Origin of the sequence: Anaerobacillus alkaliphilus (genome assembly GCF_004116265.1) — a bacterium.
Lineage (GTDB): Bacteria > Bacillota > Bacilli > Bacillales > Anaerobacillaceae > Anaerobacillus > Anaerobacillus alkaliphilus.
Genome location: NZ_QOUX01000046.1, coordinates 288,358 through 346,028, shown reverse-complemented (window position 1 = coordinate 346,028; position 57,671 = coordinate 288,358). Strand labels below are relative to the sequence as shown.

Annotated in this window: 66 protein-coding genes (2 of these 66 only partly in view); 65 read left to right on the top strand and 1 reads right to left on the bottom strand. The window is 36.7% G+C overall.

The window, feature by feature from the left end; genetic code table 11:
* The 6 genes from fapR to rnc all read left to right on the top strand — a co-directional run.
* Positions 1 to 209, top strand: the 3' end of a protein-coding gene (fapR, locus tag DS745_RS16895) for a transcription factor FapR (protein WP_129079405.1). Its footprint begins 385 nt before the window's first position; only the last 209 of its 594 coding nucleotides appear in the window; its start codon lies beyond the left edge, outside the window; the stop codon is at positions 207 to 209.
* Positions 193 to 1,182 carry a phosphate acyltransferase PlsX gene (gene plsX / locus DS745_RS16890; RefSeq protein WP_129079404.1) on the top strand — a complete coding sequence of 330 codons (990 nt, stop codon included), beginning with the start codon at positions 193 to 195 and terminating at the stop codon, positions 1,180 to 1,182. Before fapR ends, plsX begins: the two co-directional genes overlap by 17 nt.
* A gap of 17 nt (positions 1,183 to 1,199) precedes the next feature.
* On the top strand, positions 1,200 to 2,141 hold the full coding sequence (gene fabD, locus DS745_RS16885) for an ACP S-malonyltransferase (RefSeq protein WP_129079403.1): 942 nt from the start codon (positions 1,200 to 1,202) through the stop codon (positions 2,139 to 2,141).
* Between the two features lie 3 nt (positions 2,142 to 2,144).
* Complete coding sequence (gene fabG / locus DS745_RS16880) at positions 2,145 to 2,885, top strand: 3-oxoacyl-[acyl-carrier-protein] reductase (protein ID WP_129079402.1); 741 nt, start codon at positions 2,145 to 2,147, stop codon at positions 2,883 to 2,885.
* Positions 2,886 to 3,029: 144 nt separating this feature from the next.
* Positions 3,030 to 3,263 (top strand): acyl carrier protein, encoded by a 234-nt coding sequence (acpP, locus tag DS745_RS16875; protein WP_129079401.1) that lies wholly within the window; start codon positions 3,030 to 3,032, stop codon positions 3,261 to 3,263.
* A gap of 269 nt (positions 3,264 to 3,532) precedes the next feature.
* Positions 3,533 to 4,300, top strand: a complete 768-nt coding sequence (rnc, locus tag DS745_RS16870; protein ID WP_129079400.1) for a ribonuclease III — start codon at positions 3,533 to 3,535, stop codon at positions 4,298 to 4,300.
* Positions 4,301 to 4,344: 44 nt separating this feature from the next.
* Here the strand turns inward: rnc and DS745_RS16865 are convergent, their stop codons facing one another.
* Entirely contained in the window at positions 4,345 to 4,569 is a 225-nt protein-coding gene (locus DS745_RS16865) for a DUF1128 domain-containing protein (protein WP_129079399.1), read from the bottom strand.
* Between the two features lie 233 nt (positions 4,570 to 4,802).
* Here DS745_RS16865 and smc point away from each other — a divergent pair, with 233 nt between their 5' ends.
* From smc to DS745_RS16575, 59 genes are all read left to right on the top strand, one after another.
* Complete coding sequence (smc, locus tag DS745_RS16860) at positions 4,803 to 8,369, top strand: chromosome segregation protein SMC (protein ID WP_129079398.1); 3,567 nt, start codon at positions 4,803 to 4,805, stop codon at positions 8,367 to 8,369.
* 42 nt (positions 8,370 to 8,411) lie between these two features.
* On the top strand, positions 8,412 to 9,401 hold the full coding sequence (gene ftsY / locus DS745_RS16855) for a signal recognition particle-docking protein FtsY (RefSeq protein ID WP_129079397.1): 990 nt from the start codon (positions 8,412 to 8,414) through the stop codon (positions 9,399 to 9,401).
* A 198-nt stretch (positions 9,402 to 9,599) separates the two neighbouring features.
* Entirely contained in the window at positions 9,600 to 9,929 is a 330-nt protein-coding gene (locus DS745_RS16850) for a putative DNA-binding protein (protein ID WP_129079396.1), read from the top strand.
* A gap of 12 nt (positions 9,930 to 9,941) precedes the next feature.
* Positions 9,942 to 11,288 (top strand): signal recognition particle protein, encoded by a 1,347-nt coding sequence (ffh, locus tag DS745_RS16845; RefSeq protein WP_129079395.1) that lies wholly within the window; start codon positions 9,942 to 9,944, stop codon positions 11,286 to 11,288.
* Positions 11,289 to 11,411: 123 nt separating this feature from the next.
* The gene (rpsP, locus tag DS745_RS16840) at positions 11,412 to 11,684 is read left to right on the top strand and encodes a 30S ribosomal protein S16 (RefSeq protein ID WP_129079394.1); all 273 of its coding nucleotides are present in this window, start codon (positions 11,412 to 11,414) and stop codon (positions 11,682 to 11,684) included.
* 105 nt (positions 11,685 to 11,789) lie between these two features.
* On the top strand, positions 11,790 to 12,017 hold the full coding sequence (locus DS745_RS16835; protein ID WP_071318669.1) for a KH domain-containing protein: 228 nt from the start codon (positions 11,790 to 11,792) through the stop codon (positions 12,015 to 12,017).
* Positions 12,018 to 12,195: 178 nt separating this feature from the next.
* Positions 12,196 to 12,627, top strand: a complete 432-nt coding sequence (locus tag DS745_RS16830) for a YlqD family protein (protein WP_241657851.1) — start codon at positions 12,196 to 12,198, stop codon at positions 12,625 to 12,627.
* Positions 12,611 to 13,129, top strand: coding sequence for a ribosome maturation factor RimM (rimM, locus tag DS745_RS16825; protein WP_129079393.1), 519 nt, complete (start codon positions 12,611 to 12,613; stop codon positions 13,127 to 13,129). Before DS745_RS16830 ends, rimM begins: the two co-directional genes overlap by 17 nt.
* Positions 13,130 to 13,873: a tRNA (guanosine(37)-N1)-methyltransferase TrmD gene (gene trmD, locus DS745_RS16820; RefSeq protein WP_129079392.1), complete on the top strand. Its 744-nt coding sequence runs from the start codon at positions 13,130 to 13,132 to the stop codon at positions 13,871 to 13,873.
* A gap of 124 nt (positions 13,874 to 13,997) precedes the next feature.
* The gene (rplS, locus tag DS745_RS16815; RefSeq protein WP_129079391.1) at positions 13,998 to 14,342 is read left to right on the top strand and encodes a 50S ribosomal protein L19; all 345 of its coding nucleotides are present in this window, start codon (positions 13,998 to 14,000) and stop codon (positions 14,340 to 14,342) included.
* 133 nt (positions 14,343 to 14,475) lie between these two features.
* Positions 14,476 to 15,027, top strand: coding sequence for a signal peptidase I (lepB, locus tag DS745_RS16810; RefSeq protein ID WP_129079390.1), 552 nt, complete (start codon positions 14,476 to 14,478; stop codon positions 15,025 to 15,027).
* A 7-nt stretch (positions 15,028 to 15,034) separates the two neighbouring features.
* Positions 15,035 to 15,886, top strand: a complete 852-nt coding sequence (ylqF, locus tag DS745_RS16805; protein ID WP_129079389.1) for a ribosome biogenesis GTPase YlqF — start codon at positions 15,035 to 15,037, stop codon at positions 15,884 to 15,886.
* Between the two features lie 356 nt (positions 15,887 to 16,242).
* Positions 16,243 to 17,025, top strand: a complete 783-nt coding sequence (locus DS745_RS16800; protein ID WP_241657850.1) for a ribonuclease HII — start codon at positions 16,243 to 16,245, stop codon at positions 17,023 to 17,025.
* A gap of 30 nt (positions 17,026 to 17,055) precedes the next feature.
* Positions 17,056 to 18,675: a hypothetical protein gene (locus DS745_RS16795; RefSeq protein ID WP_129079388.1), complete on the top strand. Its 1,620-nt coding sequence runs from the start codon at positions 17,056 to 17,058 to the stop codon at positions 18,673 to 18,675.
* The gene (locus tag DS745_RS16790) at positions 18,672 to 18,941 is read left to right on the top strand and encodes an EscU/YscU/HrcU family type III secretion system export apparatus switch protein (protein WP_129079387.1); all 270 of its coding nucleotides are present in this window, start codon (positions 18,672 to 18,674) and stop codon (positions 18,939 to 18,941) included. The genes DS745_RS16795 and DS745_RS16790 overlap by 4 nt, the downstream gene beginning before the upstream one ends.
* An 80-nt stretch (positions 18,942 to 19,021) precedes the next feature.
* A complete protein-coding gene (locus DS745_RS24655) occupies positions 19,022 to 19,222 on the top strand; it encodes a hypothetical protein (RefSeq protein ID WP_161568295.1) in 201 nt (66 codons plus the stop codon).
* Positions 19,173 to 19,430: a DUF3905 domain-containing protein gene (locus DS745_RS16785; RefSeq protein WP_129079386.1), complete on the top strand. Its 258-nt coding sequence runs from the start codon at positions 19,173 to 19,175 to the stop codon at positions 19,428 to 19,430. The genes DS745_RS24655 and DS745_RS16785 overlap by 50 nt, the downstream gene beginning before the upstream one ends.
* A 274-nt stretch (positions 19,431 to 19,704) precedes the next feature.
* Positions 19,705 to 20,865 (top strand): ADP-forming succinate--CoA ligase subunit beta, encoded by a 1,161-nt coding sequence (sucC, locus tag DS745_RS16780; RefSeq protein ID WP_129079385.1) that lies wholly within the window; start codon positions 19,705 to 19,707, stop codon positions 20,863 to 20,865.
* A gap of 16 nt (positions 20,866 to 20,881) precedes the next feature.
* Positions 20,882 to 21,787, top strand: a complete 906-nt coding sequence (gene sucD / locus DS745_RS16775) for a succinate--CoA ligase subunit alpha (protein ID WP_129079384.1) — start codon at positions 20,882 to 20,884, stop codon at positions 21,785 to 21,787.
* A gap of 72 nt (positions 21,788 to 21,859) precedes the next feature.
* Complete coding sequence (dprA, locus tag DS745_RS16770; RefSeq protein ID WP_129079383.1) at positions 21,860 to 22,720, top strand: DNA-processing protein DprA; 861 nt, start codon at positions 21,860 to 21,862, stop codon at positions 22,718 to 22,720.
* Between the two features lie 194 nt (positions 22,721 to 22,914).
* Positions 22,915 to 24,984, top strand: coding sequence for a type I DNA topoisomerase (topA, locus tag DS745_RS16765; RefSeq protein ID WP_129079382.1), 2,070 nt, complete (start codon positions 22,915 to 22,917; stop codon positions 24,982 to 24,984).
* 59 nt (positions 24,985 to 25,043) lie between these two features.
* Positions 25,044 to 26,351: an FADH(2)-oxidizing methylenetetrahydrofolate--tRNA-(uracil(54)-C(5))-methyltransferase TrmFO gene (gene trmFO / locus DS745_RS16760; protein ID WP_129079381.1), complete on the top strand. Its 1,308-nt coding sequence runs from the start codon at positions 25,044 to 25,046 to the stop codon at positions 26,349 to 26,351.
* Positions 26,352 to 26,415: 64 nt separating this feature from the next.
* A complete protein-coding gene (xerC, locus tag DS745_RS16755) occupies positions 26,416 to 27,315 on the top strand; it encodes a tyrosine recombinase XerC (RefSeq protein WP_129079380.1) in 900 nt (299 codons plus the stop codon).
* Positions 27,316 to 27,440: 125 nt separating this feature from the next.
* Positions 27,441 to 27,983, top strand: a complete 543-nt coding sequence (hslV, locus tag DS745_RS16750) for an ATP-dependent protease subunit HslV (protein ID WP_129079379.1) — start codon at positions 27,441 to 27,443, stop codon at positions 27,981 to 27,983.
* Positions 27,984 to 28,046: 63 nt separating this feature from the next.
* Positions 28,047 to 29,444, top strand: a complete 1,398-nt coding sequence (gene hslU / locus DS745_RS16745) for an HslU--HslV peptidase ATPase subunit (protein ID WP_129079378.1) — start codon at positions 28,047 to 28,049, stop codon at positions 29,442 to 29,444.
* Positions 29,445 to 29,471: 27 nt separating this feature from the next.
* Entirely contained in the window at positions 29,472 to 30,251 is a 780-nt protein-coding gene (gene codY, locus DS745_RS16740) for a GTP-sensing pleiotropic transcriptional regulator CodY (RefSeq protein WP_129079377.1), read from the top strand.
* A 410-nt stretch (positions 30,252 to 30,661) separates the two neighbouring features.
* A complete protein-coding gene (flgB, locus tag DS745_RS16735) occupies positions 30,662 to 31,066 on the top strand; it encodes a flagellar basal body rod protein FlgB (RefSeq protein ID WP_129079376.1) in 405 nt (134 codons plus the stop codon).
* Positions 31,067 to 31,068: 2 nt separating this feature from the next.
* Entirely contained in the window at positions 31,069 to 31,524 is a 456-nt protein-coding gene (flgC, locus tag DS745_RS16730; protein ID WP_129079375.1) for a flagellar basal body rod protein FlgC, read from the top strand.
* Positions 31,525 to 31,552: 28 nt separating this feature from the next.
* On the top strand, positions 31,553 to 31,846 hold the full coding sequence (fliE, locus tag DS745_RS16725) for a flagellar hook-basal body complex protein FliE (protein WP_479680217.1): 294 nt from the start codon (positions 31,553 to 31,555) through the stop codon (positions 31,844 to 31,846).
* A 95-nt stretch (positions 31,847 to 31,941) separates the two neighbouring features.
* A complete protein-coding gene (gene fliF / locus DS745_RS16720; RefSeq protein WP_129079373.1) occupies positions 31,942 to 33,522 on the top strand; it encodes a flagellar basal-body MS-ring/collar protein FliF in 1,581 nt (526 codons plus the stop codon).
* 11 nt (positions 33,523 to 33,533) lie between these two features.
* Positions 33,534 to 34,547, top strand: a complete 1,014-nt coding sequence (fliG, locus tag DS745_RS16715) for a flagellar motor switch protein FliG (protein ID WP_129079372.1) — start codon at positions 33,534 to 33,536, stop codon at positions 34,545 to 34,547.
* On the top strand, positions 34,540 to 35,337 hold the full coding sequence (gene fliH / locus DS745_RS16710; RefSeq protein ID WP_161568294.1) for a flagellar assembly protein FliH: 798 nt from the start codon (positions 34,540 to 34,542) through the stop codon (positions 35,335 to 35,337). The genes fliG and fliH overlap by 8 nt, the downstream gene beginning before the upstream one ends.
* Positions 35,324 to 36,631 carry a flagellar protein export ATPase FliI gene (gene fliI, locus DS745_RS16705; protein ID WP_129079370.1) on the top strand — a complete coding sequence of 436 codons (1,308 nt, stop codon included), beginning with the start codon at positions 35,324 to 35,326 and terminating at the stop codon, positions 36,629 to 36,631. The genes fliH and fliI overlap by 14 nt, the downstream gene beginning before the upstream one ends.
* Positions 36,632 to 36,642: 11 nt before the next feature.
* The gene (gene fliJ / locus DS745_RS16700; protein WP_129079369.1) at positions 36,643 to 37,080 is read left to right on the top strand and encodes a flagellar export protein FliJ; all 438 of its coding nucleotides are present in this window, start codon (positions 36,643 to 36,645) and stop codon (positions 37,078 to 37,080) included.
* Positions 37,081 to 37,095: 15 nt separating this feature from the next.
* Positions 37,096 to 37,665 (top strand): MotE family protein, encoded by a 570-nt coding sequence (locus DS745_RS16695; RefSeq protein ID WP_161568293.1) that lies wholly within the window; start codon positions 37,096 to 37,098, stop codon positions 37,663 to 37,665.
* Positions 37,666 to 37,700: 35 nt separating this feature from the next.
* Positions 37,701 to 38,807 carry a flagellar hook-length control protein FliK gene (locus DS745_RS16690; RefSeq protein ID WP_129079367.1) on the top strand — a complete coding sequence of 369 codons (1,107 nt, stop codon included), beginning with the start codon at positions 37,701 to 37,703 and terminating at the stop codon, positions 38,805 to 38,807.
* Positions 38,808 to 38,816: 9 nt separating this feature from the next.
* Positions 38,817 to 39,272, top strand: coding sequence for a flagellar hook assembly protein FlgD (flgD, locus tag DS745_RS16685; RefSeq protein WP_129079366.1), 456 nt, complete (start codon positions 38,817 to 38,819; stop codon positions 39,270 to 39,272).
* A 21-nt stretch (positions 39,273 to 39,293) separates the two neighbouring features.
* Positions 39,294 to 39,674, top strand: a complete 381-nt coding sequence (locus tag DS745_RS16680) for a TIGR02530 family flagellar biosynthesis protein (RefSeq protein ID WP_129079365.1) — start codon at positions 39,294 to 39,296, stop codon at positions 39,672 to 39,674.
* A 74-nt stretch (positions 39,675 to 39,748) separates the two neighbouring features.
* Positions 39,749 to 41,035 (top strand): flagellar hook protein FlgE, encoded by a 1,287-nt coding sequence (locus DS745_RS16675; RefSeq protein ID WP_129079364.1) that lies wholly within the window; start codon positions 39,749 to 39,751, stop codon positions 41,033 to 41,035.
* Between the two features lie 140 nt (positions 41,036 to 41,175).
* A complete protein-coding gene (locus DS745_RS16670) occupies positions 41,176 to 41,391 on the top strand; it encodes a flagellar FlbD family protein (RefSeq protein WP_129080065.1) in 216 nt (71 codons plus the stop codon).
* Positions 41,392 to 41,823 carry a flagellar basal body-associated protein FliL gene (gene fliL / locus DS745_RS16665; RefSeq protein ID WP_129079363.1) on the top strand — a complete coding sequence of 144 codons (432 nt, stop codon included), beginning with the start codon at positions 41,392 to 41,394 and terminating at the stop codon, positions 41,821 to 41,823. It abuts the gene before it with no gap.
* A gap of 38 nt (positions 41,824 to 41,861) precedes the next feature.
* Entirely contained in the window at positions 41,862 to 42,854 is a 993-nt protein-coding gene (fliM, locus tag DS745_RS16660) for a flagellar motor switch protein FliM (RefSeq protein WP_129079362.1), read from the top strand.
* Entirely contained in the window at positions 42,847 to 44,106 is a 1,260-nt protein-coding gene (gene fliY / locus DS745_RS16655) for a flagellar motor switch phosphatase FliY (RefSeq protein ID WP_129079361.1), read from the top strand. The genes fliM and fliY overlap by 8 nt, the downstream gene beginning before the upstream one ends.
* Before the next feature lie 24 nt (positions 44,107 to 44,130).
* Positions 44,131 to 44,493, top strand: coding sequence for a response regulator (locus tag DS745_RS16650; protein ID WP_071318633.1), 363 nt, complete (start codon positions 44,131 to 44,133; stop codon positions 44,491 to 44,493).
* A 4-nt stretch (positions 44,494 to 44,497) separates the two neighbouring features.
* Entirely contained in the window at positions 44,498 to 45,193 is a 696-nt protein-coding gene (locus DS745_RS16645) for a flagellar biosynthetic protein FliO (RefSeq protein ID WP_129079360.1), read from the top strand.
* 14 nt (positions 45,194 to 45,207) lie between these two features.
* Entirely contained in the window at positions 45,208 to 45,867 is a 660-nt protein-coding gene (gene fliP / locus DS745_RS16640; RefSeq protein WP_129080064.1) for a flagellar type III secretion system pore protein FliP, read from the top strand.
* A 14-nt stretch (positions 45,868 to 45,881) separates the two neighbouring features.
* Positions 45,882 to 46,151: a flagellar biosynthesis protein FliQ gene (gene fliQ, locus DS745_RS16635; RefSeq protein ID WP_129079359.1), complete on the top strand. Its 270-nt coding sequence runs from the start codon at positions 45,882 to 45,884 to the stop codon at positions 46,149 to 46,151.
* Positions 46,151 to 46,927, top strand: a complete 777-nt coding sequence (gene fliR / locus DS745_RS16630; protein ID WP_129079358.1) for a flagellar biosynthetic protein FliR — start codon at positions 46,151 to 46,153, stop codon at positions 46,925 to 46,927. The genes fliQ and fliR overlap by 1 nt, the downstream gene beginning before the upstream one ends.
* Position 46,928: 1 nt before the next feature.
* Entirely contained in the window at positions 46,929 to 48,011 is a 1,083-nt protein-coding gene (flhB, locus tag DS745_RS16625; protein ID WP_129079357.1) for a flagellar biosynthesis protein FlhB, read from the top strand.
* Between the two features lie 27 nt (positions 48,012 to 48,038).
* Complete coding sequence (flhA, locus tag DS745_RS16620) at positions 48,039 to 50,075, top strand: flagellar biosynthesis protein FlhA (protein WP_129079356.1); 2,037 nt, start codon at positions 48,039 to 48,041, stop codon at positions 50,073 to 50,075.
* Positions 50,075 to 51,244 carry a flagellar biosynthesis GTPase FlhF gene (gene flhF / locus DS745_RS16615; RefSeq protein WP_129079355.1) on the top strand — a complete coding sequence of 390 codons (1,170 nt, stop codon included), beginning with the start codon at positions 50,075 to 50,077 and terminating at the stop codon, positions 51,242 to 51,244. The genes flhA and flhF overlap by 1 nt, the downstream gene beginning before the upstream one ends.
* The gene (locus DS745_RS16610; protein WP_129079354.1) at positions 51,237 to 52,100 is read left to right on the top strand and encodes a MinD/ParA family protein; all 864 of its coding nucleotides are present in this window, start codon (positions 51,237 to 51,239) and stop codon (positions 52,098 to 52,100) included. Before flhF ends, DS745_RS16610 begins: the two co-directional genes overlap by 8 nt.
* Positions 52,101 to 52,115: 15 nt before the next feature.
* Positions 52,116 to 53,174, top strand: a complete 1,059-nt coding sequence (locus tag DS745_RS16605) for a protein-glutamate methylesterase/protein-glutamine glutaminase (RefSeq protein ID WP_206662937.1) — start codon at positions 52,116 to 52,118, stop codon at positions 53,172 to 53,174.
* A gap of 12 nt (positions 53,175 to 53,186) precedes the next feature.
* On the top strand, positions 53,187 to 55,223 hold the full coding sequence (locus tag DS745_RS16600; RefSeq protein WP_129079353.1) for a chemotaxis protein CheA: 2,037 nt from the start codon (positions 53,187 to 53,189) through the stop codon (positions 55,221 to 55,223).
* Between the two features lie 38 nt (positions 55,224 to 55,261).
* Positions 55,262 to 55,732 (top strand): chemotaxis protein CheW, encoded by a 471-nt coding sequence (locus DS745_RS16595; RefSeq protein ID WP_129079352.1) that lies wholly within the window; start codon positions 55,262 to 55,264, stop codon positions 55,730 to 55,732.
* Entirely contained in the window at positions 55,732 to 56,382 is a 651-nt protein-coding gene (locus DS745_RS16590) for a chemotaxis protein CheC (protein WP_129079351.1), read from the top strand. Before DS745_RS16595 ends, DS745_RS16590 begins: the two co-directional genes overlap by 1 nt.
* Complete coding sequence (locus DS745_RS16585; protein ID WP_129079350.1) at positions 56,366 to 56,854, top strand: chemotaxis protein CheD; 489 nt, start codon at positions 56,366 to 56,368, stop codon at positions 56,852 to 56,854. The genes DS745_RS16590 and DS745_RS16585 overlap by 17 nt, the downstream gene beginning before the upstream one ends.
* A complete protein-coding gene (locus DS745_RS16580) occupies positions 56,854 to 57,168 on the top strand; it encodes a hypothetical protein (RefSeq protein WP_129079349.1) in 315 nt (104 codons plus the stop codon). Before DS745_RS16585 ends, DS745_RS16580 begins: the two co-directional genes overlap by 1 nt.
* 11 nt (positions 57,169 to 57,179) lie before the next feature.
* Positions 57,180 to 57,671, top strand: the 5' portion of a protein-coding gene (locus DS745_RS16575; RefSeq protein ID WP_129079348.1) for a FliA/WhiG family RNA polymerase sigma factor. It continues 273 nt past the right edge of the window; only the first 492 of its 765 coding nucleotides appear in the window; it begins with the start codon at positions 57,180 to 57,182; its stop codon lies beyond the right edge, outside the window.

Below are 57,671 nucleotides of genomic sequence, written 5' to 3'. Positions count from 1 at the left end.
CTAAAGCGAATGTTCGCTTTACAAGAAGAGTTTCTGAAGGTGAGCGAGTGGTTGCAAAAGCAAAAGTAGTAAAGCATGAAAAAGAACGGACGATTGTAGAAGTGAACAGTTATGTTGAACAAGAATTAGTTTTTTCTGGTGAATTCCACATGTACCGATCTGATAAGGTATTGGAAGGAGAGAAGGGTGAACATGAGGATCGCAATTGATGCAATGGGAGGGGACAATGCCCCGAAAGAAGTCGTTAAAGGTGCAATGGCTGCTATTAAGCAATATGATGATATTCAGATTGTTCTTGTAGGTAATGAAGCCTCGATTAAAGAGTTTCTAACTGATGATACTAGAATATCAATTATACATACTGAGGAAAAAATTGAGTCTACTGATTCACCAGTAGCAGCTGTTCGCCGCAAAAAAAATGCCTCGATGGTATTAGCAATTAAAGAAGTCAAGGAAGGTCGTGCTGACGCTTGTATTTCTGCAGGTAATACAGGTGCACTAATGACCGGTGGGGTGTTAATTGTTGGAAGGATAAAAGGGATTGAAAGGCCTGCACTTGCCCCAATGTTACCAACCTTTACTGGTGACGGTTTTCTCCTCATTGATGCTGGAGCCAACATGGATGCAAAACCCGAACATTTATTACAGTATGGCATGATGGGTAGTATCTATATGCAAAAGGTCCGTAACATCGAAAGTCCTAAAGTAGGACTTTTAAATGTCGGGACTGAGGATGACAAAGGAACAGAGTTAACGAAACAAGCATTTGCTTTGTTAAAAGAGGCCCCAATTAATTTTATCGGGAACGTCGAAGCACGAGATTTGTTAGAGGGTGTTGCTGATGTCGTTGTTTGTGATGGATTTACAGGGAATGTTGTCTTGAAAACAGTTGAGGGCACTGCGCTTTCTCTCTTTTCACTTTTGAAAAAAGAATTAACCAGTACTTTCTTTAATAAATTAGCAGCTGGGGCTTTAAAACCTAGCTTCAAAAAGATTAAAAACAAAATGGACTATACAGAGTATGGTGGAGCGGGATTATTTGGTTTGCAGGCACCGGTAATTAAAGCCCATGGTTCGTCTAACGAAACAGCAATCCTAAACTCAATTAGACAAACAAGGCTAATGCTCGAAGAAAAAGTTGTCGAGACAATAAAAACCGAGGTTACAAAAAGAGATTTGTAATAGGGGGACGAGAATAAATGGGTAAAATTGCTTTTTTATTTCCAGGACAAGGATCTCAAACAGTTGGTATGGGCAAGACGTTAGCTGATACAAACGAAGCGGTTGCTGCTATTTTTAAAAAGGCAGATAATCGTCTTGATACAAACCTTTCAAAAATCATTTTTGAAGGTCCTGAAGAAGAATTAACGCTAACTGTTAATACGCAACCAGCGTTATTAACAACGAGTGTTGCTATTCTAGAGGCGTTCAAACATGCTGGAATTCATGCCGACTTCGTAGCAGGACATAGCTTAGGGGAATATAGTGCCTTGGTCGCTTCTGACTCTATTTCTTTTGAAGATGCCGTTTATGCGGTTCGACAGCGTGGTACCTTCATGGAAGAAGCTGTACCAGCGGGGCTCGGTGCTATGGCAGCGATACTAGGAATGGATAGAGTTCTATTAAAAGAAATCACAGAAGAAGTTTCTAATTCAGGAAATCCAGTGGAGTTAGCAAACCTTAACTGCCCTGGACAAATTGTTATTTCTGGGTCCAAAGAAGGTGTATCTTTGGCATCAAACATCGCAAAAGAAAAAGGCGCCAGAAGAATAATTCCATTACAGGTAAGTGGTCCATTTCACTCTTCTCTTATGAAGCCAGCAGCTGAAAAGCTTGCTGATGTATTAAACTCCATTGAGATTAACGATGCAAAAGTGCCTGTAATTGCTAATGTAACTGCCACTCCAGTAACCAGTGGCGAAACTATAAAACAAAACTTGATTGAACAGGTTTTCTCCCCAGTACTTTGGGAGGATACAATTGTAAACCTACTAAATGCGGGTGTAGATACATTTATTGAAATTGGTCCTGGGAATGTTCTCTCAGGTTTAGTAAAAAAAGTTGACCGTAAAGTTAACGTTTACGCAGTCAGTGATAGAGAAACAATGGACAAAACAATAACTAGCATAAAGGGGGTCTAGCACATGTTAAAAGGTAAAGCCGCGCTTGTTACTGGAGCATCAAGGGGTATTGGAAGAGCGATAGCAATAGAATTGGCTAGACATGGAGTAAATGTTGCAGTAAACTTTGCTGGGAATGCTCAAAAGGCTGAAGAAGTAGTAGCTGAAGTGCAATCGTTTGGCGTCCAAGCAATTGCCATAAAGGCAGATGTGGCAAACTCAGATGAGGTTACTGCCATGGTAAAGCAAACAATTGAAGCATTTGGCTCATTGGATATTCTAGTGAACAATGCTGGAATAACACGAGATGGGTTAATTATTAGAATGAAAGAAGAAGATTGGGATGCAGTTATTAATACGAACCTAAAAGGTGTATTCAATTGTTCGAAAGCTGTTACAAGGCAAATGATGAAACAACGGTTTGGCAGAATTATTAACATTTCATCAGTTGTAGGTGTATTGGGTAATGCAGGACAAGCAAATTATGTTGCTGCTAAAGCAGGAGTGATTGGCTTAACCAAAACACTTGCTCGTGAATTAGCTAATCGAAATATTACTGTAAATGCCGTAGCTCCAGGATTTATTGAAACTGATATGACTGACGAGTTGCCAGAGGAGATTAAGCAGGAACTACTTAAGCAAATACCACTAGCAAAACTAGGGAAAGCAGAAGATATTGCATCAGTTGTTAGGTTTCTTGTAAGTGAAGATGCAAATTACATGACTGGGCAAACCCTACACGTTGATGGCGGAATGGCAATGTAAGCTGTAGATATTACTGGCTGAGGTACAGTATTCTGTTTAAGATTAAATTGTTAATTGAGCTAATTTGTCCTATAATATGTACATAGTAATATTTGTACTATATGGTTAATACTATCATTTTTATTCTTGAGAGGAGGTGACCCCATGGCAGACGTATTATCACGTATAACTAAAATTATTGTAGATCGTCTTGGAGTTGAAGAAAGTGAAGTAAAGCTAGAAGCAACTTTTAAAGAGGATTTAGGAGCTGATTCACTAGATGTAGTAGAGTTAGTGATGGAACTTGAAGATGAGTTCGACTTAGAAATTTCTGATGAAGATGCAGAAAAAATTTCTACTGTACAAAATGTTGTTGACTACATAAACAGCCATCAGTAGGTTAGTTAGAAGATGATTTAAAGTAGGTTTAATGGAAATCCTAACTTTAAATCATCTTCCTATGTTTTTAATGGCTGTAATGAACTATATTGCTTTTTGGACCGGTTTTTCGAAACTTTTCGTATGTTCGTAGAGAGCCAAGCAGTAGCTTGGCTACGGTCCAAAAAGCAATTAGCAGATAATTATTTGACTAAGATCGCGTATAAAGCCAAGTTCAACCTTTAATTAGCACTTAGCTATTTACGCATTGAAAGGTTTTGGAGGTTAACATGCACCAATCTTCAAGGAAAGTCCGTAGACGCACGTCTAAACGAACAGAAAAACGTATTCAATTAACCCCTGCCCAAAGGGTAAAATTTGAAAAATTACTCAACAGCTTACAAATTCAGTTTAGAAATGACAAATTAATTATCCAAGCATTTACACATTCCTCTTATGTGAATGAGCACCGTATTCGACCGTTTGATGATAATGAAAGATTAGAATTTTTAGGCGATGCAGTGCTAGAATTAGCCGTTTCACAGTACTTGTATAAGAAATACGAAACGATGAGTGAAGGCGAAATGACAAAATTACGAGCGGCTATAGTTTGTGAGCCATCTCTTGCAAAATTTGCTACTGATTTAGGCTTTGGTGATATTGTTCTTCTTGGTAAAGGTGAGGAAATGACCGGAGGGAGAGAACGTCCTGCTTTACTTGCGGATATTTTTGAGTCATTTGTAGGTGCTTTATATTTAGACCAAGGATTAGAATCTGTATACCATTTTCTAAATCAAACAATCTATCCGAAGATTGACGAAGGTGCGTTTTCACATATGATGGATTTCAAGAGCCAACTACAAGAATTTATTCAAAGAGATGGCTTAGGTTCTATTCAATATCATATAGTGCAAGAACGTGGACCAGCTCATGCAAGAGAATTCGTGTCAGAGGTTATCTTGAATAACGATAAGCTTGGATTAGGGATTGGTAGATCCAAGAAAGAAGCAGAACAGCAAGCTGCACAGAAAGCATTAGAGAAGTTGATGGATAAATAAAGCAAAAAGATTTCCTTTTTGATAAAGGAAATCTTTTTTTTGCTTTATTTTTTACGTAAACGACCTAGTTCGGATACAATTGCATCAATTTCGCTTACACTAAAAGATTTTTTATTCATGATCATTTCATAGAATTCTACTAAATCCTCATAGTTGTCTGTATCAAAGCTTTCAGCCCTCATTGCACCACTATTTACCACTTGAAGTTTTTCTTTAATGTTTGTAATCATGAATTCAATATTTTCACGGCTAGTCTCTTTTAGGTTCAAAACATTCATCCTCTCACGAACTTTAATAATGTTATTGTACCATTAATGTTTTCTTTTTCACAAAAAATATTATCACCAACCATAAAAGAACGTAACAAGAAAATGATTATGTGGTAAAATAGTTAGGTTAAATATAAGAATTAACTTACTACAGGATAAAAATTAGAACTATATAAATGGTTAATGAGTTACTTAATAATAGATTTTGTATCGTTAATGGGGTGGAGAGAAATATGTTCCTCAAAAGATTAGATATAGTAGGCTTTAAATCCTTTGCAGAACGAACATCTATCGATTTTGTTCAAGGGGTAACGGCTGTTGTTGGGCCAAATGGGAGTGGGAAAAGTAATATTTCAGATGGAATTCGCTGGGTATTAGGTGAGCAGTCGGCAAAATCCCTGCGTGGGGCAAAAATGGAAGATATCATCTTTGCAGGAAGTGATACGAGAAAACCGTTGAACTTTGCAGAGTTGACCTTAACATTAGATAATGAAGATCACCATCTAGCCATTGATTATAGCGAGATTAGTGTAACACGACGGGTGTATCGCTCTGGTGAGAGTGAATACTATATTAACAAGCAAAGTTGTCGACTTAAAGACATTCATGAACTTTTCATGGATTCAGGCTTAGGCAGAGAAGCGTATTCAATTATTGGTCAAGGGAAAATTGAAGAAATCTTAAGTAGTAAGTCAGAAGAACGTCGTGTCATCTTTGAGGAAGCGGCTGGTGTACTTAAGTATAAAACTAGAAAACTAAAAGCCGAAAGAAAACTAGCCGAAACGCAAGAAAATTTGTACCGTGTAGAAGATATTCTACATGAGTTAGAAAATCAAGTAGAACCCTTGAAAGTACAAGCTTCTGTTGCGAAGGATTATCTTGAAAAGAAAGAAGAGCTAGAAAAAGTTGAAGTCGGTTTGTTAGTCTATGAAATTGAAGAGTTACATACAAGCTGGGATAAACAGAAAAAAAAGGTTCAACAACTAGCTGAAGAGCAACTACAGTTATCGACACAAATCAAAGTTGAAGAAGTGAAAATTGAGGATTACCGTGCAAGCATGCAAGCTCTTGATGAGTCAATAAATGACTTACAAGAAATTTTGCTTACCACTAGTGAGCAACTAGAGAAAAAAGAAGGTCAAAAAGAAGTATTAAAGGAAAGAAAGAAAAACTATCATCAAACGAAAGAAAGTCTTCTAAAAAAAGTTGAGACATTAAAAGAAAGAAAAAATCAGTTTGAGGATAGTTTAAAGGGCGAGCTTGAAAAAAAAGCTCTATTTAAAGAGAAACTGACTACATCTAAAGAGCATTTAGCCAAAGAAACAAAGTTATTACTTTCATTAGAAGAAGATATCGAAACAGAATTAGAAAAAGTAAAATCAGATTACATTGAAGTATTGAATGAACAAGCTTCCATTCGTAATGAAGTTCGATACTTAGAAGAGCAATTAAGACAGAGAACCCTCAAAAGTGACCAATTGGACAATAATAATGAGGGGTTGTTAGTTCAAAGAGAAGCACTACTGACTAAAGAAGCTAGTTTACGGGAAGAACTTTTAAAAAAGCAAAAACAATTAGAAGCACACCTTCACCTATTTCGTGATGAAAACCAACAGTTAGAGAAATTAATAGGAGATTACCAAAAGAAAGAAACGCAGCTATATCAAGCATTTGGTCATGTCCAGCAAATTAGATCTCGTAAAGATGTCCTTGAGGAAATGCAAGCGGACTTTGCAGGCTTTTTTCAAGGTGTAAAGGAAGTTTTAAAAGCAAGAGATACATTATTAAAGGGAATTGAAGGGGCTATTGCCGAATTAATTATTGTTCCTAAAAATATTGAATTGGCAATAGAAACGGCTTTAGGTGGTGCCATGCAGCATATCGTTGTTGGTACTGAGGAAAATGGTAGACAAGCGATTCAATTTTTAAAAATGCGTAAGCTTGGAAGAGCGACATTTTTACCGTTATCAGTCATTAAGGGAAGAGAATTTTCTGCGTTTGAAAAGGAAAAGTTGCGATCTCACCCAGCTTATGTAGGGATTGCTGCGGATTTAATCGAGTTCAGTGACCAATATAAATCCGTCATTTCCAACCTATTAGGTCATGTTGTTATTGCAAGGGACCTTGAAGGCGCAAATACAATCGCTAAAGTTTTACAATATAAGTACCGTATTGTTACTTTAGAGGGCGATGTTGTTAACCCAGGCGGCTCAATGAGTGGAGGCAGTGTTAAACAAAAAGGCACTGCATTACTAGGAAGACAGCGAGAGTTAGAGGAATTGGTTACAAAACTAGCAAATGCAGAAGAACAGACCAAGTTAATGGAAATAAAAGTAAAAAGTTTAAAAGAAGAACAACATAATAAAGAAGCCCTCATACAGGAATTACGTAAACAGGGTGAGCTTTATAGAAGTGAAGAGCAGGAATTAAAAGGAAATCTACGTGAGTCTGAGATTGAAGGGAAAAACTTGAACGAACGATTATTTTTGTATGATCGTGAAAAATCGTCTTTTCAAACAGAAGTACAAGAGCTAGAGTTAAAGTTAGTAAAATTAAGTGAGCAACTTACTGAAACGACGGCCTTGAAGGAAGAACTAGATAACAAAGTTCAGTCGTTGACGGAAAAGAAAAATATGCAACAAACCTCTAAAGCTTCTTTAGTCGAATGTATTACAGAATTAAAAGTAAGAGTAGCGACAGAAGAAGAACAATATCGTAATCAAAAAGAGCGTGTGGAGACTCTTAGTATAGAAATGGATCACGTTGTTACAGAATTGGATGAAACAGAAGAGGAATACTGGTTACTTGAGCGAGAAATGAGTGATAATTCGACGGGTGAGGATTCCTTAGAAGAAGTTATTAAAACAAAGCGTCATGAAAAAGAAAGAACGTTACATCTAATTCAGGAACGCCGCAAAGAAAGACTATCTGTTCAATCGATTCACGATGACTTAGAGAAAGAGTTAAGAGAGCATAAACGCAATCAAAAACAAATTTCAGATTATCTACACACAGAAGAAGTTAAAGTAAACCGATTAGATGTAGAGCTAGAAAATCGACTTCAAAAGCTTTCTAGTGACTACGAAATTAGCTTTGAAATGGCTAAAACGAAGTATCCGCTTTTATATGACGCAAGCACAGCAAAGACAAAAGTAAAGCTTATTAAGCTTGCCATTGATGACTTAGGTACTGTTAATTTAGGGGCTATCGAGGAATATGACCGAGTTTCTGAACGTTTCTTATTTTTGACAGAACAAAAAGAAGACCTTCAGGAGGCTAAGGAGACACTCTACCGTGTAATTGGGGAGATGGATGAAGAAATGTCGATGCGTTTTGAAACAACCTTCCTGCAAATAAAATCTCATTTCCAAGTAGTGTTTCAACAGCTTTTTGGTGGCGGAAAAGCAGATTTGGTTCTAAGTAACCCAGAAAATATACTGACGACTGGAGTAGAAATCCTTGCGCAACCACCAGGGAAAAATCTTCAACATTTGGCCTTATTATCGGGTGGAGAGCGAGCTCTTACAGCGATTGCCTTACTTTTTGCGATATTAAAGGTAAGACCAGTGCCGTTTTGTGTTCTAGATGAAGTAGAGGCAGCTCTTGATGAAGCAAATGTTAGTAGATTTGCGAGCTTCTTAAAGGACTTTAGTAAAGACACCCAGTTTATTGTTGTAACACATCGCAAAGGAACAATGGAAGAAGCAGATGTGCTTTATGGTGTCACGATGCAAGAATCAGGAGTTTCAAAATTAGTTTCAGTCCGTCTGGAAGAAACACCTCAATTAATTGCAAATTAAAGTTTGATTTCTAACTTCAATCAAAAATAAGGAGGAAATAGCATGAGTTTCTTTAAAAAATTAAAAGAAAAAATAACACAACAAACTGAATCAGTGACAGAAAAGTTCAAAGACGGGTTATCTAAAACAAGAGATTCCTTTGTCGGAAAGATGAATGATCTGGTGAAAAATTATCGCAAAGTTGATGAAGAATTTTTCGAAGAATTAGAAGAGTTACTAATAAGTGCTGATGTCGGTGTAACAACCGTAATGGAGCTTATTGATGAGCTAAAGGACGTAGCTCGAACAAGGAATATTAAAGACTCTGAGCAACTTCAACCTGTCATCTCAGAAAAATTAGCTGAACTCTTGCAAAAGGACGACTCAGAAACAAAGCTAAATATCCAAACAACTGGCATGACAGTGATCTTGGTGGTGGGGGTTAATGGTGTTGGTAAAACAACGTCAATTGGAAAGTTAGCCAATAGATTAAAGCAAGAGGGCAAATCTGTTCTTCTGGCAGCTGGTGATACCTTCCGCGCTGGAGCAATTGAACAACTAGAGGTTTGGGGAGAACGTGTTGGTGTTGATGTGATCAAACAACAGTCTGGGTCGGACCCGGCAGCAGTAATGTACGATGCGGTTCAAGCGGCAAAGTCCCGTGGTGTAGATGTACTTATTTGTGATACAGCAGGTCGCCTACAAAACAAAGTAAACTTAATGAATGAGCTAGAAAAAGTAAAACGTGTCATTGAACGTGAAGTCCCAGGAGCCCCTCATGAAGTTTTACTTGTTCTAGATGCTACAACTGGACAAAATGCCATGTCACAGGCAAAGACATTTGGTAAGGCAACAGATGTTACTGGTATTGTTCTTACCAAACTTGATGGAACGGCCAAGGGAGGAATTGTCTTAGCAATTCGACATGAGTTAGATATTCCTGTTAAGTTCGTAGGCCTAGGTGAAAAAGTAGACGATCTCCAAGAATTCGATGCAGAACAATTTGTATATGGACTGTTTTCAGAAGTGTTGGAGAAGGCGGAGGAAGAGTAATTGTGAATTATGAATTTTGAATTGTGAATTGGTTTGGGTAGTGCTTCGAAGAAAAGGGCCCTATCAAATTCATAATTCACAATTCAACATTCAAAATTGGTTTTTTTAGTGCTGTTAAGAAAAAAACTTGACACTAATTTTCGGTTCGTGTATTATAAATACTCGTAAAGGGATTTCACTTAACAAGGAGGATTTTACGTGTTAGAAAAAACGCTGCGAATGAATTATCTTTATGATTTCTATCAAAGCTTGCTAACAACGAAGCAAAGGCAGTACATGCAGTTGTACTACCTTGATGATTGGTCCTTAGGTGAAATTGCTGAAGAATTTGAAGTTAGTCGTCAAGCCGTTTATGATAATATTAAAAGAACTGAAAATATGCTTGAAGAATATGAAGAAAAGCTTAGCCTTTTTTCTAAATTTGAAGAGCGTGCAAATCTAATCAAAAACTTAAAAACGGCGATAGAGAAAGACGCAACTGCAGAACTTATATTAGAAATCGTCGATTCTCTTGAGAGGTTAGACTAGGAGGCGACAAACATGGCATTTGAAGGCTTAGCAGAACGCTTACAAAGTACTTTAAATAAAATTAAAGGAAAAGGAAAGGTTTCTGAAGCAGATGTAACGGCTATGATGCGTGAAGTTCGACTAGCTTTACTAGAAGCAGACGTTAACTTCAAAGTTGTAAAAGAGTTTATAGCAAATGTAAAAGAACGAGCTATTGGGCAGGAAGTATTAAAAAGCCTTACGCCCGGTCAACAAGTTATTAAAGTGGTTAACGAAGAACTTACGAAATTAATGGGTGGCGAACAAAGTAAGATTGCTGTGGCCAAAAAACCACCGACAATTGTAATGATGGTTGGATTGCAGGGTGCTGGTAAAACAACAACTACCGGAAAACTTGCAAACCATTTAAGAAAAAGTCACAATCGTAAGCCATTGTTAGTTGCTGGAGATATTTATCGACCAGCGGCAATTAAGCAGCTAGAAACATTAGGTCAACAACTAAATATGCCTGTTTTCTCGCTTGGTGACCAAGTAAGCCCTGTTGAAATAGCCAAGCAAGCCGTCGCGAAGGCGAAAGAAGAACATCTCGATTATGTTCTCATTGATACAGCTGGACGATTGCATATAGATGAATCATTGATGGGTGAGCTTCAACAAATCAAAGAGGCTGTTAATCCTGACGAAATTTTACTAGTCGTCGACGCAATGACAGGGCAAGATGCGGTTAACGTAGCCGAAAGCTTTAACGAGCAACTTGAACTAACTGGAGTAGTTCTTACTAAACTAGATGGTGATACACGTGGTGGTGCTGCATTGTCTGTTAAGGCGGTAACTAATACCCCAATTAAGTTTGCAGGTATGGGAGAAAAGTTAGATGCGTTAGAGCCGTTTCACCCTGATCGGATGGCTTCTAGAATTCTTGGAATGGGTGATGTTCTTACTCTTATTGAGAAGGCACAATCTAATTTTGATGAAGAAAAAGCTCGTGAACTTGAAAAGAAGATGCGGACAGCTGATATTACCTTTGATGATTTTCTAGATCAGCTAGCACAAGTTCGTAACATGGGGCCGCTAGATGAATTATTAGGTATGATGCCTGGTGCTGGTAAGATGAAGGGCCTAAAAAATGTCCAAGTTGACGAAAAGCAAATTGGTCATATAGAGGCTATAGTTCGTTCTATGACCAAAAAGGAAAAAGAAGATCCGTCCATCTTAAATGCAAGTCGAAAGAAACGAATTGCCAAAGGTAGTGGGACAACCATTCAGGAAGTAAACCGCCTTCTTAAGCAGTTTGATGAAATGAAAAAAATGATGAAACAAATGTCAAATATGACTGCAAAAGGGAAGAAAAAAGGTAAATTTAAGTTCCCATTTATGTAATTTGATTCTGTGGTAAATGTAATGTTTACCTTTTGTAAAGTTTTTTTACTTTACTAGTTTTCAACTAGTTAGTTTTATGATAATATACCTTATTGTGTGAATTAATTTTGGAGGTGAATATACATGGCAGTTAAAATTCGTTTAAAACGTATGGGTTCAAATAAAGCCCCATTTTACAGAGTAGTTGTAGCTAACTCTAGAGCACCACGTGATGGTCGCTTTATCGAGGAAATCGGCACATACAATCCACTAGTTAATCCAGTTGATTTCAAAGTCAACGAGGAAAAAGCTTTAAAATGGATGCTTGATGGTGCTAAACCTTCGGACACAGTTCGTAACCTTTTCTCAAACGCTGGTTTAATGGAAAAGTTACACAATGCTAAAAACGGTAAATAATTTCAACATTATTTAACCTATAAAAAAGACAAGGCTTTATTCATGCAAATGGTAAAGCCTAGTTTTTTATAAACTATTAGTATTTCGTAAGGGGTATGATAAATAATGAAAGAGTTAGTTGAAACAATTGCCAAGGCTCTTGTTGATCATCCCGATGACGTTCGTGTTACAGAAGTTGAGCACGAGCAGTCCTTGACTTTACAACTGTCAGTCCATGCATCAGATATGGGAAAAGTTATTGGCAAGCAAGGACGAATTGCGAAAGCGATTCGCTCAGTTGTTTATGCAGCTGGGGCAAATCATAAAAAGCGTATTAATCTAGAAATTTTATAAGAGCGTGTTCACATAATCGTGTTGATGCTTAAAATTTGACAAAGGGCAGGAGGCTAATCTCTGCCTTTTTTTAACGTTACTAGTTAACCCAATTAGCTTAGGTTTTTTTCATTGAACAATTAGTATGATAAACTTAAAGCATAATAAACATCCAAAGATACATATATGGACGGGGTGCATGATGAAAATCATTAAAAAGGTTGTTGTGAAGCAAGTACTTACAGAAAATCGCAAATCCATATTGATGGATGACTTTTTAAACGAGAAAAAACAAGTGGAAAAAGAAATTAAGCAACTAGAATTTCAGCTACATAAAAAGCTCAAAGCAAGTAAAAACAACTATGAATATCAGAGTGCACTTAAGTCTTCTTTTAATAAAGAAATTAAACAGCGGAATGATAAGGTTAAGATTATTGATTTCCAAATGAATCAACTCAATGAATTAGAGATAGGTACAGAAATGAAAGAACAGACGATTGAGACTCTTCATGAAATTCACGAAGGTGATAACTGGAACGAATTGATGAATGGAACTGAAATTATTATTAAAGATGGAATTGTCTTTGAAATACGTGAAGGAGGACAAAAAACTGATGACAAAATGGTTTAATGTAGGAAAAGTAGTAAATACACATGGAGTTAGAGGTGAGGTACGAGTCATTTCCTCTACTGACTTTGCTGACGAACGATTTGCCAAAGGGGCAAAGCTTTATTTAGAACATAAAGATTTCAATGAAAAGCTTCTATTAAAGGTTGCGAGCCACCGACAACACAAAAACTTCGACTTGTTAACTTTTGAAAACTACCACAATATTAACGATGTAGTTGCTTTCAAAGGTGGAGTTTTGCAAGTAGATGAGAAGCAACTTTCAGAATTAGATGAAGAAGAGTTTTATTACCATGAGATTATTGGGTGTGATGTTGAAACCGATCAGGGCGAAGCAATTGGTAAAGTGAAAGAAATACTTGCTACAGGGGCAAATGATGTCTGGGTTATTCAAAGAAGAAATGGAGGGAAAGACCTTCTCGTTCCTTACATAGAGCAAGTTGTAAAAGAAGTAGATATTAAGGAAAAAAGAGTAGTTATTCATTTAATGGAAGGTCTTGAGTAAATGCGGTACGATGTATTAACTCTATTTCCAGAGATGTTTCGCGGAGTACTCGGAAATTCGATTCTAAAAAAAGCGGAAGAAAAACAGCTAGTTTCATACAATATAGTTGATTTTCGATCCTATTCACAAGATAAGCATCAGCGTGTAGATGACTATCCCTATGGTGGTGGCGGTGGGATGGTGTTGACACCTCAACCAATATTTGATGCTATTGATGACCTAACAAAAGATAACCCATCTGCGAAAAGACGGATTATTTTGCTTTGTCCTCAGGGAGAACGTTACACTCAGAAAAAAGCCGAGCAGCTGGTGGAGTATGATCAATTAATTTTCATCTGTGGCCACTATGAGGGGTATGATGAACGTATTCGTGAGCATCTAGTTACAGATGAGATTTCTATAGGAGACTATGTTCTAACAGGTGGAGAATTAGGCGCAATGGTAATTATTGATAGCGTAACTAGATTATTGTCTGGTGTGCTAGGCAATGAAACTTCTGCTGTAACAGACTCATTTAGTACAGGGCTTCTTGAGTATCCACATTATACAAGACCTGTTGAATTCCGTGGCTTGAAAGTTCCAGATATACTTCTCTCAGGACACCATAAAAACATTGAGGAATGGCGTCACCGTGAGTCAATTAAAAGGACATTAGAACGGAGACCGGACCTCTTAAATGAGAGGGAGCTAACGGAACGTGAAAAAAAATGGATAGAAATCTTAAATGAGGAAGATAAAAATTAAATCTAGCCTTGTAACTGTTAAAAGCTTATGATATTATATTCTTTGTGGCTTAGGCCAGTATCAAGATGTTCCGCTGCAAAGAAAATTGGAATGAGCATCTGTTAGGGAAGGAGGGAACGATACGATGAACAACATAATTCAAGAAGTAACTAAAGCTCAATTAAGAACTGATATCCCGGCTTTCCGTCCTGGAGACACTGTACGTGTACACGTAAAGGTTGTTGAGGGAACTCGTGAGCGTATTCAGGTTTACGAAGGAATCGTAATTAAGCGTCGTGGTTCAGGTATTAGTGAAACTTTTACTGCACGTAAGGTTTCTTACGGAGTAGGTGTTGAACGTACATTCCCATTACACTCGCCGAAGATCGATAAGATCGAAGTTATGCGTCGTGGTAAAGTACGTCGTGCTAAATTGTACTACCTACGCGCTCTTCGTGGAAAAGCGGCTCGTATTAAAGAAATTCGATAATCAGTTAGTAAAAAGGAGCTTGATTTTTCAAGCTCCTTTTTTCAACTATTAGCATTGTTCTATGTTTTACGCAAAGTAAAGTTAAGTTATAATAGCGTAGTATAAGTTTGAAAGAGGTAATGGGGGTTAGGTCATGTCTAGTGTTAAAAGTGAATCATGGGAATGGCTAAAAGCCGTTTTTATAGCTTTATTTCTAGCTTTTGTTATTCGGTATTTTCTATTTGCTCCTATCGTAGTAGACGGGCAATCAATGATGCCCACACTACAAAATAACGATCGTTTAATTGTTAATAAAATTGGATATACCATAGGTAAGCCAGATCGCTTTGATATTGTCGTGTTTCATGCTACTCAAGATAAAGATTATATTAAACGAGTAATTGGGTTACCAGGTGACACGATATACTATGAAAATGACATACTCTATATTAATGGAGAAGCAATTGAAGAACCGTACTTAGAAGAATATAAAGAAAATGCGTTCAGTTTGCCGTTTACAGGCGATTTTACATTAAAGGATTACACGGGCCATGATGTTGTTCCAGAAGGGCATGTATTCGTCTTAGGGGATAACAGGCAGCATAGTAAAGATAGCCGTCATATTGGTTTTATCTCTTACGACCGTGTTGTAGGAAGTGCCAATGTAGTATTTTGGCCCTTTTCTGAAATAAGAATAGCAAAGTAGGTGTAGTATGACGACGATACAATGGTTCCCTGGTCATATGGCAAAAGCCCGTCGAGAGGTAACTGAAAAACTCAAACAAATTGACGTCGTTTTTGAATTAGTAGATGCAAGGGTCCCACTTTCCTCTAGGAATCCAATGATTGATGAATTAGTGAGTCATAAGCCGCGCCTCATTCTCTTAAATAAAGCGGATTTAGCAGATCCATCAATGACAGAACGTTGGAGTCGTTACTTCCAAGGAAAAGGATTTAAAGTAATTTCTATTGACTCTCAAACAGGGAAAGGTACAGAGAAAATCCCAACCATTGCAAAAGAATTAGCCGTAGATTTATTAGAGAAATTAAAGGCTAAAGGGATGAAGCCTAGGGCGATTCGGGCATTAATCTTAGGAATTCCAAATGTCGGGAAGTCAACGCTAATTAATCGTTTAGCAAAAAAGAAGATCGCTAAAACAGGTGATCGTCCAGGGATAACAAAACAGCAACAATGGATCAAAGTAGGAAGTGAACTGGAGTTATTAGACACTCCAGGGATACTTTGGCCTAAATTTGAAGATCAAGTTGTAGGATTTCGTTTAGCTGCAACAGGAGCTATTAAAGACGAAATTCTTGATTTCCAGGATGTAGCTGTTTTTTTACTTAAGTATTTAAAGGATGAGTATCCAAATCTACTTGTGGAACGTTTTAAGCTCGAAGAGATTAACGAAGATGTAATTGAGTTATTTGATGCGATTGGTCGTAAGCGTGGTTTATTAATGAGTGGTGGTAATATTGATTATGATAAAGCTGCTGAATTAATTTTACGTGAATTCCGTTCCTGTAAAATAGGTAAGATTACCTTAGAAAAGCCAGAACAATGATAGGTGCGCCCCCATACGTGCCTTTTTTTGTTTTTATAAGGCTCTTTTCCTAAACATTGCTCCTGCGGTTACTCGTCGCACAAATAAACTGTTGCTTAAAATAATTGGAAAAATACCCTAGATGAAGATATCAGCCAATAAAATATGTAAGAAAAGAGCAATACTTATAAAATTAGTTGTGAATTCTTGGCAATTTGTGTAAAAATTCGGCTTTTGGGATTTTTACGAAAGCAACAAAATTTGCGAAAACAGCCTTTTATAAACTAAAAGGCATATGAAACTATTGATTTCGTTTAACATTTTATTTTGGATGTCGATAGTATAGATAACAAAAATAAATATAGGTAGTGAAAAGTATGAAGATGTCAATTAAGGAAATTGAAGCAGTACTATTAGAAAATGAAGATATATCAGAAGAATTTCTTTTGGAAGTTACACAAGATCAGAGAATTGGCGCACAAAAGGCTCTCTTAAAATGGAGGACAGCACAGGAAAAACAAAATAAGCTAGTTAGAGAATTTGAAGATATGCTACAAAATGAACGTGAAATTTGGGAAAGCGGTGTTCGATATATAGCAGGAATAGATGAGGTGGGGAGAGGGCCATTAGCAGGCCCTGTTATCGCGGCTGCTGTTATCCTACCAAAAGACTTCTACCTGTTAGGTTTAACTGACTCAAAAAAAGTTACCAAAAAAAATCGTGAGGAATTTTACGAAGTTATCTATTCGAAAGCAATTTCAATTGGGATTGGAATAGTTAGTTCGGAGGAGATTGATCGTATAAACATATATGAAGCTACGAAAGTTGCGATGCAAAAGGCTATTAATGAGTTAACGCTAAGCCCGGAACACCTACTAATTGATGCGATGAAGCTACCTCTGACTATACCACAAACATCAATCATTAAAGGTGATAGCAAGAGCATATCAATAGCTGCTAGTTCAATCATTGCAAAAGTGACGAGAGATAGATATATGGAACAACTAAGTGGGGAATATCCTCAATATGGCTTTGAAACAAACATGGGTTACGGAACGTCAGATCATTTAGAAGCAATGGATAAATTCGGAGTTACAAGGGAGCATCGAAGATCATTTGCACCTGTCCGCGAACGTAGCTTACTAACGAAACTATTCTAAATGTATATCCATGTCGTGGAGGTGAAGTGATTGTTTCGAACAAATATAGTTCACTCTTTACTAAAAGGATTGGATCCGATCCATCAAAAAACGATAAACTTACAATCTGGACAAATTTTTAAAGGTAAGATACTTAAACTTTACCCAGGACAGTTAGCTTCCTTGCAATTAGGCGGCCTAACACTCACTGCGAAGCTAGAAGCGGCTTTAACTGCAGGAAATCGTTATTGGTTTCAGGTACAACCTAGTGAAGGATTACCTGAATTAAAGGTAATTGAAGGCTTTAAATACGCAGCTAAAGAAAACGAAGACATCTTAAGACAATTAGGTTTAAATCATTCAAAACTTAACGAGATGATTATTAAGCACTTGGCAAGCAAAGACATTCCTTTTACTCGTGAACATATTATCTTAGGGGCTGAAGTATTGCATCGTTCAGGAAACATTGACGCTGAAGGATTGTCGATTTTAAGGTTTCTAATAGAAAGGAACTTGCCAATATCTGCTGCTACGTTTTCAGCGGTTAGTAGCTTGAGTAAAGGGGAAGGCTTAGCTAGTAATCTTGAAGAACTCTCAGCGTTACTTTCGGCTCAGCAGAGGAAAGAACCAGCCATTCAACAACTACATCAATTTCTTCAAACTATGATAAGTAAAATGAATGTACAGGTTGACCAGCAAAACATAGTTTTTTCGGAAAGTCCAACAAATAATCAGTCGCCAGAAGCTCAATTAGCACTTCAAAAACTAGGAGTAATTGATAAACAAACCACTCCAGAACAATTTTTATCACAGATTAAGGAGATGTTGGTGAAAGCTTCTAACGAGGATTTGAAACAGATATGGCCAACATTTACAAAAGAACAAATTTTACTAGAAATAAATAGAGGACGAGTTGGCGAACTCCTTTCGAAAATAGTTGTAGAGAAAGGTGTTCGTGGCGAACAGCAGCTCCAGCAGTTGCTCTCAGCCTTGGGGAATTCTGACAGTAGTAAAAGTGATATATCTACGTCATTAGCTAGTCAGTTATCTGGTATTATTAATCGTATCGGATATCAGTATGAGCGAGATATGGGTCAATACTTCCAACGTAATGAAGGAAATGAGAGTCAACTGTTGCAACTGAAATCTCTTCTATTAAAAGCACAGGAGCTTCAGTTGCCCTCAAGCATCCAAGAAAAAATGGATCTTATAATAAACAGAATTACTGGACAGCAGTTACTCTCAGCAAATCAGGAGGGTCCTATTGCCCATTATGCAGTAATGGTGCCCCTTAAATTATTTGGTAAAGCTACAGATTTAACTGTTCAATGGGAAGGAAAAAAGGACCAAACTGGTAAGTTAAATCCAGACCACTGTAGGATCTTGTTTTATTTAAATCTTGGAAATATAAAAGAGACAATTATCGATGTTCAGATTCAGGCTCGAATTGTTTCCTTACATGTAATCAATGAACGAGAAAAACCGATAAACCTACTTAACGCATTCCAGCCGCACTTAAAAGAGGCCCTTAGTCAACTTAATTATAAGCTGTCTTCTGTAAAATGGACCCAACCTATCATTGAGAGTCAAAGTAATCAGAACAGAACTCTTCCAGGTCAAACTTACTATCAAAACCAAAGACAGTATCAAGGAGTTGATATTCGGATATGAAGCAAGAAATAGACAGAAAACAGGCGGTTGCCCTTTCTTACCATTCAGAAAAGGATAGTGCTCCTAAAATACTTGCCAAAGGAAAAGGCTTTGTTGCAGATGAATTGATTAAAGAGGCAATAAAACATAATATTCCGATCCAGGAAGACTCAAGTCTTGTTAGTCTTTTAAGCCAACTAGAAGTTAATGAGGCGATTCCTGAACAACTCTATGAAGTAGTAGCGGAAGTCTTTGCTTTCATATACCGAATAGATAAAAATTCCTAACTTTTAACACCTTATCGTAAATGTCACTGTTTTGGGTAGACTATACCTACATCATACTTTTACGGGGAAGGTGTTTTTTTATGGAAATATTAAATCTGCAGCATTTTTTACAGCATCATTTTTCGGGTGAGGAAATAGCCGAAGAATTTGGTATTCATCGTCCAATGGTGGAAAAAGAGGTTATAGCGGAAATTGGACGCAATAAGAAACCGAAAGGAAAAGTGGAAAAAAATGAAAAAGCAAAGAAACTTCAATCCAAACCCCCACACTCCTCTCGATAATTGGAGTGTTGACGTCGATCCAGCTGTAATGTCCGGTGATTATTGGGCGCAGGAAGAAAATTCTCCATTGGAACAAATTGACCTTTTCGATGATGAGTATTGTGAGGAGGTTAGTGCAAAAAAAGAGCATCCTTATCATATGTTTATGCACCCTACATTAAATGTTAGCTATGGGAATTTTCGAGGTGGAAAAACGAAAAAAGACTGAAGGTTTTTGGATAAACTGGCAAATTATAAAGAAAAATGTAAAAAAAGCAGGAAAAGTGTATTTTCTGCTTTTTTTATGTATAATGTAATTGCAATACTATTTTTCAAACATTTTCGTAACTTTTTTTGAAAATAGAGGATTTAAGAATAGTGTTGTCGAATAAATTAAGTTGTGAGTAATCTATGTTTTATTAGATTATTAGTTTGCACTAGACTGAGCGGTTAGTCGATGAGGCAAACATTACTATGAATTGCATTTGATAGGAGGATGGACGATGAATATCCACGAGTATCAAGGTAAAGAAATCCTGCGTAAGTACGGCGTAAGCGTACCTAACGGAAAAGTAGCATTTACAGTAGATGAGGCAGTTGAAGCGGCAAAAGAGCTTGGTTCAAAAGTAACTGTTGTAAAAGCGCAAATCCATGCAGGTGGAAGAGGAAAAGCAGGTGGAGTAAAGGTAGCAAAAAGTATTGATGAGGTTCGTACATATGCTAGTGAGATCCTAGGAAAAACATTAGTTACTCACCAAACAGGTCCTGAAGGAAAAGAAGTTAAGCGTTTACTTATCGAAGAAGGATGCGATATTCAAAAAGAATATTATATTGGTTTAGTTTTAGACCGAGCAACTTCTAGTGTTGTAATGATGGCTTCTGAAGAAGGCGGAACTGAAATTGAGGAAGTGGCTGAACAAACGCCTGAGAAGATTTTTAAAGAAGTAGTAGATCCAGTAGTAGGGTTAACAAGTTTCCAAGCAAGAAGACTTGCTTTCAACATTAACATTCCAAAAGAACTTGTCAATCAAGCTGTTAAGTTCATGATGGGTCTTTATAAAGTGTTTGTTGAAAAAGATTGTTCGATTGCTGAGATTAATCCACTAGTAACAACTGGTGATGGGCGTGTTATGGCATTAGATGCTAAGTTTAACTTCGATTCAAATGCTCTATACCGTCATAAAGATATCGTTGAATATCGCGATTTAGACGAAGAGGATGTAAAAGAAATTGAAGCTTCTAAATATGATTTAAGCTACATCTCATTAGATGGTAATATCGGTTGTATGGTTAATGGTGCAGGGCTTGCAATGGCAACAATGGACATCATTAAGCACTATAATGGTGACCCAGCTAACTTCCTTGATGTTGGGGGCGGTGCCACTGCTGAGAAAGTAACAGAAGCATTTAAAATCATTCTTTCAGACCAAAATGTAAAAGGAATTTTTGTAAATATTTTTGGTGGAATTATGAAGTGTGACATTATTGCTAATGGTGTAGTAGAGGCGACAAAACAGGTTGGCTTAAGTCTACCGTTAGTAGTACGTCTTGAAGGAACAAACGTAGAATTAGGAAAGAAAATTCTAGAAGAGTCTGGATTAAATATTACTTCTGCTGATTCGATGGCTGATGGAGCAGAAAAGATCGTATCTCTAGTTAAATAGAAGGGCGGGAGAGTATATGAGTATCCTAATTAATAAAGATACAAAGGTAATTGTTCAAGGAATTACAGGGGCTACAGGCCTTTTTCATACGAAACAAGCAGTTGAGTACGGGACAAATATCGTAGGTGGAGTAACACCAGGTAAAGGTGGAACTGAAATTGAAGGTATTCCTGTTTTTAATACAGTAGAAGATGCAGTGAAGGCTACTGGAGCAAATGCTTCTGTAGTATATGTACCACCAGCGTTTGCGGCAGACGCAATTATGGAAGCTGTTGATGCAGGTTTAGATCTAGTGATTTGTATTACAGAAGGTATCCCTGTTTTAGATATGGTCAACGTTAAACGTTATATGGAAGGCAAGAATACACGTTTAATCGGTCCTAACTGCCCAGGTGTTATTACTCCTGATGAATGCAAAATCGGAATTATGCCTGGTTACATTCATAAAAAAGGCCATGTTGGTGTTGTGTCTCGATCAGGAACACTAACGTATGAAGCTGTACACCAGCTATCTACTAGAGGTATTGGTCAATCTACTGCTGTTGGTATTGGTGGGGACCCAGTTAACGGTACAAACTTTATTGATGTATTAAATTTATTTAATGAAGATGAAGATACGTATGCAGTTATTATGATTGGTGAAATCGGTGGTACTGCAGAAGAAGAAGCAGCAGAATGGATTAAAGCAAACATGAAGAAGCCTGTCGTTGGCTTTATCGGTGGGCAAACTGCACCTCCAGGAAAAAGAATGGGGCACGCTGGTGCAATCATTTCGGGAGGAAAAGGAACTGCAGCTGAAAAGATTAAAACACTTGAAAGTTGTGGTGTCAAAGTAGCGCCAACTCCATCTGTAATGGGCGAAACATTAGTAGCAGCTTTAGTTGAAAACAACATCTTAGAAAAGTGTATCACTCATAAGTAGTAAGGAATGCGGCCTCTTTTTGAGGCCGTTATTTTTTGATCTTGATACTATTTTACAAAAGGGTGTGAAGATATGAGTTTTAGGGAAAGACTTATTCAAATCCATGCTTGCAGAGGGGTCACATGGGTACTATTAAAGAAGTTTCTTGATTTCGATCCTACTTTGAAGAGAGTTATAACACTAAGGAAAGACGAGTTAGAACGTTATTTTTCTATGAAACCCAAACAGCTTTTGACCTTTATTGATGACTTGAAAAACAATGAAAATATTGTTGAACATTATCGGAATAATGATATTCATGTGGTGACCATTTTCGACTCTGATTATCCAAACTTACTAAAAGAAATTTATGATCCACCTTGGGTCCTGTATTGTAAAGGTGATGTATCATTACTTTCCAATAAGAGAAAACTAAGTGTCATAGGAACAAGAGATCCTTCTCGAAATGGTTTATTAAGCTTAGAAAAAATTGTTCTTCCTCTAATACATGATAACTGGGTGATAGTCAGTGGTTTAGCCGTAGGTATAGACGGAAGGGCTCATACACTTTCAATCATGAATAACGGCAAAACAATTGCAGTACTTGGGTCAGGTTTCAACCATATTTATCCTCATTGTCACCGAAATTTAGCATCAGATATAGCTTCCAAACAATTGCTAATCTCAGAATTTTCTCCAAATACACCTCCTACTAAATGGAATTTCCCTTTAAGAAATCGAATAATAAGTGGCTTAAGCAGGGGCACTTTAGTCGTTGAGGCAAGAAAAAAAAGTGGATCATTAATTACAGCAGATTTGGCTCTGCAACAAGGACGTGAAGTATTTGCTGTTCCAGGGTCAATTCTAGATGATCGTTCAGAAGGAACTCATTGGTTAATTCAACAAGGTGCTATGTTGACAAAATGTAGCGATGATGTTTTAAATGAATTGTAAACGTATATAATAGAGCTAATAAACTGAAAAAAATTTAATTTTTTTATAATTCTAAAAAGCTTGAATTTATTACCTTTATTGTCATTTGTCTCAAAAGTATGAGAAGATATTCATAATTATGTTTGACAAAATGCAAAATAGTGGTTAATAATAGGGAAGATTTTAAAATACCTCTAAGGGGGAGGAAACACAATATGGCAGATTACTTAGTGATCGTTGAATCTCCCGCTAAAGCAAAAACAATTGGGAAGTATTTAGGGAAAAAATATATAGTAAAAGCTTCTATGGGGCATGTCATTGATTTACCGAAAAGTCAAATGGGTGTCGATATAGAGGGTGGATTTCATCCTAAGTACATTACAATCCGCGGCAAAGGGCCAATTTTAAAAGAGTTAAAAGCTGCAGCTAAAAAAGTAAAGAAAATCTACTTAGCAGCTGACCCGGACCGCGAAGGAGAAGCAATTGCTTGGCACTTAGCGCACAGTTTAAAAATTGATGAAAAATCAGATTGTCGCGTAGTATTCAACGAAATTACAAAGCAGGCAATTAAAGATGCTTTCAAAACACCAAGGCCAATAAACATGGACTTAGTCGATGCTCAGCAAGCAAGACGTGTTCTTGATAGGCTAGTTGGTTATAATATAAGCCCACTATTATGGAAGAAAGTAAAGAAGGGCTTAAGTGCAGGAAGAGTGCAATCTGTTGCCGTTAAGATGATTATTGATCGTGAAAAAGAAGTACAATCCTTTATTCCAGAAGAATATTGGTCGATCTCGGCATCCTTTAAAACAGAAAAAGACAGTTTTGAAGCTAAATTCTACGGGATAGATCAAAAGAAAGCAGAGTTAAAGTCCGAGAACGATGTAAAAGACGTACTAAGCAGACTAAATGACTCTTTCGTTGTTGAAAATGTTACCAAAAAGGAACGTAAGCGGAACCCAGTGTTACCTTTTACGACATCATCACTTCAACAGGAAGCTGCGAGAAAACTTAACTTTAGAGCAAAGAAAACCATGATGATTGCTCAGCAACTTTATGAAGGAATTGATATCGGGAAGGAAGGTACTGTCGGGTTAATTACATACATGAGAACTGACTCTACAAGAGTATCTGAAACAGCGCAAGCAGAAGTAAACGAATACATTCAAACAAACTTCGGAGCTGAATATCTTCAAACTGAAAAGCGACAAGTGAAGAAAGATAAAAAGGCTCAAGATGCTCATGAAGCAATTCGTCCAACTTCTGTTTTTAAAGATCCGAAATTTGTAAAAAGTTATTTAAGTAGAGATCAGTTTCGATTATATAAGCTTATTTGGGACCGTTTAGTAGCGAGTTTAATGGCACCTGCAATATTGGATACCATGAGTGTTGATATTAATAATAATGGGGTTACTTTTAGAGCAACAGGCTCTAAGATTAAATTTCCTGGTTTTATGAAGGTATATATCGAGGGTAATGATGATGGAAAAAAAGAGGAAGATCGGTTATTACCACATCTTGAAGAAGGTATGTCGGTTGACAAAGAAAACATAGAACCTAATCAGCATTTCACACAGCCGCCACCTCGTTACACGGAAGCTAGATTGGTTAAAACTTTGGAAGAGTTAGGAATAGGTAGACCATCTACCTTTGCTCCAACGTTAGATACGATCCAACGAAGAGGTTATGTTGCTTTAGAAGATAAGCGTTTTATCCCTACTGAGTTGGGGGAAATTGTCTTACAGTTAATTAGTGAGTTCTTTCCGGAAATATTGGATGTTGAATTTACTGCTAAAATGGAAAGTGATCTCGATTCGATTGAAGAAGGCCAAACAAATTGGGTTAGTATCATTGACCATTTCTATCAAGATTTTGAGAAACATTTACAAATTGCTGAAGAAGAAATGAAAGAAGTAGAAATTAAGGATGAACCTGCTGGCGAAGATTGTGAGCTGTGTAGTCATGAAATGGTCTATAAAATGGGAAGATACGGTAAGTTTATGGCTTGCTCAAACTTTCCTGATTGCCGAAATACAAAAGCTATCGTAAAAGACATTGGTGTCAAGTGTCCTACTTGTCATGAAGGGAACATCGTTGAAAGAAAAAGCAAGAAACGTAGAACCTTTTTCGGCTGTGATAACTATCCAAGCTGTGAGTTTATCTCTTGGGACAAACCAATTTCTAGACCTTGTCCAAAGTGTAATGAGATGTTAGTTGAGAAAAAGACGAAAAAAGGCGTTAACGTTCAGTGTACAAAATGTGATTATGAAGAAGAAACAAATTAACTGTTTCTTCTTCTTTATGAAAAATATAGTGGTATAATGTTTTATTGGAGGAATACATTTTGACAGAAATTAAAGTAAACGTAATTGGTGCAGGCTTAGCAGGAAGTGAAGCTGCTTGGCAGATAGCCGAACGCGGAATTAAAGTTAGATTATACGAGATGAGACCTGTGAAACAAACACCAGCTCATCATACAGATAAATTTGCAGAACTAGTATGCAGTAACTCATTGAGATCCAATGCATTATCTAATGCAGTTGGAGTGTTGAAAGAAGAGATGAGACAATTACAATCAGTTATCATCCGATCTGCAGATGATTGTGCGGTTCCAGCAGGTGGAGCGTTAGCTGTAGATCGTCATGAATTTGCAGGGCTTGTGACAGAGCGTGTGAAAAATCACCCACTCGTTGAAGTGATTAATGAAGAGATAACTGAAATACCGCAAGGCCCAACAGTAATCGCCTCTGGTCCCTTAACGTCAGAGAAGCTCTCTCAACAACTAAAGGACTTAACAGGTGAAGACTATTTATACTTCTACGATGCAGCGGCTCCAATTCTTGAAGCAGATAGTATTGATAGGGAGAAAGCTTACCTTAAATCACGCTATGATAAAGGGGAAGCAGCTTACTTGAACTGTCCAATGACTGAAGAGGAATTCGACAGATTTTACGATGCTTTAGTAAGTGCAGAGACGGTCCCTTTAAAAGAATTTGAAAAAGAAATCTTTTTTGAGGGTTGTATGCCAGTAGAAGTTTTAGCTCGTAGAGGAAAAAAGACGCTTTTGTTTGGCCCGATGAAGCCAGTAGGCTTAGAAGATCCGAAAACAGGGAAACGTCCTTTTGCAGTTGTTCAATTAAGACAGGATAATCAATCAGGTACTCTCTATAACATTGTTGGGTTCCAAACTCATTTAAAATGGGGACCTCAAAAAGAGGTTTTACAGCTAATCCCTGGTCTTGAGCAGGCTGAAATTGTTCGTTATGGGGTTATGCACCGAAATACATTTATTAATTCGCCAAAGCTATTATTACCAACCTATCAATATAAGGCAAGACCAGATCTGTTTTTCGCAGGACAAATTACCGGTGTTGAAGGTTATGTTGAATCAGCAGCAGCTGGTTTACTAGCAGGCATTAATGCTGCAAGATTTGTGCAAGGTAAGGAAATGGTCGTGCTACCTGAAGAAACTGTGCTTGGAAGTATGGCAAACTATATTACTACTGCCAATGAAAAAAACTTTCAGCCAATGAATGCTAACTTTGGTTTATTGCCACCAATTGAACCAAGAGTCAAAAATAAAAAAGAACGTTATGAACAGTTAGCTACTAGGGCATTAGATACAATTCAGAATTTTGTGAAAAAAATGTAAATTCACTTGCTTCTTTCTAAATTTTGTGGTAAAGTTTAGAGGCTCTAGTGAGGTGAGAACGGCAATGTCAAATCAAGTAATAGAAATTGAAACGTTTATCCGTTTTTTACAGGTTGAGAAAAATGTTTCTCAGCATACTGTATACAATTACAAAAAAGATATTGAGCATTTCTCATTTTTCATGAAGCAGCATAGCATAATTAGTTACGCTGCTGTTTCTTATGCATTCGTGAGGCTTTACCTAACGGAGTTGTATGCGAACAACTACAAAAGAAAAACGATTGCACGGAAAATATCATGTATGAGAAGTTTCTATAAATTTCTAATGACAGAGGAACGCATTACCGAAAATCCGTTTGCTCTAGCAAGTACGCCAAAACAGGAAACTAGGCTACCGACTTTTTTATATGAAGATGAAATAAAAAAGTTATTTTCTGTTTCGGATCTAACCACACCGTTGGGCCAGCGAAATCAGGCACTACTTGAACTCCTTTATGGTACAGGAATTCGTGTTAGTGAATGTTGTAATTTAAAAATACAAGATGTAGATTTTCAGATTGGGACTATTTTGGTGCTAGGTAAAGGGCGGAAAGAACGCTACATACCAGTTGGAAGCTACGCTCTAGATGCATTATATACATATATAAATGACGGTAGAAAAAAATTGCAGAATAGCGACCAAGAGCAACTTGGAGTTTTCCTGAACTATCGTGGTCAGCCACTTTCAAGAAGTGGGGTTAGAAAAATATTAGAAGACATTGTTGGGAAAGCTGCAGCAACTTACCATATTAGTCCCCATGTTCTTCGTCATACTTTTGCAACACACATGCTAAATGAAGGTGCTGATATGAGAAGTGTTCAAGAATTGTTAGGGCATTCTCATTTGTCATCGACACAAGTATATACACATGTTACAAAAGAACATCTGAAGCATGTGTACAACAACTTTCACCCTAGAGCTTAAGATAGTTAGAGAACGTTAAAAAACTACATTTTAATGTTTCGAAAGGGAAAATATTGAGTAACCAATAAAGCTTATGTGTGCCGCTATCAGGCGGTTTCCGCTTTTCGTATGAAGGAGGGTTTATTATGGAACATTCATTCCATGCTACGACAATTTTTGCTATTAACCATGATGGAAAGTGTGCGATGTCAGGTGATGGGCAAGTTACGTTTGGAAATGCAGTTGTGATGAAACACACAGCTAGGAAAGTTCGTAAATTATACAATGGGAAAGTATTGGCTGGTTTTGCAGGTTCTGTAGCAGACGCATTTACTTTGTTTGAGAAATTCGAAGCGAAACTAGAAGAGTATAATGGAAATATTCAGCGAGCAGCTGTTGAATTAGCAAAAGAATGGCGTAGTGATAAAGTTTTAAGAAGACTTGAGGCAATGCTAATTGTAGCTAACTCCGAAAATATCTACCTTGTTTCTGGTACTGGTGAAGTCATTGAACCTGACGACGGTGTCTTAGCCATCGGTTCAGGTGGAAATTACGCCCTTGCAGCAGGTAGAGCACTAAAACAGCATGCACCTCACCTAGATGCAAGTCAAATCGCTATGGCAGCGCTCCAAACGGCTGCAGACATTTGTGTATATACGAACAATAATATCATTTTAGAAGAACTTTAATTTTTTTACGGAAGCAGTCCTTTTAAGGCTTACTACTTATTATTCGTATTGGAGGATGATGGTATGGAAAATCATTTTACACCTCGTCAAATTGTAGAAAAGCTAGATCAATATATCGTGGGTCAAGATAAAGCAAAACGTTCTGTTGCGATCGCTTTACGTAATCGCTATCGCCGTGGTCTATTAGATGAGAAACTACGTGATGAAGTTACACCGAAAAACATTCTAATGATTGGACCAACTGGGGTAGGTAAAACGGAAATTGCTAGAAGGTTAGCCAAGTTAGTAGGAGCTCCGTTTATTAAGGTTGAAGCGACAAAATTTACTGAAGTCGGGTACGTAGGTCGAGATGTAGAGTCTATGGTACGAGATTTAGTTGAAACTGCTGTTCGTCTAGTGAAAGAAGACCGTATAAAAAAGGTAAAAGGGAAAGCTGAAGAAAATGCTAACAAGAGACTTGTCCAACTATTAGTACCCGAGAAAAAGAAAGAGTCTTCATATAAGAACCCTTTTGAAATGATCTTTGGAGGTCAAGCGCAAGACCAGCAGGATCAAGTGGATAACAATGCCGAGCAAGATATTAGAGAGCAACGCAGAAGAATGGAACATAAGCTTGCGTTAGGCGAACTAGAAGACCACTACGTTACTGTTGAAGTTGAAGAGCAATCTGGTGGGTTTTTAGATATGTTTCAGGGTGCGGGTATGGAACAAATGGGTATGAACATGCAAGATCTTTTAGGAAATATGATGCCTAAAAAGAAAAAGAAGCGAAAGCTTACGGTTCGAGAAGCTCGAAAAGTTCTCACCGAAGATGAAGCACAAAAGCTAATCGATATGGATGAAGTGTCTCAAGAAGCGGTTTATCGAGCTGAGCAACTGGGAATTATCTTTATTGATGAAATTGATAAAGTAGCAGGGAAAGGACATCAATCTTCTGCAGACGTCTCAAGAGAAGGTGTCCAACGTGATATCCTTCCAATTGTAGAGGGCTCAACAGTTGTTACAAAATACGGACCAGTAAAAACTGATCATGTTTTATTTATAGCAGCAGGGGCGTTTCATTTAGCAAAACCTTCAGATCTAATTCCAGAATTACAAGGCCGCTTTCCAATTCGTGTTGAGTTAGCTAGCCTGACAGAAGCTGACTTTGTCAGAATTTTAGTAGAACCTAATAATGCCTTAATTAAACAATATCAAGCATTACTTGCCACCGAAGGTATAGAAGTTGAATTTTCTGACGATGCTATTAAAAGAATTGCAAATATTGCAACAGAAGTAAATCAAGATACCGAAAATATCGGAGCGAGAAGACTTCATACAATTTTAGAAAAATTATTAGAAGATTTATCGTTTGAAGCACCTGATATAAATTTAGAAACGATTACAATTACACCTACTTATGTAGATGAGAAATTACAAACAATTGCTAAAAATCGGGATTTAAGTCAATACATTTTATAGAGTTACGAAATTTAGGAGGATTTTTACATGGATTTACTAACAAAAACGAGAAAAATTAATGAAATGTTACAAAAAACGGCGGGTTTACCTGTTAACTTTAAAGATATGGCCGAGACATTACGAGATGTAATTGAAGCTAATATTTTTATCGTAAGTCGTCGTGGGAAATTGTTAGGCTTTGCTATTAAGCAGGAAATTGAAAACGAAAGAATGCAGAAGATGTTAGAAGATCGTCAATTTCCGGAAGAGTATACAACAAATTTATTTAAGATTAATGAAACATCGTCCAATTTAGATATTCATAGTGAATTTACGGCGTTTCCAGTTGAAAACAAAGATTTATTCAGTACAGGATTAACTACCATAGTTCCAATTAATGGTGGAGGAAACCGAATTGGTACACTAATCTTAGCAAGATTATCGGATTCATTTGACAATGACGATTTAATTTTAGCTGAGTATGGAGCAACAGTAGTTGGAATGGAAATTCTACACGAAAAAACAATTGAAATTGAACAAGAAGCAAGAAGTAAAGCAGTCGTTCAAATGGCAATTGGTTCTCTTTCTTATAGCGAATTAGAAGCAGTAGAACATATCTTTGATGAATTAGAAGGTAATGAAGGTCTATTAGTAGCTTCTAAAATTGCAGATAGAGTTGGAATTACTCGATCGGTCATTGTTAATGCACTTCGTAAATTAGAAAGTGCTGGTGTTATCGAATCCCGTTCATTAGGGATGAAGGGTACTTACATTAAGGTATTAAATGATAAGTTTCTATTTGAATTAGAAAAATTAAAAACAAAATAAGTCATTAAGGGTTAGGCGTTTGGAAGTCAGACAACTAGCGTGTTAATAGCAATTATTAACATCAGTTGTCTGGCTTTTTTTTGCTTTTAAAAAATATTTTTCGATTTTTTACGACAAAATCACAGTAATTTACACGTGATTCGATAAATGGGAAATAGTACCCCTTAAGTATAAAATGATTTGCAAGTATAATAAGATATACACCGAGGGTTTATCTAGGTTTATTTTCCTATTGATTGGAAAGTGATTGACAAAGCTGTTAGGACTTTTTGGTTGAAAATTAGACAAAAAAAAACAGTGTTAGACAATTGAAAAATTATTATATACAATACGTTTTAGTGATATTTTTTTCTACATATTTAGACATTACTAAAACGTACTTGTATTTTGTGTCTTAATGGAGGTAAATGATGAAGATATTTTCAAACACTAGTCAACAACTATTAGAGCAATCGTTAAATGCTGCTTCTTTACGGCAAAAAACAATCTCTCAAAATATAGCGAACGTGGATACACCTAATTATAAAGCAAAAAAAACGGTCTTTAAGCATCAGTTAAATCGGGCTATTGATGATCAGCGCCTTACTGCCTATCGTACTGATAGTCGGCACATTCCATTTGGCGGAACTCAAAGTATTTCCCCTTCAGTTGTCGTAGATCGAACTAAGACGATGTTTAATCATAATGGCAATAATGTAGATATTGAGCACGAGATGTCAGAAATGGCCAAAAATCAAATTTATTATAATGCAATGATTGAGCGACTTAATGGTAGATTTAATAGCTTAAAAACAGTGATTGGAGGAGGGAAGTAAGTATGACAATTTTTCATGGTTTTAACACAACAGCTTCCGCTCTGACTGCCCAAAGGCTTCGAATGGACGTCATTTCTTCAAATATGGCTAATGTCGATACGACACGGGGCAGATTTGTAAATGGTGAGTGGGAGCCTTATCGTCGAAAAATGGTAGTAGTTCAACCTAATGAAAATCGCTTTTCATCGCACCTCTCAAAAGCAATGGGGAGAACTGATCATCCAGGCAATGGTGTGAAGGTTAGCCGCATCGTAGGAGACCAAACACCGTTTAAGCTCGTCTATCAGCCAGATCACCCAGACGCAAATGACGAAGGGTATGTTCAACTACCAAACGTAGATCCATTGAAGGAAATGGTAGATATGATGAGCGCAACAAGATCCTATGAAGCAAATGTAACGACATTGAATGCCACAAAAAATATGTTAATGAAGGCATTAGAAATTGGTAAAGGATAAGGTGGTACTCTAAATGGAACCAGTCTCAATGAAACCAAACACAGTAATGAATATAAGTAATGGTTATCAGCCAGTGAGGAAACTTACACCTGCTGAAGCACAAAATAGCTTTAAAGTAGCTTTAAGTGATGCTTTAAATAATGTGAATAAGGCTCAGCACGCATCTGCTCTGGCAACTGAAAAGTTGGCTAGAGGTGAAAATATTGACTTGCATCAAGTCATGATCACAGCACAAAAGTCTAGTATTTCTTTGCAAGCGACGATTGAAGTAAGAAATAAAATTGTTGAGGCATACCAGGAAGTAATGAGAATGCAAGTATAATAGGAAGCTACTACTAGTCATAACTAGGGTAATTAGTAACCCGGTAGTTTAATAATGAAGTAGAACAGACTCCGTTAGTCAAACTAGGAGGAAATATGAACGAAAAACTATTACTATATAAAGAAAAAATAACTTCATATTGGGCTGAGCGAACCAATGTACAAAAGGGCCTTATTGCTGGTTCTTTTCTACTGCTTATTGTCCTTCTCATCGCCGTTTCCATGATGGGGTCGCGAACTAGTATGGTACCTTTATATACGAATTTATCGTTTCAAGAAACAGGGGAGATTAAGGCTCAACTAGATGCCCGTGGTATTCTATCTGAGATTACCAATGGTGGGACAGCTATCCATGTACCCGAAACCATGGTTGATACCTTAAAGGTTGAATTGGCAGCTGAAGGGATTCCTAGAAGTGGCAGTATTGACTATACGACTTTCCGAGATCGAATGGGATTTGGAATGACGGATAATGAATTTAGCCTTATGGAGCGCGCGGCTATACAAACAGAACTATCTAATTTAATTAGAACGGTTGATGGTGTGCAACATGCTCAAGTAATGATAACCTTACCAGAACCAAGTGTTTGGGTTTCAAGTCATGAAGAAACAGCTTCCGCATCAGTAACATTAAATATGCGGCCAGGCTATCGATTAGAACAGCCACAAATTAGGGCCCTATATCACCTGATTTCTAAAAGTGTTCCAAAACTTCCAGTTGAAAACATTGTCATCATGAATCAAATGGGCGAGTATTTAGAATTGAGAAATGAGAATGTTTTAGATTCTGCATTATCTATCTTCGAACAACAAAGATCAATCCAAAAAGAAATTGAACGTGACCTACAACGACAAGTACAGCAAATGTTGGGTACGCTTGTAGGAAGAGACAAAGTGTTAGTATCAGTTACAACGGATATTGACTTTACAAAAGAAAATCGTGCGGAAGATTTAGTTACTCCAGTAGACATTGACAATATGTCTGGCTTAGCAATTAGTATTGAAAGAATTACGGAAACTTTTAGTGGAGAGGATTTCCAAGACGGTGGAATTCCTGGAACTGGTGAAACAGATATCCCTGGTTACCCAGGTGGTGCTGCATCTGGCGCTGGTGATTACGAGCGTATGGAAGAACGAATTAACAATGATGTTAATCGTATCCGCCGAGATATTGTCCGTAGTCCCTACCAAGTCCGTGATATAGGAATTCAGGTAATGGTTGAGCCTCCTAATCCCGAAGATCCGAATTCTCTACCAGCAGAACTTCTTGGAGATATTCAACAAATATTAAGTACGATCGTTCGAACAAGTATTTCAAAAGAAGTGGTTGATCAATTAACTCCAGACCAGATTAATGAGAAAGTATTTGTTTCTGCACAGAACTTTGAAGGTAAGATTGTATATGAGTTACCAGAAGAAGGAATACCAATGTGGTACTACCTAGTCGGAGCACTAATCATTTTTATTATAATTCTTATTTTCTTATTAGTACGCAAAACTAAAAAAGTAGAAGTAGTCGAAGAGTTTAGGGAGGAAGCTGTAAGTTTTGATATTCCAGACCTTGGTGATGAACGAGATAGTGAAGAGAAAGCTCGCCGTCGACAGCTAGAGAAAATGGCCAAAGAAAAACCGGAAGAATTTTCGAAACTTGTTCGTACATGGTTAACTGAAGATTAGGGGGGAAACGTGTGGTTACGAAAAAGAAAGAACTAACTGGTAAAGAAAAAGCAGCGATTCTTCTTATTTCCTTAGGTCCGGATGTATCGGCACAAGTATATAAACATTTAAGTGAAGAGGAGATTGAAAAGCTTACTCTTGAAATTGCCAGTGTTCGAAAAGTGGATACAAGTATGAAAGAAGAAATCATTGAACAGTTTCATCAATTAGCTATTGCTCAAGATTATATCACTCAAGGTGGAATTGGGTACGCCAAGAGCGTTCTTGAAAAGGCACTAGGTGAACAGCAGGCAATGGAAATTATTAATAGGCTAACATCGACGCTTCAAGTAAAACCGTTTGATTTTGCACGGAAAGCAGATGCTGGACAAATCCTAAATTTTATTCAAAATGAACATCCGCAAACAATTGCGCTAATTTTGTCTTATCTAGAGTCAGTTCAGGCTGCGCAAATCTTGTCTGAATTACCTCAAGAAGTTCAAGCAGATATAGCTAAAAGAATTGCGCTCATGGATAGTACGTCACCTGAAATTATTAATGAAGTAGAAAATATACTTGAACGTAAACTATCTGCAACAGTTACCCAAGACTATACTCGCACAGGTGGTATTGAAACTGTCGTTGAAGTGTTAAATAGTGTTGACCGAAGCACAGAAAGAACAATTTTAGATGCATTAGAAATACAAGATCCAGAGTTAGCGGAAGAAATCAAGAAACGTATGTTTGTATTCGAGGATATTGTTACTCTTGATAATCGTTCTATTCAACGTGTTATCCGTGATGTTGAGAATGAAGACCTTCAACTTGCTCTTAAAGTGGCAAACGATGAAGTGAAAGATGTGGTCTTTAAGAACATGTCTCAACGTATGGTAGAAACTTTTAAAGATGAAATGGAGTTTATGGGACCTGTTCGTTTACGTGATGTAGAGGAAGCTCAATCTCGAATCGTTGCTGTTATCCGCCGCTTAGAAGAAACAGGTGAAATTGTCATTGCTCGCGGCGGAGGAGATGATATCATTGTCTAGAGTTATTAAATCTTTTTTTGCGAATAATTTAGAAACTGAAAAAAAGACGATTGGGATTAAGAAAGTGACTCAAGAGAGCCAAGGGTCTAACTTAATTGAATTTGAAAACCAACCATCCTCTAGTGATCAATCTAAATTAGTAGATGAAGAAATTCAAAAGGCAATGGAACAAGCAGAGCAAATTAGAAAAGTTGCACAAGCGGAATATGAGGACCTGCAACAACGTATCAACGATGAGATGATCGCTGTACAACGGCAAGCTGAAGATCTTTATAGACAGGCTGAAGAAAATGGTTATAATGAAGGATTTCAGCAAGGGTTAAAAGAAGGCCAAAAACAATATGAAACGTTTATCCAGGATGCAAGAAATATCATTGATGCTTCTAAAAATGACTATTTTCATAAACTAGAAGAAGCTGAACCAATCATTATTGATCTGTCAGTGAAGGTGGCTGAGAAAATCCTGGCAACTACTCTCGAATTAGATAGGGAACAGTGGCTTTCTGTAGTAAGTTCAGTTATTAATGAAGTTCGTGAACATGACTTAGTAAAACTATATGTTCATCCTCAATGGTTTGAATATACATTGACTCATAAAGAAGAGCTAAAGATATTGCTACCAAACTGTGATAGTTTTTACATTTATCCAGATGCTCAACTAGAGGAAAATGGGTGTCAGGTAGAAACAGCTTTTGGAAAAATAGATGCTTCTATTGACAGTCAGCTTACCGAGATTAAGTATGCTCTGCATGAAAAATTAAAGGGGCTGAGCGATTATGAAGGTCGCTAACTTACTAAGTGAAGTAGCTGCCATAGACTCGTTTAAAAGTTACGGTAAAGTGACAAGGGTTGTTGGACTAACAATTGAATCGAAAGGTCCACAAGTCTCAATTGGCGAACTTTGTTATATTATTATTGGTAAATCATCAAAGCGTAAGGTAATGGCTGAAGTTGTTGGCTTCCGTGACGAAATGGTACTTTTAATGCCGTTTACAACAGTTCATGATATTAGTCCAGGAAGTCTTGTTGAAGCCACGAAAAAACCACTTCAAGTGAAGGTGGGTTCTGGTCTGATTGGGCAAATAGTAGATGGTTTAGGACAACCGTTAAATGGACATGAGTTACCAAATGGTTTAACCTCATTTCCAACGGAAAATGTACCTCCGAATCCTCTTTCAAGACCTAGAATTCAAGAGCCACTTAGTCTAGGTGTTCGAGCAATTGATAGTTTGTTTACTGTTGGTAAAGGCCAGAGAATTGGAATTTTCGCCGGAAGTGGTGTTGGAAAAAGTACATTAATGGCCATGATAGCAAAAAATTCTGATGCCGATGTAAATGTTATTGCACTCATTGGGGAACGTGGGAGAGAGGTTCGAGACTTCATTGAACGAGATTTAGCAGACGATGGTCTAAGAAAAACGGTAGTCGTTGTTGCTACTTCTGATCAACCAGCCTTAATGAGGATTAAAGGGGCAATGACAGCAACTGCGATCGCTGAATATTTTCGGAATCAAGGGTTAAATGTTACGTTAATGATGGACTCAGTTACACGGTTTGCAATGGCGCAAAGAGAAATTGGATTAGCCATTGGTGAACCACCAACTACCAAAGGCTATACTCCGAGTGTTTTTGCATATTTGCCTAAGTTATTAGAGCGTTCGGGTACGAATGAATATGGGTCAATTACGGCTTTCTACACGGTATTAGTAGATGGCGACGATATGAATGAACCGATCGCAGATGCTGTTCGAGGAATATTAGATGGACACCTAGTGTTGGATCGGAAATTAGCGAATAAAGGACAATTTCCAGCTATTAATCCTCTAAAAAGTATTAGTCGTGTCATGAATGATCTTGTAGATCCAAATCATCGTCTAGCAGCCGATCGTTTGCGTCAGTTATTGGCAACTTATATTGAATCTGAAGATTTAATAAACATAGGTGCTTACAAAAGAGGTACATCTAAAGAGCTAGATGCAGCGATACTTGCATATCCAAGTATCATCCAATTTATTAAGCAGACAACCGAGGAGCGTGTTTCCTTTGATGAAGCAGTTCATCGATTACTAAATGAGTTTAGTTGAGGAGAGTTAGTATGTCATTTAAATTTAAGTTGCAGAAAATCCTTGAGATGAGTGAACATGAAAAACTTAAAGCAGAAAAGGAATTTACACAAGCAACAAGACAGTTTGAAGAAGTGGCAACTAAATTATATGAACTGCTTAAAAAGAAGGAAAATTACGATAATGATTATCGTACGCGCATGGAGATGGGGATTTCGATTAGTGATATTCAACAGTCTCATACAATTCTAAACCAGCTACAAAAGCAAATAAATCAGTTGCAGATCTATACACAAAAAGCTCGGGAGAATATGAATGTTAAACAAGAGCTATTAGTTGAAAAATCTATTGAGCTAAAGAAATATGAAAAAATGAAACAAATAAAATATGATTACTATTTAGAAGAAGTAAAACGCCAGGATGATATTCTAATGGACGAAATATCCGTTCAACAATTCATGAATCGGTGAAATTAGGTGAGTGAAATGAAAAACGAAGAACAGCAACATAGTAAAATTCAATGGTTCTTTATGGTGATCTTTGTCCCAGTCGTTTTTGCCTTAATATTATTTGGGGTTATTTTAAACATTATGGGAGTCAATGTTTTAAACCAGGTCAAGCAGGCAGCTGGAAATGTCCCGTTTCTCTCGGAATATGTAAAAACAGATGAACAGAAACTAGCCGATCAAGAAAAAACAAACTTCGAGGATTTAACGGCAGTTGTCGCTAACAAAGAAAGACAAATAGATGAATTGAACAATACGATTGCTTCTAAGGACAGAGAAATAAATTCCTTATTAGAAGAAATTAAGATGCTTATGGTTGAGCTAGAAGAGAAGCAAACGTCACAGCTGCCAAATAGCAAGGAATATGAGGAAATTGCGAAAATGTATGCTTCTATGTCCGCCAAAAATGCTGCTAATATCTTAAGCCAACTTCCTGAAGAAGAGGCTGCATTGCAATTGTCATTTATAAAACTTGATGAAAGAGCGTCAATTTTAGCGAGAATGACACCTGAAAAAGCAGCTCAAATTATTGCATTGTTGGCGTATTAAGTTCTCACAATTGACTTGAAAGGAGGTGAGAATAGATGAATGGAATAAATGTTGTTCAAGGAACCGTAGTACAACAAATGTTGGGGGCAACAGGCTCTAAAAAGAGTAATTCTTCTTTTGATAAGTTTTTTAATAGCGCTATGGGGAGAAATGATGGTGCATTTCTAAACACAATGCCGCAATTAACAAAAGAAGAACATGTAGATTTACAAACATTGCTGACTCAATTTTCTAACCAACTCTCATTAGATGAGCCAATACTATCTGAAGAAGTTATGGTAACTACAAAAATTGAAGAACTACTGAAAATGCTTGCAATAGAGTTACAGGTGGAAATAGAGGATATTAATCAAAATAGCCAGGATGTAGTAAGTCTTATTAGAGAAGGTGCAGAGTACTTACATTCACCTGCTCACTTAATAGTCTTGATGACCAAATTGTCCAAGCTTACAAGTCTAGAAACTGGCATTGATAGGGAAAACCATACAGGTTCACTGCTTCAAAAAATGTTAGTCCAGCTTAAATCGATCTTAACTGAAGAGCACATGTATAGTGGTCAAAAAGATAACATTGATAAGCAACAATTCATACTTGCAGCCTATAAAGCATTTTCACTGAATGAACCTACTTCAAACAATCAGACTGTCCTTCCAAGTATACAGGGGCTTCCACTAACTCAGATGCATCAACTTGTATTACATACAGGGGAAGGTCGAGCTCAGCAAATGAATGAAGAGCAATTTTTGCGACAATTTCAAAACATTCTCAATAAAAGTACATTAGTTCAGTCTCCAAATGGTATGAATAAACTTACAATCAAATTATTTCCTCAGCATTTAGGTCGACTTGATGTAACTCTAATTCAGCAAAATGGGATGATTGTGGCACAATTGCTTACAACAACTAAGGCTGCCAAACACCTGGTAGAAGCACAACTGCATCACCTAAAGCAAGCGTTTGTAAATCAAAATATTCAGGTTGAGAAAGTAGAAGTTCAAACGCAACAATCATACTTACAAGATAGACAAAATCAGGAAGAACAAAGAAATAACAATCGAAACAAGGGCGAAAAAGAACGAAGTCCAAAAGACGATGATATCAAGTTTGAGGATCTATTAAAAGAAATTGATGCAAAGGTATAAGGTGATTAAATGATAAATTCAGTTAATAGCTTATATTTGTCAGATCGACAAGTAGAACGAAAGACCGGCCAAAATACGTTAGACCAAGATGCTTTCTTAAAAATATTACTTACACAGTTAGCCAATCAAGATCCTTCAAAACCAATGGAAGATAAAGAGTTCATCTCACAGATGGCTAATTTTTCTAGTTTAGAGCAAATGACTCAAATGAATAAGGCATTAACAGGCTTTATTGAAATGCAAAAAGATAGCCATTTTCTTTCTCATAGTCAATTAATTGGTAAAGAAATTCAGTGGGAGCAAGTAGTCGCCAACCCAAATGGTGAAACCGACCTCAGATTGAATGATAGTGTTGTAAAAGCAATTAAGTTCCAACATGGAAAAACAAGGTTAGTCTTAGAAGGCGGACAGGTGATTGACACAATCCAAGTAGTTCATATTAGTAGGCCTACTGATAAAGAGTGATAAGCATTGGAGGTGATAAGAATGGACAAGCGTATTCATACGCATCATTTACACCAACTCCCGAGACCTATTTCCCATACAAAACCACAAAAAATTACAACAACTTCTTTTAAAGATTTCTTAAATACAGAAATCCAGACCAAGTCTGAGCTAAAAGTGAGTAAGCATGCAGAGAAGAGACTACATGATCGTGGAATTGTGATTGATGACAATCAATGGTCACTAATTACAATGAAAATGCAGGAAGCAAAAGAAAAAGGTGTAAATGACTCTTTAGTCATACTGAGGGATGCAACATTAGTTGTAAGTGCCAAAAATAATACCGTAATTACTGCCTTGGACCGAGAAGAGGCAAAAACACAAATCTTTACAAACATTAACGGAACCATCATCATTGATTAACGGCTGGACCTAAACGGAGGCCGTATAACTGCTGATTGAATGAAGCAGTTCATTACGAAGGGAGATCATAATTCATGTTACGTTCAATGTATTCAGGAATTGGTGGAATGAAAAATTTCCAAACTAAGCTAGATGTCATTGGTAATAATATATCTAATGTTAATACATTTGGATTTAAAAAGGGTAGAACAACATTTAAGGACCTAGTAAGCCAACAGCTAACAGGAGCTAGTAACCCAACAGAAAATCGTGGAGGGACCAACCCTCGACAAATTGGTTTAGGGGGAACAATCGCTTCAGTTGATACCATCCATACGCAAGGAAGCCTACAAACAACTGGACGTGCCCTAGACTTAGGGATTTCTGGAGATGGATTTTTCATTGTGAATAACGGAAATCTTTCCTATTATACAAGAGCGGGTAATTTTTATTTAGACCGTGAGGGAACTCTTGTAACAGCAGAAGGTTTAAAAGTACAGGGGTTTCAGCCTAATGCTAATGGCACAGGAATTGATCGAAATAATTTTGGGCAATTGAAAGTTCAAGCAGGAGAAGTGTTTGCTCCACAGGCAACAAATCAGATGAGCTTACGTGGAAATCTTCGAGCTGAAACGCCTGAAGGTGAAGAATTTGATGGAACTCTTGAAAATTATTTACCACCGAATACAGTGTTAAATAAATTTACAGCTACAGACTCAATGGGTAATTTACATGATTTACAACTTGCTTACTACAAATCTGGGGATAATGAGTGGACAGTAACCCTTTTAACACCACAGTTTAATGATGATGGTGAGTTAGAAAATTATGAGGTAGAAGAATTAGGAACGGTCCAATTCAATTCTGGTGGTAGAGTTGACATGGAGAACTCCCAGTTACAAAGGATTGTCATAGATCCACAAAACGGAGCAGAACCTGTAAACATTGGTATTAATTTCTCACAACTTACACAGTTTGGTAATAGTTCGAATAGTGCCGATATATCTGCAATTAACGGGAATGTAGAAGGCTTTTTAGAAAGCTTTAATATTTCTCAAACAGGAGAAATTAATGGAGTTTACACGAATGGAGAAGTCCGTATCCTAGGACAAATTGCGATGGCGACATTTAACAACACGGGTGGATTAATGAAATCTGGAGATAACTTATTCCAGGTCTCTAACAACTCTGGTGTACCAAATATTGGATTTGCAGGAGATGGTCGTGGAATGATTGCTGGTGCTACGCTTGAAATGTCAAATGTGGACTTATCAGAAGAGTTTACTGAGATGATTGTTGCTCAACGTGGTTTCCAAGCAAACACTAGAATAATAACGACTTCGGATGAAATTCTTCAAGAGCTTGTGAACTTAAAGCGTTAATAAGCTAAGTTAGTAAGATAAAAGAATAATAGTATTCGTATGAATACTATTATTCTTCTATTATTCTTACATTGATTTATTGACGTTATTTTTTAAGGAGGATAGTGAGGAAGATAAAAATACCTCATTTATTAACAATTATGATTAAACTTACTAGGTTAAATGGACAGTCGTTCATGGTAAACGCAATTTTCATTGAACAAATCCAATCGTTTCCAGATACTACAATAACATTGTCAAATGGTAAAAAGTTAGTTGTGCTTGATTCAGAGGATGATGTTATGCTTAGGATAGTTGAATTTTATAAACAGGTTGGAATTGTAAGACTCGTGAATGATGAATTGGAGGGAAAGTGATTGTTTAAAAATAAGTTAGTAAATATCATGCTTATTATCTTAATTGCCTTAACGTTAATAGGAGGCATTACGTTAGTTCTATACTTCCAATTCACAAAAACTGATGATCCAGATAAAGAACCTACAATCGATGAAATTATTGCCTTATCTGTAGATACAAATGAAATAACGACGAATTTGTTAACGAATGATTTTATTAGAGTTTCTTTTAAAATTCAAGTAGATAACTCAAAGGCAAAAACTGAACTAGAAAAACGCGATTTTCAAGTCCGTAATATCATTATTAGAGAGTTATCAGGTATGCGTTCTAGTGATTTTACAGGATCTGCAGGTATAGAAAATTTAGAAAATGTAATTAGAATAAAAATTAACGAATACATGCAAGAAGGAAAAGTGGTAAATGTATACACCACCGGCTTCGTTCTGCAATAGATTAGTACGCTAGTTTTCTTAGAAGAGAGGTGAGGCTCTTGGCAGAGGTTTTATCACAAAGTGAGATTGATGCTTTACTATCTGCACTATCAACTGGTGAGATGGATGCAAATGAACTAAAAAAAGAAGAAAATCAGAAAAAAGTGAAAGTCTATGATTTTAAGAGGGCACTTCGTTTTTCTAAAGATCAAATTCGAAGTTTAACTAGGATTCATGAGAATTTTGCCAGACTCTTAACAACTTATTTTTCTGCACAGCTTCGTACATTTGTGCAAATATCAGTTGCTTCTGTAGATCAGCTACCATATGATGAGTTTATTCGTTCAGTTCCGAAAATGACAATTTTGAATGTTTTTGAGCCATATCCTCTAGACGGTAGGTTCTTAATTGAAGTTAATCCAAATATTGCATACGCGATGCTTGACCGCCTTTTAGGAGGAAGAGGAGTTGCAATTAATAAAGTGGATAACTTAACAGAAATAGAAACAAGAATTATGACACAGTTATTCCAGAGAACACTAGAAAGCTTCCAAGAAGCATGGAGTACAGTCATCGAATTGGATCCACAGATGGATGATTTAGAAGTAAATCCACAATTTTTACAAATGGTATCGCCTAATGAAACTGTGGTTGTTATTTCTCTTTCAACCGCAATAGGCGAAGCTAGTGGGATGATAAATATTTGTCTTCCTCATGTGGTTCTTGAAGATATTTTACCCAAGTTATCGGTGCATTATTGGATGCAAACGAAAAAGAAAAGTCGATCCACGGATGAAATACTTGCATTAGAAAATAATGTTCGAAATGCACCGTTATTGATTAAAGCAGAATTAGGTAAATCAGAAATATCAATCCAAGAGTTTCTCCAACTTGGTATCGGTGATACAATTGAACTTTCAAGTTTAATAGATGATCCACTGTTAATTAAAGTAGGGGACAAGCCTAAATTCTGGGGGCAAGCAGGAAAAGTGAAAAGTAAACTCGCAATCCAAGTAACAGAAGTAATTGAGGAGGATGAAAATAATGAGTGACATGCTTTCTCAGGATGAAATCAATGCCTTACTCAGTGGCCTTAATAATGATGACAATGATGATAATAATGAGTCGGCTTTAAATGTGGAAGACTATCTATCTAGTCTTGAGCAAGATGCTCTTGGTGAAATAGGCAATATTACTTTTGGAAGTGCCGCTACAGCACTTTCGACACTGTTAAGTCAAAAAGTTGATATTACAACGCCTAAAGTATCAGTCATTGATAAAAGTGATCTTGAATTACAATTTCCACAACCGCATGTAGCTGTTCATGTTAATTATACAGAAGGCTTTGAGGGCATGAACTTATTAGTCATTAAAACAATTGATGCAGCTATTATTGCAAACCTAATGCTAGGTGGCGATGGTTTAGGTGTGGATGAAACAGAATTAGGTGAAATGGAGATTAGTGCCGTACAAGAAGCGATGAATCAAATGATGGGTTCTGCGTCCACATCTATGTCAACAATTTTTAATAAAAAGGTTGATATCTCGCCTCCTGGAATAGACTTAATGGATGTAAAAGGTGGACAAGGGACTAGAAATATCCCTGATGACGATATGTTAGTGAAAATTTCTTTCAGTTTAAAGATTGGTACTTTAATAGATTCAGAAATCATGCAATTAGTAACAGTATCTTTTGCTAAAGACCTAGTTAACCAACTAATGAATCCAGAAAGTAACGAAGAAGAAGAATATTTCTCTGAACCTGAAATTAGTCAAGTTGTTCCTGAGGTAAATCATTATCAAGATCAGCCTCAAGTACAGCAACAATATGAGCAACAGCAGGCTCCTAATCAATATAATCAACAAGGATATTCCCAACCTTATGGTGGACCAGTGACTCATGGATACGAACAGCCGCAAATTCCAAGACAACCACAAAACTTCGGTGGAATGGCTTACGGACAACATCCTAATCAACGAGCTGCAAATGTTCAACCTGTGGCTTTTTCAAACTTTGAAGCTCCAAGTTTAAATGAGGTTGAAGCAAATAATCTAAATATGTTGTTAGATATACAATTGCAAGTAACCGTAGAGTTAGGGAGAACAAAACGTTCTATTAAAGAAATACTGGAACTTTCTCAGGGATCAATTGTTGAACTAGATAAGTTAGCCGGCGAACCGGTGGATATCTTAGTAAACAGTAAATTAGTTGCAAAAGGTGAAGTAGTAGTCATTGATGAAAACTTTGGTGTAAGGGTAACTGATATTATAAGTCAAACCGACCGCTTAAAGAATTTACAATAATAGGAATTAGAGGAGGCCCAAACGATGGCAAACAGAATTTTAATCGTAGACGATGCAGCATTCATGAGAATGATGATCAAAGATATCTTATCAAAAAATGGCTTTGAAATAGCAGGTGAAGCAAATGATGGTGCACAAGCTGTTGAAAAGTACAAAGAATTATCTCCAGACCTAGTAACAATGGATATTACTATGCCAGAAATGGACGGAATTACTGCTCTTAAAGAAATTAAAAAGTTTGATCCTAATGCGAAAGTGATCATGTGTTCGGCAATGGGCCAACAAGCAATGGTGATTGATGCGATTCAAGCAGGTGCAAAAGATTTTATTGTGAAGCCATTCCAAGCTGATCGAGTAATTGAAGCAATTAAGAAAACGATTGGATAAAAAAATGATCAATCGAAATAATCCTATGTATTACTTTCACATGTTCATGTGTTTTATCTTTTTCATAGGGGTTATCCATCCGCTAGGCACGACTCGTGCTTTAGCGGATGATACAAACAAATCAGTGTTAGATGGTTATCGTTCAAATGATGATGTTGACATGACTGATGTAGATAATAGTGGTCTCAATGATCTTCTCGTTCCTGGTAATATAAGTGAGCCTAATGAATTATTACAGGAACAAAGTTTATTTGGAATGTTCTTTCAGTTATTTATAGCACTTGTAGTAATTATCTTGATGATTTATGCACTTATTCGTTTTATTGGGAAACGCTCCCAAAGTTATCAAACACACCGTACGTTACAAAATATCGGTGGTGTTCACGTAGGAAGTAACCGTTCTATTCAATTAGTTAGGGTTGGGGAACGAGTGTTGGTAGTAGGTGTTGGAGAAACAATTCAACTTCTAAAAGAAATTGATGAACAATCAGAAGTTAAAAAGATCTTAGAAGATTATGAAATTCAAGAAGCTCAACAACAAATTACTTCACTTGTTACTTGGGTTCAGCAGAAAATGAATACTCAAGAAGGAAAATCCAATTCCAAAATTCACTTTAAAGGTTTGCTTGAACGGCAATTAACAGATGTAAAAAACTCGCAAAAAAAGGCACATGCCGTCATTAAGGAGAGGGAGCAGTGATTTCATTAGGGTTTATTCCTGCTTTAGATATTTTTAGCGACGAGCCACAAAACTTAGCTTCTACGATACAGTTACTATTACTATTAACTGTCTTGACGTTAGCTCCTAGTATCCTAATATTAATGACATGTTTTACAAGGGTTATTATTGTATTATCGTTTGTGCGAACTGGCCTAGCAACCCAGCAAATGCCACCAAATCAAGTGTTAATTGCTTTGGCGTTATTTATAACGTTTTTTGTAATGTCACCAATCTTAGCAGAAGTAAATGAAACGGCTCTTCAGCCATTATTCAATGATGAATTAACTCAAGAAGAGGCCTTTGATAGAGCGGTTACGCCTTTTAAATACTTTATGGCCGAACATACACGAGAAAAAGATTTAGCCTTGTTCATGGGATATGCAGGGATGGAGCGACCAAACTCAATAGAAGAAATTCCAATGACGGCGTTAGTTCCCGCTTTTGCAATTAGCGAATTGAAAACGGCGTTTCAAATTGGTTTTATGATTTTTATACCATTTTTAGTGATTGATATGGTCGTTGCCAGTATTTTAATGTCAATGGGGATGATGATGCTTCCTCCAGTAATGATTGCATTACCATTTAAAATATTACTTTTTGTTATGGTCGATGGGTGGCATCTAGTTGTTAGATCATTACTATTAAGCTTTTAAAAGGGTGAGATAAATTGAGCGCAGAGTTTGTTATATCAATGGCTGAAAGAGGAATTTTTACCGTATTAGTCATAGCTGGCCCATTGTTATTAATTGCTCTTGGGATCGGTTTAGCTGTCAGTATTTTTCAGGCAACAACACAAATTCAGGAACAAACATTAGCATTTATTCCAAAAATTGTGGGTGTATTAGTGGCTTTAATTGTTTTTGGGCCATGGATGCTTTCGCATATGATTGCATATGCTGCTGAAATTTTTGGTAACTTGCATCGGTTTATCGGTTAATGCTTGAATTATTAGAGTATGTTCCTGCATTTTTATTAATTTTAACTAGGGTTTCAGCTTTTTTAATTACTCTGCCATTATTTTCTCATCGTACGATACCGGCTATGCACAAAATAGGTTTCGGTTTTTTTCTATCTTGGCTTATTTTCTTTTCAATTGATCCAGTGATGATAGAAATAGATGGAATTTATTTCTTGCTCATCATAAAAGAAGTTATTGTCGGTTTAACTGTAGGCTTAATTGCAATGGTATTGATGTATGCAATTCAAGTTGCGGGTGGTTTTATTGATATAAAAATGGGTTTTATGATTGCAAATGTCATCGATCCTCAAACAGGGGCACAAAGTCCTTTAACAGGTGGATATTTGTATACGTTCGCCCTTTTATTTTTGTTGGCTATAGATGCACACCATTTATTACTAGATGGAATTTACTATAGCTATCAATTCATTCCTTTAGAACAGATCTACCTCCCGTTTGGGAATAAAAATATTCTCATTCATTTTTTAAATACCTTTGCACTAATGTTTTTAATTGCCTTTCAAATGGCAATGCCGATTGTTGGTAGTTTATTCTTAGTAGACCTTGCCCTCGGAATGATTGCTAGGGCCGTACCACAAGTGAATGTATTTGTAATTGGTTTCCCTATAAAAATCTTAGTAGGGTTTATTATTTTGATTTTAGCTATGCCTGCATTTTTTATGGTAACAAAACATTTAGTTCAACAAATGATTTTGGCAATGCGAACCCTAATGCAGCTTTATGGAGGTATGTAGGATGTCTTTTTTACCTGTTGATCTCCAGTTTTTTGCTCAAGAAAAAACCGAAAAGGCGACTCCAAAGAAAAAACAAGAAACTAGAAAAAAAGGACAAGTTGCCAAAAGTACTGATGTTAATACTGCAATTATTCTGTTACTCGTTTTTATTTTCTTATGGTTGATTGGAAGTTTCTTAGGAAAACAAACGATGAAATTTTTACAGTATATGTTTCAAGAGTACTTACTATTTGATTTAACGCCAGAAAACGTGCATAGTCTGTTTTTAGAAATTACTAAGCAAGCGGTTATTTTCACAGCACCTCTGATGTTTATGGCGATGCTTGCCGCGATTGCAAGCAATTATTTACAGGTGGGTTTTTTATTTGCTCCTGAAGCAATTAAGATGAAGTTAAGCAAGCTAGATCCAATCCAGGGATTTAAAAGAATTTATTCTATTAGGGCTATCGTTGAACTACTAAAATCGTTATTAAAAATTGCTCTTGTCGGTTTAGTCACATTTACTATTCTTTGGATTAGTATTGAACAAATATTAATCCTAGCTTTAATACCTCTCACAGACTCTCTTAGTTTTATTGGAAACTTAACAGTGACAATGGGAGTTGCTGTTTCTATTTTATTGATTTTTTTGGCTGTTTTAGATTATATGTACCAACGGTTTGACCACGAAAAAAATATTAGAATGTCAAAACAAGACATTAAAGATGAATATAAGAAATCCGAAGGGGATCCTTTAATAAAGTCAAAAATAAAAGAAAAACAGAGGCAAATGGCGATGCAAAGAATGATGCAAGAAGTCCCAAAAGCCGATGTTGTTATTACAAATCCGACTCATTATGCGATAGCCTTAAAATATGATGGTGAAAAAATGGATGCGCCTGTTGTCATTGCAAAAGGTGTGGACTTTATTGCCCAAAAGATTAAAGGCGTTGCAAAGCATCATGAGATCATTACAGTTGAAAATCGACCATTAGCCAGAGCTCTATACGACCAAGCAGACATCGGAGATGAAGTACCGGAAGAGTTGTTTAAAGCAGTGGCTGAGGTTTTAGCATATGTATACCGATTAAAGAACAAAGTATAAAATTATTACTATGAAGGAGAGAAACACATGTCAGTAAGAGATTTAAGTGTACTATTAGGAGTTATATTAATAGTAATCATGCTTATCATCCCATTACCATCGGTCATGCTGGATGTTTTAATTATTGTTAATATATCTCTTGCTCTCCTTATCATACTAGTAGCAATGAATACAAAAGAACCGTTACAATTTTCTATCTTTCCTACCTTACTATTATTAGTAACGTTATTCCGATTAGGTCTTAATGTTTCTACTACGAGGTCAATATTAGGGAAAGGTGAAGCTGGTAATGTAATTGATACGTTCGGGTCATTCGTAGTTGGAGGAAATGCCCTCGTTGGTTTCGTTGTTTTCTTAATTTTAATTATCATTCAGTTTGTTGTTATAACAAAAGGTGCAGAACGTGTTTCTGAGGTAGGGGCAAGATTTACATTAGACGCTATGCCCGGGAAGCAAATGAGTATTGATGCCGATTTGAATGCAGGGATGATCTCAGATATTGAAGCAAAAGAACGCCGCATAAAAATTGAACGTGAAGCTGATTTCTATGGAGCGATGGATGGTGCTAGTAAATTCGTTAAAGGGGATGCTATTGCAGGTATTGTTATCGTTATAATAAATATTATCTTTGGTCTCATTATAGGGATGATGCAGCAGGGTTTGGATATCGCCTCCGCAGCATCAAAGTATACACTTTTAACAGTAGGAGATGGACTAGTCAGTCAGATTCCAGCTTTGTTAATTTCTACGGCTACTGGTATTGTCGTTACACGTGCCGCATCAGAAGGGAATTTAGGGGACGATATTACCAAACAGCTATTAGCTTACCCAAGAATGCTCTATATTGCGGGAGGTACAATTTTATTACTTGGACTTGTAACTCCAATTAATCTAGGTTTAACAACTCCGATTGCACTTCTGTTAATTGTTGGTGGTTTCCTACTTCTTAAGGAAGAAGATAAGAAATTAGCTGAGGTAGAAGAAGCTGCAAGTGTAGAAGAAAATCCAGATGATATGAAATCACCAGAAAGCGTTGTAAATCTTCTCCAAGTTGATCCAATTGAATTTGAATTCGGGTACGGACTTATTCCGTTAGCAGATGCCAACCAAGGCGGAGATTTATTAGATCGTGTCGTAATGATAAGAAGGCAACTCGCCATCGAACTAGGGTTAATTGTTCCTGTCATAAGAATACGTGATAACATTCAGTTGCAACCTAATGAATATTCAATAAAAATTAAAGGGAATGAGGTAACTCGAGGAGAGTTACTACTCGATCATTTTATGGCAATGAGCCCCGGTGTTGACGATGAAAGCATTATTGGAATTGAAACAATTGAACCTGCTTTCGGAATGCCAGCGCTTTGGATTAGTGAGGAAATGAAGGAGCAAGCGGAACTCTCTGGTTATACAGTTGTTGATCCACCTTCTGTAGTCTCAACACATCTTACAGAAGTAATTAAACGTCATGCTCATGAGCTTTTAGGCAGACAAGAAGCAAAACAACTGGTTGACCACTTAAAAGAAGCTTATCCAACTTTAGTGGATGACGTAACACCAAATCCATTGACACTAGGAGAAGTACAAAAAGTACTGGCGAATTTATTGAAGGAAAAGGTTTCAATCAGAAACTTACCTACTATTTTCGAAACGTTAGCTGACTATGGCCAAATGACTAAAGATACTGATCTTATAACTGAGTATGTTAGACAAGGTCTTTCTAGACAAATAACCAAGCAATATGCAAATACAAATGAACCACTCTACGTCGTAACAATGAGTGGTACGGTCGAAAAAATTGTAGCAGATGGTGTTCAACAAACTGAACATGGGAACTTCCTAGCTTTAGATCCAAACGACTCTCAGGGAATTGTCGATGCGGTCCTGTATGAAGTAGAACGTATGAGTGAAATGGGTCAAATGCCGATTTTACTTTGTTCACCAGCTGTACGTATGTATATTAGACATCTTTTAGAACGGTATATTCCTCATGTTCCTGTTCTATCTTATAACGAGCTTGAGCCTACGATTGAGGTTCAAAGCGTAGGGGTGGTGAATGTTTAGTGAAGGTAAAAAAATTTATAGCCAAGTCAATGTCAGAAGCGATGAAGCAAATCCGTGTGGAACTAGGTAGCGAGGCTGTTATCTTAAATTCGAAAGAAATAGAAACGGGTGGATTTTTAGGATTCTTTACCAAAAAAAATATTGAAGTAATCGCAGCAGTAGATACTGCTCCAACAGTTAGAAGATCAGCACCTAAGCAGAAACCACAACCAAAGATAAGTCCGAAAACCGCTGCAGTATCCCAACAATCGGCTCCAAAAGAAACAAAGGTTACCGTTACTAACGATGACAAACTTGAAAAAGAAGTGAAAGAACTAAAAAGCATTGTTAATGGAATATCAAGTTCTATTGCTACACAATTTGATGATTATCCCGGCGTCTTAAAAAAGGTCAATCAACTATTTATTGATCAAGATATGTCACCGAACATTCGAATTGAAGTAATGAAAAAATTGTTGAAGAAGTGGTATATTCAAGATAAGGATAATATTACTAAGACTGAAGCATTAGAGTGGGCAAAGGAAGTCCTTTCTACAACCATCGCATCGTCCGAGATGGGTGGATTTACCTTTAATAAGAAGTTTCTCAATTTGGTTGGTCCAACCGGAGTGGGGAAAACAACGACGATTGCAAAAATTGCTGCCCATTGTATGTTAAAGCATCATAAAAAAGTAGCTTTTATTACAACTGATACGTTCCGAATTGCGGCTATTGAACAGCTAAAGACTTACGCAAAAATTTTAAATGTACCAGTAGAAGTCGCCTATTCTGTTGAAGATTTTAAAAAAGCAAAAGAAAAACTAGCTAATTACGATTTAGTATTAGTTGATTCTGCAGGAAGAAACTTTTTAAATCAATTGTATATTGATGAACTTAAGAAGGTCATTGATTTCGATGAAGAGATGGAGACTTATTTAGTATTATCGTTAGCATCTAAATACCGTGATATGGCTACAATATATGAGCAATTTTCGAAGATTAACATAAATAAAGTAATCTTTACGAAAAAAGATGAAACATTTTCACGAGGCGCAATGATTAACCTAGTCTATGAATATGGGGTAGGAGTATCCTACATTACAAATGGACAAAGTGTACCTGACGATATAGTAGAAGGCTCTATTGAAGAAATAGTAAATAGTCTAATCGAGGTTGAAAATCATGAATGATCAAGCAAAAAATTTACGCCAGATGCTCCAAATGGCCAGTGAAACACCTAAAAACACAAAAGTTCTAGCGGTAGTAAGTGGTAAAGGTGGCGTTGGAAAATCTAATTTTTCACTGAACTTTGCCATAGAACTTACGAAGGCAGGGAAAAAAGTTGTTTTGTTTGATTTAGATATCGGTATGGCCAATGTAGATATTTTAATGGGAGTCTCCTCGAAATTTACAATTGTTGACATGATTGAAAAAGACTTATCAATCTGGGACATTATTGAAGAAGGCCCTGAAAAGCTTTCCTTTATTGCTGGTGGTACCGGGTTTTCTTCGATGTTTCAACTTAACCCGCGTAAAATATCAAGGTTCCTACAACAACTAGAATTAATTAGTGGAAAATACGACTATATTATTTTTGATATGGGGGCTGGTGTTTCTAAGGATAGCCTACATTTTATTCTTTCAGCAAATGAAATCATTGTTGTAACTACACCTGAACCTACGTCGGTCACAGATGCGTATGCTATGGTAAAGTATATCCAATTAAAAGATCAGGAAATCCCGATTCAAGTGTTAGTCAATCGAAGTGAAACTCCTTCTGAAGGTAAGAAAACTTTTGAAAATTTAAAATTGGTAACAAGTCAATTTTTGCAAAAAGATATCTCATTATTAGGAATTATTCCAAATGATCCAAGCGTCTTAAAAGCAGTAAAGGCACAAAAACCCTTTATTCTCCAAGCTCCCTCTAGTAAGCCAAGTCAGGCAATACGAGAGATTGTAACTAAATTTACAGGAGTAACAAGAGAAGAAGTATCAACCCCGCCTTTTTCAGCATTTATAAGTAAAATTAAAAAATACTTATCTTAAAGGGGGAGTGAAAACTTGGTTCGAGTACTCGTAGTAGATGACTCTGCATTTATGAGAAAGATCATAACAGATCTTTTACAAGCGGATCAACGAATTCAAGTCATCGGAACAGCAAGAAATGGTCAGGATGCCCTTGAAAAAATTCAACAGCTAGAGCCTGATGTCGTTACTTTAGATGTTGAAATGCCTATCATGAATGGTATAGAAGCCTTAAAAGAAATTATGCAACATTCTCCTAAACCTGTCATAATGGTTAGTAGTACAACGAAAGAAGGAGCAGAGAATACTGTATTAGCTATGTCCTATGGCGCTGTAGACTTTATTACAAAACCTTCTGGAGCAATTTCACTAGATTTGCATAAAGTACAAGATGAGCTTATTGAAAAAGTTCTTCTTGCAGCATCTATTAAGCTTACAAAACTAGTACCTCATAATAAGAGAGAGCTAGAAATAGTGAAAAAGCCTAGACCGTTAGAAATAAAAGCTCAAAAAAAATTACTCTATAAAAAGATCGTTGCCATCGGTACTTCTACAGGTGGACCAAAGGCATTACAGCAAGTTTTATCTAAACTTCCTGAAGACCTAAATGCACCAGTATTCATTGTACAACATATGCCAGCAGGATTTACCAAATCACTAGCAACTCGTCTCAATAGTCTATCAAAACTAACTGTCAAAGAAGCAGAAGATGGTGAGGTAGTAAAAAGAGGAGTTGCCTATATAGCACCTGGTGGATACCATTTGAAAATAAGAAACGTAGGAACATCATTAGTGCTTCAATTGGATCAATCGCCACCTGAAAACGGTCATCGTCCATCAGTTGATACGATGTTAACCTCCTTGGCTAACATTAGCAATTATTCGATTGTTACAGTGATCATGACAGGAATGGGTTCAGATGGTTCAAAAGGATTATTAAAATTGAAAGATACTACCGATGTAGTTGCGATAGCAGAAGCAGAAGAGTCAGCAGTTGTCTTTGGAATGCCTCGTTCCGCCATTAAGACAAATACAGTTGATGAAGTTGTTCATCTTGATGCCATTGCTGCTAGTATAGAAAAGTATTGCCAATAGGGAGGTTATGTTGTGGATAAAAATCAATATTTAGATATGTTTATTGATGAGAGTAAAGAACATCTGCAAGCGATGAATGATAACTTGTTAAAACTTGAAAATGATCCCCAAAATGTTGCCATTGTTAATGAAATTTTCCGTTCTGCTCATACGTTAAAGGGTATGGCTGCTACAATGGGGTATGAAGATCTAGCAAGCTTAACACATATTATGGAGAACGTACTTGATGGTATTAGAAACCATAAAATTTCTGTTACAAGTGAGATTTTGGATGTTGTTTTTGAGTCAGTAGATGACTTAGAAGCAATGGTTTTATCAATTGCAAGTGGTGGAGATGGAAAACGAAATGTCACGAAAGTTGTTACGATGCTAGAAAAAATTGAAAAAGGTGAACAACTAAAAGGAAATCCAATTTCTGATGAAGTAGCCGCAACGGTTGAAGTAGTAAAAAGTTCATCAGGTACCACAGAAATATACGATGATTTTGAAGTAACTGTATTAACACAAGCACAAGAACAAGGATTTCATGCCTTTCAAGTGACAATTTCTCTCAGAGAAGATTGTATTTTAAAAGCAGCTAGAGTCTTTATGGTGTTTGAGGTACTTGAACAAATTGGTGAAGTGATCAAATCTACTCCTACTGTGGACTCACTTGAGGAAGAAAACTTTGACTCAGATTTTACAGTGACGCTTATTACAAAAGTATCTAACGATGAGGTTAGAAATCGTATTCTAAAAGTTTCAGAGGTTGATAATGTTCAAGTAGCATCATTTGATACAGAGGCCTATAAAACCAACTTGTCTCTTACTACTGTAGAGGAAGTAACAATTGAAGAAACAGAAGTCTCTGAAGTGACTGAAGCTGTTCAAACGAAATCAGATGAAAAATCTAATCCATCAGGAAATAAAACAATCCGTGTGAATATTGAAAGACTTGACATTTTGATGAACCTTTTTGAGGAACTTGTTATTGATCGTGGTAGATTAGAGCAGATTGCTCGTGACCTAAAAAGCTCTGAATTAACAGAAACCGTAGAACATATGTCAAGGATTTCTGGTGATCTTCAAAGTATTATCTTAAATATGAGAATGGTTCCTGTAGATCAAGTCTTTAACCGTTTCCCAAGAATGGTTCGTGGTTTAGCAAAAGACTTAAAGAAAAAAGTAAACTTAGAAATTGTTGGTGCTGAAACGGAGTTAGACCGTACAGTTATTGATGAAATTGGTGACCCGTTAGTCCATTTACTTAGAAACTCAATTGACCATGGCATAGAAACACCAGAAAAACGCCTGAGCAATGGGAAACCAGAAGAGGGAAGTATCACATTAAAGGCATACCATAGTGGAAATCATGTATTCATCGAGGTTTCAGATAATGGGGCTGGAATTAACCGTGAAAAAGTACTTAAGAAGGCTATAGCAAGCGGTGTAGTTTCCACTGAAAATAGCAAAAACCTAACAGACAAGCAAGTGTATGAATTACTATTTGCATCTGGCCTAAGTACTGCAGACCAGATTACTGATGTTTCTGGAAGAGGTGTAGGGTTAGATGTCGTAAAGAGCAAAATTGAATCTTTAGGTGGAAATGTTACCGTAGATTCTGTTTTAGGAGAGGGAACGACATTTTCAATTCAACTACCATTAACATTATCGATTATTTCAGTTATGTTAGTAGAAGTTCAAAGTGAAAAATATGCAATTCCTCTATCATCTATTATTGAAACTGCAATCGTAAAAAATGAAGATATCCTTGCTGCTCATAATCAAAAAGTGATTGACTTCCGAGGAAGCGTCGTTCCTTTAATTAACCTAACTGACTTCTTTGAGGTTCCTAAAACTCGAGAAGAAGATGTTTACCATTCGATTGTTATAGTTCGTAAAGGAGCAAAGATGGCAGGGTTAGTTGTTGACTCATTTATCGGACAACAAGAAATCGTTCTTAAATCATTGGGTAACTATTTAACAAATGTTTTTGCTATTTCAGGAGCAACTATTTTAGGTGATGGACAAGTTGCATTAATTGTTGATTGCAATGCCTTAATTAAGTAGCCTGAAGTTAAAAAATGACACATGGTAGGAGGTTCTTTATGAATGAGGCAAATCAAAGCAATGATTTAAAAGTCATTGTCTTTCAACTAAAAGATGAAGAATATGGAGTGGAAGTTGAACAAGTACGCTCTATAGAACGTATGCAGCATATTACTCGCGTCCCAAGAACTACAGAATTTGTGAAAGGTGTTATTAATTTACGAGGTGTTGTAACCCCTATTATTGATTTACGAAATCGCTTTGGGATTGAGGAGATTGTTTCATCGGAAAGTACAAGAATCATCATCGTTGCTGTAGGAAGTATGGAGGTAGGTTTAATTGTTGATGCTGCAAATGACGTGGTAGATATACCTACTGAATTAGTAGAACCTCCACCTCAAGTAGTGGGTGGCTTAGAAGCAGAGTACCTGCGCGGCGTAGCTAAAATGGACAAGCGTCTTCTGATTTTACTAAATTTAGATAAAGTATTAAATCCAAAAGATTTGAAGGAATTAGAGGCAAACGCCTAATGTACTTTATTAATCGGATTCAACCATACCATTTGGATATATTAAAAGAGGTAGGAAATATTGGTGCTGGCCACGCAGCTACAGCCTTATCAAAATTATTAAATAAAACGATTGATATGAAGGTCCCGGCTGTAAGGGTTGTTTCTTTTGAAGAGATTACTGAATTAGTTGGTGGTTCAGATAATGTAGTAGCGGCAATTTTTCTAAGAATTGAAGGAGAAGCCCCAGGTAACATGTTTTTTATGTTACCTGTTAACGAGGCGACAAATCTCATTCGTTACTTAACAGGAGACCAGCAATTTGACTTGAATTCTCCTCCTTTTCAAGAGTTGGGCTTATCAGCTTTACAAGAGGTTGGCAATATTTTAGCTGGCTCTTATTTATCAGCATTTTCAGATTTAACGAAGCTTAATTTACAACCATCAGTCCCTGCATTAAGTGTAGATATGGCGATAGCGATTTTAAGTTATGGCTTATTAGAGCTTTCACAAGTGGGAGATTATGCAATTGTCATTGAAACTGAAATTCTAGAAAAAGTTGATGTATACTCTCAAAAAACATCAGGTCACTTTTTTTTACTGCCAGATCCGGACTCATACGAGATTATTTTTCGAGCATTAGGAGTATCGATTGATGATGGAAGTTGTTAAAGTTGGTATGGCTGATTTAAATGTGGCAACATCCCCTCAAAAAATTCGTACGTCAGGTTTGGGTTCTTGTGTAGGAGTTGTAATCTACGATGAAACGACGAACATCTGTGGTATGGCACATGTAATGCTACCTAATTCGTCGTTAGGTAAAGCAGAGTTAATTAATAAAGCAAAATATGCTGATACAGCATTAGATGTGCTGTTAGAAAAGCTTTTAAAGATGGGAGTAAATCAAGCCTTACTTAAAGCAAAGCTAGCAGGTGGTTCACAAATGTTTAAGTTTTCATCAACTAGTGAAATGATGAGAATAGGTCCACGTAATGTAGAAGCTGTTAAAGAAAAGCTAAAAGAGTTGAGAATTCGGATTGTTGCTGAAGATGTTGGTGGTACCAGTGGCAGAACGATTGAATTTGACCCACTTACAAGTAAACTGTCAATAAGGACAGTGAGCCAAGGAGTTTCAGAAATCTAATGTTTTTCGGTTCTTGGAAAATCAATATTGTTATTAGTATTTTCGCATTTTTATTAGTATTTATAGGATCTTATTCAACAAATACAGTTGTTACTTCTATCTTTCGTGCTTGTTTTGCATTTTTGTTTTTTTATCTAGTTACTTATTTATTACGCTGGCTTTTGATGGTAGCAACAAAAGAAGTTGAAACTGAAATGGTTGATATTTCACAAATTGAAGAAAATAAACAAGAAGAAGCTACGCGAAAGTTACAGTATTCCAAAGATGATATTGAGCAAGCTAGCAAGTACGTGAAAGATCTTATAAATGATTAAGGAGGACGAAAATGCCTCAAACAAAGGAAAAAGAGGATTTAATTTGGAAGAAATGGATCGAGCAACGGGATATTGAAGCATGTGATGAACTAATTAGAGTATATCTACCTCTCGTAGATTACCATGTTCAACGTATTTCTGTTGGTCTCCCGCGCAATGTAAATAAAGAAGACTTAAAAAGTCATGCTCTCCTGGGGCTTTATGATGCACTTGAGAAATTTGATTACACTCGAGAACTAAAATTTGATACCTATGCTTCCTTTCGTATTAGAGGATCAATTATTGACGGTCTAAGACAAGAGGATTGGTTACCTAGATCACTAAGAGAACGTTCAAAAAAGGTCGAAGCAACAATTGAAAAATTAGAGCAAACGAATGGGCGTTATGTAACAGCTAAAGAAGTTGCTGAATCACTTGATCTCACTGAAGAAGATGTGTTACAAGTGATGACTGAAAGCTTTGTAGCCAACATGCTCTCAATTGATGAAAAACCAAATGATTCT

Bases quoted from the DNA above. Each gene is read 5' to 3' on its own strand.
- plsX (WP_129079404.1), top strand. From the start codon at position 193: ATGAGGATCGCAATTGATGCAATGGGAGGGGACAATGCCCCGAAAGAA.
- fabD (WP_129079403.1), top strand. From the start codon at position 1,200: ATGGGTAAAATTGCTTTTTTATTTCCAGGACAAGGATCTCAAACAGTT.
- fabG (WP_129079402.1), top strand. From the start codon at position 2,145: ATGTTAAAAGGTAAAGCCGCGCTTGTTACTGGAGCATCAAGGGGTATT.
- acpP (WP_129079401.1), top strand. From the start codon at position 3,030: ATGGCAGACGTATTATCACGTATAACTAAAATTATTGTAGATCGTCTT.
- rnc (WP_129079400.1), top strand. From the start codon at position 3,533: ATGCACCAATCTTCAAGGAAAGTCCGTAGACGCACGTCTAAACGAACA.
- smc (WP_129079398.1), top strand. From the start codon at position 4,803: ATGTTCCTCAAAAGATTAGATATAGTAGGCTTTAAATCCTTTGCAGAA.
- ftsY (WP_129079397.1), top strand. From the start codon at position 8,412: ATGAGTTTCTTTAAAAAATTAAAAGAAAAAATAACACAACAAACTGAA.
- ffh (WP_129079395.1), top strand. From the start codon at position 9,942: ATGGCATTTGAAGGCTTAGCAGAACGCTTACAAAGTACTTTAAATAAA.
- rpsP (WP_129079394.1), top strand. From the start codon at position 11,412: ATGGCAGTTAAAATTCGTTTAAAACGTATGGGTTCAAATAAAGCCCCA.
- DS745_RS16835 (WP_071318669.1), top strand. From the start codon at position 11,790: ATGAAAGAGTTAGTTGAAACAATTGCCAAGGCTCTTGTTGATCATCCC.
- DS745_RS16830 (WP_241657851.1), top strand. From the start codon at position 12,196: ATGATGAAAATCATTAAAAAGGTTGTTGTGAAGCAAGTACTTACAGAA.
- rimM (WP_129079393.1), top strand. From the start codon at position 12,611: ATGACAAAATGGTTTAATGTAGGAAAAGTAGTAAATACACATGGAGTT.
- trmD (WP_129079392.1), top strand. From the start codon at position 13,130: ATGCGGTACGATGTATTAACTCTATTTCCAGAGATGTTTCGCGGAGTA.
- rplS (WP_129079391.1), top strand. From the start codon at position 13,998: ATGAACAACATAATTCAAGAAGTAACTAAAGCTCAATTAAGAACTGAT.
- lepB (WP_129079390.1), top strand. From the start codon at position 14,476: ATGTCTAGTGTTAAAAGTGAATCATGGGAATGGCTAAAAGCCGTTTTT.
- ylqF (WP_129079389.1), top strand. From the start codon at position 15,035: ATGACGACGATACAATGGTTCCCTGGTCATATGGCAAAAGCCCGTCGA.
- DS745_RS16800 (WP_241657850.1), top strand. From the start codon at position 16,243: ATGAAGATGTCAATTAAGGAAATTGAAGCAGTACTATTAGAAAATGAA.
- DS745_RS16790 (WP_129079387.1), top strand. From the start codon at position 18,672: ATGAAGCAAGAAATAGACAGAAAACAGGCGGTTGCCCTTTCTTACCAT.
- DS745_RS24655 (WP_161568295.1), top strand. From the start codon at position 19,022: ATGGAAATATTAAATCTGCAGCATTTTTTACAGCATCATTTTTCGGGT.
- DS745_RS16785 (WP_129079386.1), top strand. From the start codon at position 19,173: ATGAAAAAGCAAAGAAACTTCAATCCAAACCCCCACACTCCTCTCGAT.
- sucC (WP_129079385.1), top strand. From the start codon at position 19,705: ATGAATATCCACGAGTATCAAGGTAAAGAAATCCTGCGTAAGTACGGC.
- sucD (WP_129079384.1), top strand. From the start codon at position 20,882: ATGAGTATCCTAATTAATAAAGATACAAAGGTAATTGTTCAAGGAATT.
- dprA (WP_129079383.1), top strand. From the start codon at position 21,860: ATGAGTTTTAGGGAAAGACTTATTCAAATCCATGCTTGCAGAGGGGTC.
- topA (WP_129079382.1), top strand. From the start codon at position 22,915: ATGGCAGATTACTTAGTGATCGTTGAATCTCCCGCTAAAGCAAAAACA.
- xerC (WP_129079380.1), top strand. From the start codon at position 26,416: ATGTCAAATCAAGTAATAGAAATTGAAACGTTTATCCGTTTTTTACAG.
- hslV (WP_129079379.1), top strand. From the start codon at position 27,441: ATGGAACATTCATTCCATGCTACGACAATTTTTGCTATTAACCATGAT.
- hslU (WP_129079378.1), top strand. From the start codon at position 28,047: ATGGAAAATCATTTTACACCTCGTCAAATTGTAGAAAAGCTAGATCAA.
- codY (WP_129079377.1), top strand. From the start codon at position 29,472: ATGGATTTACTAACAAAAACGAGAAAAATTAATGAAATGTTACAAAAA.
- flgB (WP_129079376.1), top strand. From the start codon at position 30,662: ATGAAGATATTTTCAAACACTAGTCAACAACTATTAGAGCAATCGTTA.
- flgC (WP_129079375.1), top strand. From the start codon at position 31,069: ATGACAATTTTTCATGGTTTTAACACAACAGCTTCCGCTCTGACTGCC.
- fliE (WP_479680217.1), top strand. From the start codon at position 31,553: ATGAAACCAAACACAGTAATGAATATAAGTAATGGTTATCAGCCAGTG.
- fliF (WP_129079373.1), top strand. From the start codon at position 31,942: ATGAACGAAAAACTATTACTATATAAAGAAAAAATAACTTCATATTGG.
- fliI (WP_129079370.1), top strand. From the start codon at position 35,324: ATGAAGGTCGCTAACTTACTAAGTGAAGTAGCTGCCATAGACTCGTTT.
- fliJ (WP_129079369.1), top strand. From the start codon at position 36,643: ATGTCATTTAAATTTAAGTTGCAGAAAATCCTTGAGATGAGTGAACAT.
- DS745_RS16695 (WP_161568293.1), top strand. From the start codon at position 37,096: ATGAAAAACGAAGAACAGCAACATAGTAAAATTCAATGGTTCTTTATG.
- DS745_RS16690 (WP_129079367.1), top strand. From the start codon at position 37,701: ATGAATGGAATAAATGTTGTTCAAGGAACCGTAGTACAACAAATGTTG.
- flgD (WP_129079366.1), top strand. From the start codon at position 38,817: ATGATAAATTCAGTTAATAGCTTATATTTGTCAGATCGACAAGTAGAA.
- DS745_RS16680 (WP_129079365.1), top strand. From the start codon at position 39,294: ATGGACAAGCGTATTCATACGCATCATTTACACCAACTCCCGAGACCT.
- DS745_RS16675 (WP_129079364.1), top strand. From the start codon at position 39,749: ATGTTACGTTCAATGTATTCAGGAATTGGTGGAATGAAAAATTTCCAA.
- DS745_RS16670 (WP_129080065.1), top strand. From the start codon at position 41,176: ATGATTAAACTTACTAGGTTAAATGGACAGTCGTTCATGGTAAACGCA.
- fliY (WP_129079361.1), top strand. From the start codon at position 42,847: ATGAGTGACATGCTTTCTCAGGATGAAATCAATGCCTTACTCAGTGGC.
- DS745_RS16650 (WP_071318633.1), top strand. From the start codon at position 44,131: ATGGCAAACAGAATTTTAATCGTAGACGATGCAGCATTCATGAGAATG.
- DS745_RS16645 (WP_129079360.1), top strand. From the start codon at position 44,498: ATGATCAATCGAAATAATCCTATGTATTACTTTCACATGTTCATGTGT.
- fliR (WP_129079358.1), top strand. From the start codon at position 46,151: ATGCTTGAATTATTAGAGTATGTTCCTGCATTTTTATTAATTTTAACT.
- flhB (WP_129079357.1), top strand. From the start codon at position 46,929: ATGTCTTTTTTACCTGTTGATCTCCAGTTTTTTGCTCAAGAAAAAACC.
- flhA (WP_129079356.1), top strand. From the start codon at position 48,039: ATGTCAGTAAGAGATTTAAGTGTACTATTAGGAGTTATATTAATAGTA.
- DS745_RS16610 (WP_129079354.1), top strand. From the start codon at position 51,237: ATGAATGATCAAGCAAAAAATTTACGCCAGATGCTCCAAATGGCCAGT.
- DS745_RS16595 (WP_129079352.1), top strand. From the start codon at position 55,262: ATGAATGAGGCAAATCAAAGCAATGATTTAAAAGTCATTGTCTTTCAA.
- DS745_RS16590 (WP_129079351.1), top strand. From the start codon at position 55,732: ATGTACTTTATTAATCGGATTCAACCATACCATTTGGATATATTAAAA.
- DS745_RS16585 (WP_129079350.1), top strand. From the start codon at position 56,366: ATGATGGAAGTTGTTAAAGTTGGTATGGCTGATTTAAATGTGGCAACA.
- DS745_RS16580 (WP_129079349.1), top strand. From the start codon at position 56,854: ATGTTTTTCGGTTCTTGGAAAATCAATATTGTTATTAGTATTTTCGCA.